This window comes from Streptomyces sp. NPDC058812, from assembly GCF_042744565.1.
Classification (GTDB): Bacteria; Actinomycetota; Actinomycetes; order Streptomycetales; family Streptomycetaceae; genus Streptomyces; species Streptomyces thinghirensis.
In genome coordinates this window covers 390165-433497 of sequence record NZ_JBHYOB010000007.1, presented here as the reverse complement: position 1 = coordinate 433497, position 43333 = coordinate 390165, and the positions used below count along the sequence as shown (strand labels likewise).

At 71.3% G+C, this 43333-nt stretch carries 42 protein-coding genes and 2 pseudogenes (1 of these 44 running past the window's edge); 12 read left to right on the top strand and 32 right to left on the bottom strand.

Features of this window, described 5'->3' with window-relative positions:
- The 16 genes from ACFW48_RS17860 to ACFW48_RS17785 all read right to left on the bottom strand — a co-directional run.
- Window positions 1–401: flavodoxin-dependent (E)-4-hydroxy-3-methylbut-2-enyl-diphosphate synthase (locus ACFW48_RS17860; RefSeq protein ID WP_386315668.1), on the bottom strand; the 401-nt coding region annotated here is incomplete at its 3' end.
- 4 nt (window positions 402–405) lie between these two features.
- Entirely contained in the window at window positions 406–1428 is a 1023-nt protein-coding gene (gene hpnH / locus ACFW48_RS17855; RefSeq protein WP_386315666.1) for an adenosyl-hopene transferase HpnH, read from the bottom strand.
- Between the two features lie 5 nt (window positions 1429–1433).
- Window positions 1434–2075, bottom strand: a complete 642-nt coding sequence (locus ACFW48_RS17850) for a 1-hydroxy-2-methyl-2-butenyl 4-diphosphate reductase (RefSeq protein ID WP_310869937.1) — start codon at window positions 2073–2075, stop codon at window positions 1434–1436.
- Window positions 2075–4138 (bottom strand): squalene--hopene cyclase, encoded by a 2064-nt coding sequence (shc, locus tag ACFW48_RS17845; protein ID WP_386315664.1) that lies wholly within the window; start codon window positions 4136–4138, stop codon window positions 2075–2077. The genes ACFW48_RS17850 and shc overlap by 1 nt, the downstream gene beginning before the upstream one ends.
- Before the next feature lie 117 nt (window positions 4139–4255).
- The gene (locus ACFW48_RS17840) at window positions 4256–5320 is read right to left on the bottom strand and encodes a polyprenyl synthetase family protein (RefSeq protein WP_386315698.1); all 1065 of its coding nucleotides are present in this window, start codon (window positions 5318–5320) and stop codon (window positions 4256–4258) included.
- Window positions 5321–5388: 68 nt separating this feature from the next.
- Window positions 5389–6825 (bottom strand): hydroxysqualene dehydroxylase HpnE, encoded by a 1437-nt coding sequence (gene hpnE / locus ACFW48_RS17835; protein WP_386315662.1) that lies wholly within the window; start codon window positions 6823–6825, stop codon window positions 5389–5391.
- The gene (locus ACFW48_RS17830; RefSeq protein ID WP_386315660.1) at window positions 6822–6980 is read right to left on the bottom strand and encodes a DUF6380 family protein; all 159 of its coding nucleotides are present in this window, start codon (window positions 6978–6980) and stop codon (window positions 6822–6824) included. Before ACFW48_RS17830 ends, hpnE begins: the two co-directional genes overlap by 4 nt.
- Window positions 6980–7930: a presqualene diphosphate synthase HpnD gene (hpnD, locus tag ACFW48_RS17825; protein ID WP_386315658.1), complete on the bottom strand. Its 951-nt coding sequence runs from the start codon at window positions 7928–7930 to the stop codon at window positions 6980–6982. Before hpnD ends, ACFW48_RS17830 begins: the two co-directional genes overlap by 1 nt.
- Window positions 7927–8829, bottom strand: a complete 903-nt coding sequence (gene hpnC, locus ACFW48_RS17820; protein ID WP_386315656.1) for a squalene synthase HpnC — start codon at window positions 8827–8829, stop codon at window positions 7927–7929. The genes hpnD and hpnC overlap by 4 nt, the downstream gene beginning before the upstream one ends.
- A 359-nt stretch (window positions 8830–9188) precedes the next feature.
- Window positions 9189–9977, bottom strand: a complete 789-nt coding sequence (locus ACFW48_RS17815; RefSeq protein ID WP_386315654.1) for an ABC transporter ATP-binding protein — start codon at window positions 9975–9977, stop codon at window positions 9189–9191.
- Complete coding sequence (locus tag ACFW48_RS17810; RefSeq protein WP_386315652.1) at window positions 9970–10899, bottom strand: ABC transporter permease; 930 nt, start codon at window positions 10897–10899, stop codon at window positions 9970–9972. Before ACFW48_RS17810 ends, ACFW48_RS17815 begins: the two co-directional genes overlap by 8 nt.
- Window positions 10900–10993: 94 nt before the next feature.
- Complete coding sequence (locus ACFW48_RS17805) at window positions 10994–11866, bottom strand: glycosyltransferase family 2 protein (protein WP_386315650.1); 873 nt, start codon at window positions 11864–11866, stop codon at window positions 10994–10996.
- An 8-nt stretch (window positions 11867–11874) separates the two neighbouring features.
- The gene (locus ACFW48_RS17800; protein ID WP_375906673.1) at window positions 11875–12654 is read right to left on the bottom strand and encodes a CDP-alcohol phosphatidyltransferase family protein; all 780 of its coding nucleotides are present in this window, start codon (window positions 12652–12654) and stop codon (window positions 11875–11877) included.
- Window positions 12632–13693: an iron-containing alcohol dehydrogenase family protein gene (locus tag ACFW48_RS17795; RefSeq protein WP_386315648.1), complete on the bottom strand. Its 1062-nt coding sequence runs from the start codon at window positions 13691–13693 to the stop codon at window positions 12632–12634. The genes ACFW48_RS17800 and ACFW48_RS17795 overlap by 23 nt, the downstream gene beginning before the upstream one ends.
- A complete protein-coding gene (locus ACFW48_RS17790) occupies window positions 13681–14433 on the bottom strand; it encodes a sugar phosphate nucleotidyltransferase (protein WP_386315646.1) in 753 nt (250 codons plus the stop codon). Before ACFW48_RS17790 ends, ACFW48_RS17795 begins: the two co-directional genes overlap by 13 nt.
- Window positions 14430–16283 (bottom strand): DUF5941 domain-containing protein, encoded by a 1854-nt coding sequence (locus ACFW48_RS17785; RefSeq protein WP_386315644.1) that lies wholly within the window; start codon window positions 16281–16283, stop codon window positions 14430–14432. Before ACFW48_RS17785 ends, ACFW48_RS17790 begins: the two co-directional genes overlap by 4 nt.
- A gap of 466 nt (window positions 16284–16749) precedes the next feature.
- Here ACFW48_RS17785 and ACFW48_RS17780 point away from each other — a divergent pair, with 466 nt between their 5' ends.
- Window positions 16750–17688, top strand: a complete 939-nt coding sequence (locus ACFW48_RS17780) for a cation diffusion facilitator family transporter (protein WP_386315642.1) — start codon at window positions 16750–16752, stop codon at window positions 17686–17688.
- A gap of 310 nt (window positions 17689–17998) precedes the next feature.
- Entirely contained in the window at window positions 17999–18589 is a 591-nt protein-coding gene (idi, locus tag ACFW48_RS17775) for an isopentenyl-diphosphate Delta-isomerase (protein WP_386315640.1), read from the top strand.
- Window positions 18590–18596: 7 nt separating this feature from the next.
- Here the strand turns inward: idi and ACFW48_RS17770 are convergent, their stop codons facing one another.
- Complete coding sequence (locus tag ACFW48_RS17770) at window positions 18597–19049, bottom strand: ATP-binding protein (RefSeq protein ID WP_386315697.1); 453 nt, start codon at window positions 19047–19049, stop codon at window positions 18597–18599.
- Window positions 19050–19253: 204 nt separating this feature from the next.
- Between ACFW48_RS17770 and ACFW48_RS17765 the strand changes: the two genes are divergently transcribed.
- Window positions 19254–20021 (top strand): enoyl-CoA hydratase/isomerase family protein, encoded by a 768-nt coding sequence (locus ACFW48_RS17765; protein WP_386315638.1) that lies wholly within the window; start codon window positions 19254–19256, stop codon window positions 20019–20021.
- Here ACFW48_RS17765 and ACFW48_RS17760 read toward each other — a convergent pair.
- A complete protein-coding gene (locus ACFW48_RS17760) occupies window positions 20008–20643 on the bottom strand; it encodes a DJ-1/PfpI family protein (protein ID WP_386315637.1) in 636 nt (211 codons plus the stop codon). The two genes, ACFW48_RS17765 and ACFW48_RS17760, sit on opposite strands and share 14 nt — an antisense overlap.
- A 38-nt stretch (window positions 20644–20681) precedes the next feature.
- Window positions 20682–21641, bottom strand: a complete 960-nt coding sequence (locus ACFW48_RS17755; RefSeq protein WP_386315635.1) for a GlxA family transcriptional regulator — start codon at window positions 21639–21641, stop codon at window positions 20682–20684.
- Between the two features lie 136 nt (window positions 21642–21777).
- Between ACFW48_RS17755 and ACFW48_RS17750 the strand changes: the two genes are divergently transcribed.
- The 3 genes from ACFW48_RS17750 to ACFW48_RS17740 all read left to right on the top strand — a co-directional run bounded on the left by ACFW48_RS17750 (window position 21778) and on the right by ACFW48_RS17740 (window position 25373).
- Entirely contained in the window at window positions 21778–22647 is an 870-nt protein-coding gene (locus ACFW48_RS17750) for a hypothetical protein (protein ID WP_386315633.1), read from the top strand.
- Between the two features lie 94 nt (window positions 22648–22741).
- Window positions 22742–22873, top strand: coding sequence for an LPFR motif small protein (locus tag ACFW48_RS17745; RefSeq protein WP_274595154.1), 132 nt, complete (start codon window positions 22742–22744; stop codon window positions 22871–22873).
- Between the two features lie 115 nt (window positions 22874–22988).
- Window positions 22989–25373, top strand: a complete 2385-nt coding sequence (locus ACFW48_RS17740; protein ID WP_386315631.1) for a Tex family protein — start codon at window positions 22989–22991, stop codon at window positions 25371–25373.
- Window positions 25374–25518: 145 nt separating this feature from the next.
- On the opposite strand, the gene ACFW48_RS17735 is transcribed toward ACFW48_RS17740, so the two are convergent.
- Both ACFW48_RS17735 and ACFW48_RS17730 read right to left on the bottom strand, forming a co-directional pair.
- Entirely contained in the window at window positions 25519–27165 is a 1647-nt protein-coding gene (locus ACFW48_RS17735) for an ABC-F family ATP-binding cassette domain-containing protein (RefSeq protein ID WP_386315629.1), read from the bottom strand.
- Between the two features lie 35 nt (window positions 27166–27200).
- Window positions 27201–28232, bottom strand: a complete 1032-nt coding sequence (locus ACFW48_RS17730) for an oxidoreductase (RefSeq protein WP_386315627.1) — start codon at window positions 28230–28232, stop codon at window positions 27201–27203.
- A 66-nt stretch (window positions 28233–28298) separates the two neighbouring features.
- Between ACFW48_RS17730 and ACFW48_RS17725 the strand changes: the two genes are divergently transcribed.
- The gene (locus tag ACFW48_RS17725; protein WP_386315626.1) at window positions 28299–29252 is read left to right on the top strand and encodes an FAD-dependent oxidoreductase; all 954 of its coding nucleotides are present in this window, start codon (window positions 28299–28301) and stop codon (window positions 29250–29252) included.
- A 100-nt stretch (window positions 29253–29352) separates the two neighbouring features.
- Here the strand turns inward: ACFW48_RS17725 and ACFW48_RS17720 are convergent, their stop codons facing one another.
- The 3 genes from ACFW48_RS17720 to ACFW48_RS17710 form a co-directional block, all read right to left on the bottom strand.
- The gene (locus ACFW48_RS17720; protein ID WP_386315624.1) at window positions 29353–31083 is read right to left on the bottom strand and encodes a BCCT family transporter; all 1731 of its coding nucleotides are present in this window, start codon (window positions 31081–31083) and stop codon (window positions 29353–29355) included.
- A gap of 80 nt (window positions 31084–31163) precedes the next feature.
- The gene (locus ACFW48_RS17715; protein WP_386315622.1) at window positions 31164–32474 is read right to left on the bottom strand and encodes a M14 family metallocarboxypeptidase; all 1311 of its coding nucleotides are present in this window, start codon (window positions 32472–32474) and stop codon (window positions 31164–31166) included.
- Window positions 32471–34432: a Xaa-Pro dipeptidyl-peptidase gene (locus ACFW48_RS17710; RefSeq protein WP_386315620.1), complete on the bottom strand. Its 1962-nt coding sequence runs from the start codon at window positions 34430–34432 to the stop codon at window positions 32471–32473. The genes ACFW48_RS17715 and ACFW48_RS17710 overlap by 4 nt, the downstream gene beginning before the upstream one ends.
- 308 nt (window positions 34433–34740) lie before the next feature.
- On the opposite strand from ACFW48_RS17710, the gene ACFW48_RS17705 reads away from it, so the two are divergent.
- Together ACFW48_RS17705 and ACFW48_RS17700 are read left to right on the top strand one after the other, a co-directional pair.
- On the top strand, window positions 34741–34917 hold the full coding sequence (locus tag ACFW48_RS17705; protein WP_386315695.1) for a helix-turn-helix domain-containing protein: 177 nt from the start codon (window positions 34741–34743) through the stop codon (window positions 34915–34917).
- Between the two features lie 157 nt (window positions 34918–35074).
- Window positions 35075–36208 carry a glycosyltransferase gene (locus ACFW48_RS17700; protein WP_386315618.1) on the top strand — a complete coding sequence of 378 codons (1134 nt, stop codon included), beginning with the start codon at window positions 35075–35077 and terminating at the stop codon, window positions 36206–36208.
- A 13-nt stretch (window positions 36209–36221) separates the two neighbouring features.
- Here ACFW48_RS17700 and ACFW48_RS17695 read toward each other — a convergent pair whose 3' ends face one another.
- From ACFW48_RS17695 to ACFW48_RS17670, 6 genes are all read right to left on the bottom strand, one after another.
- Window positions 36222–37358 carry a DegT/DnrJ/EryC1/StrS family aminotransferase gene (locus tag ACFW48_RS17695; protein ID WP_386315616.1) on the bottom strand — a complete coding sequence of 379 codons (1137 nt, stop codon included), beginning with the start codon at window positions 37356–37358 and terminating at the stop codon, window positions 36222–36224.
- Window positions 37355–38647, bottom strand: a complete 1293-nt coding sequence (locus ACFW48_RS17690) for an ATP-grasp domain-containing protein (protein ID WP_386315614.1) — start codon at window positions 38645–38647, stop codon at window positions 37355–37357. The genes ACFW48_RS17695 and ACFW48_RS17690 overlap by 4 nt, the downstream gene beginning before the upstream one ends.
- Entirely contained in the window at window positions 38589–39620 is a 1032-nt protein-coding gene (gene rfbB, locus ACFW48_RS17685; protein ID WP_386315612.1) for a dTDP-glucose 4,6-dehydratase, read from the bottom strand. Before rfbB ends, ACFW48_RS17690 begins: the two co-directional genes overlap by 59 nt.
- A 179-nt stretch (window positions 39621–39799) precedes the next feature.
- On the bottom strand, window positions 39800–40285 hold the full coding sequence (locus ACFW48_RS17680; RefSeq protein ID WP_386315610.1) for a DUF6415 family natural product biosynthesis protein: 486 nt from the start codon (window positions 40283–40285) through the stop codon (window positions 39800–39802).
- Window positions 40282–40440 carry a hypothetical protein gene (locus ACFW48_RS17675; protein ID WP_386315608.1) on the bottom strand — a complete coding sequence of 53 codons (159 nt, stop codon included), beginning with the start codon at window positions 40438–40440 and terminating at the stop codon, window positions 40282–40284. The genes ACFW48_RS17680 and ACFW48_RS17675 overlap by 4 nt, the downstream gene beginning before the upstream one ends.
- A gap of 184 nt (window positions 40441–40624) precedes the next feature.
- Window positions 40625–41809: a helix-turn-helix domain-containing protein gene (locus ACFW48_RS17670; protein ID WP_386315606.1), complete on the bottom strand. Its 1185-nt coding sequence runs from the start codon at window positions 41807–41809 to the stop codon at window positions 40625–40627.
- A 169-nt stretch (window positions 41810–41978) separates the two neighbouring features.
- On the opposite strand from ACFW48_RS17670, the gene ACFW48_RS17665 reads away from it, so the two are divergent.
- Window positions 41979–42200: a hypothetical protein gene (locus ACFW48_RS17665; RefSeq protein ID WP_386315604.1), complete on the top strand. Its 222-nt coding sequence runs from the start codon at window positions 41979–41981 to the stop codon at window positions 42198–42200.
- Between the two features lie 72 nt (window positions 42201–42272).
- Window positions 42273–42977: a carbon-nitrogen hydrolase family protein gene (locus tag ACFW48_RS17660; RefSeq protein WP_386315602.1), complete on the top strand. Its 705-nt coding sequence runs from the start codon at window positions 42273–42275 to the stop codon at window positions 42975–42977.
- 12 nt (window positions 42978–42989) lie between these two features.
- On the opposite strand, the pseudogene ACFW48_RS17655 reads toward ACFW48_RS17660, so the two are convergent.
- Window positions 42990–43193 (bottom strand): annotated as a pseudogene (locus ACFW48_RS17655) (IS5/IS1182 family transposase); the annotation flags it as partial.
- Between ACFW48_RS17655 and ACFW48_RS17650 the strand changes: the two are divergent.
- Window positions 43194–43289: pseudogene (locus ACFW48_RS17650) on the top strand (transposase); the annotation flags it as partial. It lies immediately after the preceding pseudogene.
- 7 nt (window positions 43290–43296) lie between these two features.
- Here the strand turns inward: ACFW48_RS17650 and ACFW48_RS17645 are convergent.
- Window positions 43297–43333, bottom strand: the 3' portion of a protein-coding gene (locus ACFW48_RS17645; protein ID WP_386315600.1) for a MerR family transcriptional regulator. It continues 410 nt past the right edge of the window; 37 of the gene's 447 nt are visible here — the last part of the coding sequence; its start codon lies beyond the right edge, outside the window; the stop codon is at window positions 43297–43299.

The window sequence follows — 43333 nt, the reverse complement described above, 5'->3', positions numbered from 1 at the left end:
TTGGCGATCTCCTTGACCTTGTCGTCGAACTGCTTGATGTTGCCGGGGTTCACGCGGACCGCCGCGCAGCCCGCCTCGATCGCGGCGAAGACGTACTTGGGCTGGAAGTGGATGTCCGCGATCACCGGGATCTGCGACTTCCTCGCGATCACGGCCAGGGCGTCGGCGTCGTCCTGCGTCGGGCAGGCCACACGGACGATCTGGCAGCCGGACGCCGTCAGCTCGGCGATCTGCTGGAGCGTCGCCCCGATGTCGGACGTACGGGTCGTGGTCATGGACTGCACCGACACCGGGGATCCGCCCCCGACCGGTACCGGCCCGACCTGGATCCGTCGCGACACGCGTCGCTCGGCGATCGGCCGGACCGGTACCTCGGGGACGCCCAGGGAGATGGCGGTCACGACGTCAGTCCCGGTTCGAGGAGACGGTCTCGCGCATGGCACGCAGGGACTCCTTGAGGGAGCCCATGGTGGCCAGGACGGCGGTGGGCTCGTAGCCGCAGTGCGCCATGCAGTTGGCGCAGCGCGGGTCCTTGCCGCGGCCGTACTTGCCCCAGTCGGTGTCCTCGATCAGCTCCCGGTACGTCGGGACGTACCCGTCGCTCATCAGGTAGCAGGGGCGCTGCCAGCCGAAGAGTGAGTAGTTCGGGATCGCCCACGCGGTGCACGGGAAGTCGACCTTGCCCTCCAGGAAATCGAGGAACAGCGGGGAGTGGTTGAGCCGCCAGCGGGCCCGGTTGCCGCCCGAGAAGGCCTTCTTGAACAGCTCGCGGGTCTGCTCCACGCCCAGGAAGTGCTCCTGGTCGGGCGCCTTCTCGTAGGCGTAGGCGGGCGAGATCATCATCTCGTCGACCTGGAGGTCGTCGTTGAGGAAGTTGAGCACCTCGACGATGGTCTGCGGGGTGTCGGTGTTGAAGAAGGTCGAGTTGGTGGTCACCCGGAAGCCGCGCCGCTTGGCCTCCTTGATGGCCTCCACGGCCTCGTCGAACACCCCCTCCTTCGCCACGGACTCGTCGTGCCGCTCCCGCAGCCCGTCGATGTGCACCGCGAAGGCGAAGTACGGCGAGGGCTTGAACTTGTCCATCTTCTTGCGCATGAGCAGCGCGTTGGTGCAGAGGAAGACGTATTTCCGCTTGGCCACCAACTGGCGGACGATCTCGTCGATCTGAGGGTGCATCAATGGTTCGCCGCCGGCGATGGAGACCATCGGCGCTCCCGATTCGAGCACCGCCCCCACGGCCTGCGCGACCGGCATGCGCTGCTTCAGCACTCCGGCCGGGTGCTGGATCTTGCCGCACCCCTCGCACTTGAGGTTGCAGGCAAAGAGCGGCTCCAACTCCACGATGAGCGGGAACTTGTCCCGTCGGCGAATCTTCTGTTCGGCCAGGTATGTAGCGACCTTGATGGACTGGCGCAGCGGCATGGCCATCTGGCTCACCTCCGGGGGAGCAGCAAAGAACGGTGCCATTCGAAGAATGCGGGAAGAACGGATCGAAGGACGCGGAAAGCCGATATTCCACCGCGCACCGTGCCGATCCGGACGAGTTCGTGTTCTGGAGCGTCCACGACCACTCGGACGGCCGCAACCGGGCGCGCGCCCGCCCGGACGGCGCTCAGGAGCGTGGCCGCGGACTCCATGTCGACGGCGATCGCGCCGGTCGCGAGCAGGTCGGCGCGTTCGGGGCCCCGGACGACATGGTCCGAGCCGGTCAGCGGCCCGGTGTGGACGGTGCGCCCCGGCACGGCACGTGCGAGTTCCTTGACGAGCCGGTCCGTCCCGACGCCGGCGACGGTGCCGCGCGGGTCCCGGGTCTCCTCGGCGACGACCAGGTCGCCGGGGTGCATGCCGGGGGCGAGGCCCGCGCAGAAGCCGGTGGCCAGCACGGCGGCGCCGTCGAGCGCCGGGTCGGCCAGGACCCGGGCGACCGAGCGCTCGGCCGCCTTCGGGCCCATGCCCGTACGCAGGACGGTGACCGGCCCGCCGGCGCCGCCGCGGTCGCCGGTGCGCAGGGCGAGGTGCTCGATGCCGAGCGCGCAGGCGATCAGCAGCGGGGACGGGCCGGACTGTCGGTTCATCAGCTGCCCTTCACCTCGGCCGCGGACGTCTCGGTCGAGGGCTGCTCGGCGGGGGCGATGACCGCCGCCGCGTGCGGCTTCTTCGCGAAGGGGTCGCCGTGCACGTACCTGCCAAGCGCGGTGAGCGGGAAGACCTGCCGGTAGAGGTGGTAGTTGATGGAGAAGTCCCAGGGGAAGCCGGTCCCGGTGAAGTAGGGCTCGTCCCAGGAACCGTCCTCCCGCTGGGTGGCGGCCAGCCACTCGATGCCGCGTTCGACGGCCTTGGACTCCCGCTCCCCCGCCGCCAGCAGGGCCATCAGCGCCCAGGCCGTCTGCGAGGCGGTCGAGGCGCCCCGGCCGCTCCACTCCCTGACGTACCGGTAGGAGCGGAGGTCCTCGCCCCAGCCGCCGTCGTCGTTCTGGACGGACTCCAGCCAGGTCACCGCGCGGCGGATGGCCGGGTGCGAGGCGGGAAGTCCGGCGGCGGTCAGGGCGGGAACGACGGAGCCGGTGCCGTAGACGTAGTTGACGCCCCAGCGGCCGAACCACGAACCGTCCGCCTCCTGTTCGTCCAGCAGCCACTGGATGCCGCGCCGGGTGCGCGGGTCGTGGGCGAGGCCCTCCACGGCGAGCATCTCGACGACGTGCGCGGTGACGTCGGCCGACGGCGGGTCGATGACCTCGCCGAAGTCGCAGAACGGCAGCCGGTTGGGGAAGGAGCTGGTGTTGTCGACGTCGAACGCGCCCCAGGCGCCGTTCTTCGACTGCATGCCGAGGTTCCAGCGCACGCCGCGGCCGATCGCCTTCTCGACCCGTTCCGGGTCGTGGTGGCTGACCCGGCGCAGGGCGAGCACCACCTCGGCGGTGTCGTCGATGTCGGGGTAGTTGTCGTTGTGGAACTCGAACGCCCAGCCGCCGGGCGGGAGTCCGGGCCGCTTCACCGACCAGTCGCCCGGACGCACGATCTGCTCGCCGAGCATCCAGTCCGCGGCCTTCACCAACTGCGGGTGATCGGCGGGCACTCCGGCGTCGGCCAGCGCGATGGTGGCCAGGCAGGTGTCCCACACCGGGGACTGGCAGGCCTCGATCATCCGGGCCCCGTCCTCGCGCCACACGGCGAAGCGGTCCAGCGACTCCAGGCCCGCGCGCATCACGGGGTGTTCGAGGTCGTAGCCGAGCAGGTACAGCGCGATGACCGAGTACACGGCCGGCGGCTGGATGCCGCCCCAGCAGCCGTCGTTCTCCTGCCGCTCGATGATCCAGCGGGCGGCCGTGTTCATCGCGGCCCGGCGCAGCCGGCGCGGGGCGACCTTGCGGTAGGCGTGCAGTGCCTTGTCGAGGCGCTGGAAGACGCCGTCCCAGCTCGCCGCCGGTGCCGGGGGCCGTGGAGGGTTGGGGAGCGCCGGGTCGGTGTGCAGCTCGTCGAGCGGGAAGGGCGCGGGACGTACCGGCCGCTTCGCGGAGACGATGGTCAGCGGCACGATGGTCTGCCGGGCCCAGCAGCCGAAGTCGTAGATGTTGAGCGGCACCCAGGTGGGGAAGTAGATGAGCTCCGGCGGGAGTTCGGGCAGGTCGTCCCACTTCCACCAGCCGAACAGGGCGAGCCAGATCCGGGTGAAGACGCGGGCGGAGGCGATGCCGCCCCGGGAGCGGATCCACTCCGACGCCCTGGCCATGTGCGGCGCGTCGGGCGCGTCACCGGCCAGGCGGAGGGCGACGTAGGCCTCGATGGTGGCGGACAGGTCGCCGGGGCCGCCGTAGAAGGTGGCCCAGGTGCCGTCCTCGCGCTGCTCGCCACGGATGAAGAGGGCGGCGGCGTGTGTGGTCTCGTCGTCCAGGATGCCCAGGAACTGGCGGAGGAGCAGGTCCTCGGCGTCCATCGTGACGTTCGTCTCGAGGTCGCCCTTCCACCAGCCCTGGGCGTCCTGCCGGGAGAGCAGGAAGTCCGTGGCGCGCCGGGTGGCGCGTGCGGCGGCTTCTGGTACCCCGGCCGCCGTCGCGGGGATCGTGATGTCGGTTTCGCTGGCCGCGGCTGCGAGGGGCTTCAGGGTGGCCCCGGTGCTTCCGTCGGTCGTCGCTGTCATGGCTTCCCCTTCGTGCAGTAACAAGTGGTGCTTCTGCTGTGGGTCCGCCGTCGGCCGGTGCTCGTCTTCCCACGACACCGGCCGGCGACTACGCGAGGGCTATTCGACCGATAGTGATCATCTCTTTCGTACGACGACGAAGTCCGCGAGCGCCGTGAACCGGTCCCGCACCCGGTCGGGCATGTCCACGGCGCCGAGGGCTTCGATGGCGATGGTGTGCTGACGGCGTGCCTCGTCGGCGGTCCATTCCCGCCCGCCCGCTTCCTCGATGAGGGCGGCGCGGGCCGCGAACTCCTCCTCGGAGAAGTTCGCGAAGTCGCTGGTCTTGGCGTCGGCGGCGAGGATCTCGCCGAGCCGCTCGGAGGCGGGGCCGCCCGCCGCGAGGGCGGCCACGACCGGGAGGGACTTCTTGCGCTGGCGCAGGTCGCTCCAGGTCTGCTTGCCGGTGGACTCCGGGTCGCCCCAGATGCCGAGGAGGTCGTCGACGGCCTGGAAGGCGAGGCCGAGGTGGTAGCCGTACTTCTCCAGCGTGTCGGCGGTGTGCTCGTCGGCGCCGCCGAGCACCGCGCCGATGGAGCTGGCGGAGGCGAGCAGGGCGCCGGTCTTGTTGCCCTCCATCTCCAGGCACTCCTCGACGCTGACGCGGTCGCGGTGCTCGTAGGAGATGTCCTGGGCCTGGCCGTCGATGAGGGCGCGGGTGGCGCTGGTGAGGCGGCGGGTGGCGCGGCCGGCCTCGACGGTGCCCAATTCCAGGAGCACCTCGCCCGCCAGCGCGAACAGCGCGTCGCCGACGAGGATGGCCTGGGCGGGGCCGTGCACCTTCCAGACCGTGTCGCGGTGGCGGCGCTGCTCGTCGCCGTCCATCAGGTCGTCGTGCAGGAGGGAGAAGTTGTGCACCAGCTCCACGGCCACCGCTCCGGGCACGCCGACCTCGGGCGCGGCACCGGTGACCTCGGCGGAGAGCACCGCGAGCGCGGGGCGGACGGCCTTGCCGCCGTCGCCGTCCGCGGGATTGCCCTGGGCGTCGATCCAGCCGAAGTGGTAGGCGGCGACGGTGTCCATGGGCGGTGCCAGGCGGTCGACGGCCGCCCGCAGGACCGGCGTGGACAGGGTCCGGCCGCGCTCCAGGAGCGCGGTCACGTCCACCGTGGTCCTCGGAGCGGCCTTCGGGGCCGGGGGCACAGTGGGCACAGTCTTTCCTCCAGTTGCGGTACCGGGAGTGCGGGAGTCGGTCCCACGCGGATCGGCTTTCACGCCGCCTCCTCGAAGAAATCGGGAAGGAGGCCGCGGGACCGGCCCAGGGCGCCGAGCGCGGCGCCCGCCGCCCCGACACCGCTGCGAACCGCACTCTCCATGGTCGCGGGCCACCCTGTGGCGGTCCACGCTCCGGCCAGGTAGAGGCCGGGTGCCTTGGTACGGGCGCCGGGCCGGAGCCGTCCGACGCCGGGGGCGGGAGCGAAGGTCGCGGTGCGCTCCCTGGTCACGAAGAAGTCCTTGACCTCGGCACCCCGGGTGCGGGGCAGCAACCGCTCCAGCTCGGGCAGGTACCGCTCGCGCAACGCGGCCACGGGCTCGTCGATCTCGTTCTGCGCGGTCGACTGCGACAGCGCCAGGTACTGACCCTCCTTCAGTCCGGAGGCCTCGGTGCGGTCGAACACCCACTGGACCGGGGTGCCGAGAGCCGTGAGGAACGGCGTGGCGAGCACCTTGCGGTCGTAGATCACGTGGACGTTGAGGATCGGCGCGGTGCCGATCTCCAGAAGATTTCCGGGGGCGTCGAGGGCACCGGCGGGCAGCAGGTCGTGCGCCTCGCGCTGCGGCACGGCGAGGACGACCGCGTCCGCCTCGAGCGTCTCGTCGGGAACCTGAACGCTCCAGCCGCCGTTCTCGTTCACACAGACGGAGGTGACGCGTGTACGGACCTCGGTACGGACGCCCGCGGAGTCGAGCGCCCTGCGGGCCAGCCGGTCGTGCAGTTCACCCAGCGGGACGCGGGCCCAGCCGATGTCGGCCGCGCCCGGGTCGGACAGCAGACCGGTCTTGAACACCATCGCGGCGAGCCCCAGGGAGGCGTCGCCCGCGGCCGCGTTGAGGGTGGCGACGCCGACCAGGTCCCACAGGGCCTCGACGGCACGCGCCGACTGACCGTGCCTGGTCAGCCAGCTGCCGAAGTCCTGGGTGTCCAGGGCCGGATCGGCGAGGTCGAGCCCTTTGAGCGCGAGCGCGGCACGCCCGACACTCGCGCGCTCGGCGAGCGAGAGATGCGGATACGTGGCGAGGCTCCGCCCCAGATGCAGGGGTACGGGCAGCGCGTCGCGCCGCAGTCTGCCGAGCCGCCGTCCCTCCGGCCTGGCCAGGTCGAGAACGGGCACGTCGAGACGGTCCTGCACGGGAGCGAGCGCCGTCCCCCCGATACGGTCGAGGAACCAGCGGTAGGCGGTGCAGCAGCGCAGGTACACGTGCTGGCCGTTGTCGACGGTGAGGTCGCCGCGCCGGAAGGAGAAGGCGAGCCCGCCCAGGCGCGGCCGCCCTTCGACCAGGGTGACGCGCACTCCGGCGTCGGCGAGCGCGAGCGCGGCGGTGACTCCGGCGAGCCCGCCACCGACCACGACGGCGTGTCCGCCGGGGCGGAGGGCTGAAACGTCCGCGAGCTGCCCGCCGTCACGCGTGCCGTTACCGTGCGTCATGGTGCGCCCTTCCCTGTCCGGTCGCCGCGGTGCTTGAACGGCGTACGGCAGACCGTCTCAGTCAGGGACGCCGACCGCCACCGGAGGGTTGACCGCCGTTCTTCGCCGCAGGCACCGCCCGGGTCCGGAGTGTCGAGTGTGCCGGATGTGTCCATCAGGCGCGCCTCCTGACGGCCCGCCGGGTGACGTGCCGGGCGTCAAGACCGGACAGGCCGCGCACGGCGACGTACGCCTTCTCGCGTCCGGGGAGCGATACCCGCCCGCGCAGCACGGCCTCCGGATCGCGCTCGATGCGGTCCAGGAGGCGGCGGTAGATGCCGGCCATGGCGGCCACGCAGGCGCCGCTGCGCCGGTCGAGCATGGGCAGCAGCCGGTAGCCCTCGGCGAAGAGGGCGCGGGCCCGACGCACTTCGAAGTGCACGAGGCCCGCGAAGTCGGAGCCCTCGGGTGGCGTCGGTCCGCTGAACCCGGCCGAACAGCCGAACTTGGCCAGGTCGTCGGCGGGCAGGTAGGTCCGCCCGCCCTCGGCGTCCTCACGGACGTCCCGCAGGATGTTGGTGAGCTGAAGCGCGAGTCCGAGCGTGTCGGCATACTCCGGCGCGCGCTCGGCGCCGCGCGCCCCCGGTTCCGTACCGAACACGCCGAGTGAGAGGCGTCCGATGGCGCCCGCCACGCAGCGGCAGTAGACCTTCAGGTCGTCCCAGGTCTCGTAGGTCTCGCCCCGCAGGTCCATCTGGACGCCGTCGATCAGCTCGTCGAGACCGCCGAGCGGGATCGGGAAGGCACGCGAGGCGTGGGCGAGGGCGACGGCGACCGGGTCGGTGTCGTCCTCGTCGACCGCGCCCTCGTGGATGCGGGCGAGCACGGCTCGGGTCTCCTCGAGCCTGGCGACCTTGACGTCGTCCGCCAGCACCCCGTCGCCGATGTCGTCGACGCGGCGCGAGAACGCGTACAGCGCCGACATCGCCCGGCGCTTGGGCGTCGGCAGCAGCCGGATGCCGTAGGCGAAGTTGCGGGCCTGCTGTCCGGTGACGGCCTCGCAGTAGCTGTAAGCGGCGAGCACCGGTGCCGACGCGTGCGCTGACGACTCCACGGTCCCGATCACCCCTCTCCTCGCAGGGTCACGCCCACCTCGCGCAGCAACTGGACCTTGCCGGGCTTGGGCGGGCCGGGAAGTACGTCGTGATCGGCGGCGGCGATCGCCCGGAGGGCCGCCCTTCCTCCCGCCACGAATCCCGCGAGCAGCAGGCGCAGCCTGCCGTGGACGCTACCCACCAGGGGGGCGCCCTCATGCAGCAGATCGCGGGCGCGCCCGGCTTCGTACGCGACCAGGGCGCGTACCGGCGCGCCGGCGGTGGGTGCGGCGAGGTCCGTCTCCTGGACGTGGAAGCGCTTCATGTCCTCGGCGGGGAGGTAGACACGGTCGCGGCCCAGGTCCTCGGCGACGTCCTGGAGGTGCTCGACGATCTGCAGGGCGGTGCAGATCGCGTCGGAGCGGCGGATCCGCTCGGGCGTCGAGGTCCCGGTGACGGCGAGGACGAGCCGGCCGACCGGGTTGGCGGACAGCTCGCAGTAGGCCAGGAGGTCGTCGTAGGTCTCGTACCGCCCGACCAGCTGGTCCTGGCGGTTGGCGGCGATCAGGCCGAGGAAGGGCCCGGGGGTCAGCGAGCGGCGGCGCACGGTCGGCTGGAGGCGGCGCAGCAAGGGGTGGCGGGGGGTGCCGTCGAAGACCCTGCGCAGGTCGTCCTCGAAGGCGTCCAGCATCAGCAACCGGTCTTCGGCGCGGTCGGCGGGGACACCGAGGAGGCGGGCGTCGGCGCCGCCGGGGGCCAGGTCGCCGTCACCGATGTCGTCGACGAGGCGGGCGAAGCCGTACACGGCCATGAGGTCGGTGCGCCAGTCGCGCGGCAGGAAGAAGGGGGCCACGGGGAAGTTCTCGTCCGCTGCCTTGGCGAGGGTGCCGCGCTCCGGGTCGACGGCGTGCGTCGTTTCGGTCACCGTCATCGCGGACTGCCCTGGGCGGCGACGGCGCACGCTTCGCGGAGGTGGGGAGTTTCCGTAGCCATTGCCGTCACATCTCCCGTTCTACACTGCCGACCCAACGCACACTATTTCGGACACGCCGCCCGACCGCCCGCGCGACAGGCCCGCTCGAGGGTGTCGGGCATTATCGCCCCATGTGCCGCGTTTCGGGACCGGTACAGCTTACGTTGTACAACTCACAGAGGTCCGCCGGGGTCCTCCGCGCATCACAAGAACACACCGATCGGCTTCAAGATTCCTGAGAACGCCAGGAGTTGACGTTTCCTTTGCAGACGCGGGGCCGCGCGGGAACAGTTCCCGCGCGGCCCCGGCGTGTCGGGCTACTTGCCCGTGAACTTCTCGTACTCCTTGAGCACCTCTTCGGTCGGTCCGTCCATGCGCAGCTCGCCGCGTTCCAGCCACAGCACGCGGTTGCAGGTGTCGCGGATGGACTTGTTGTTGTGGCTGACCAGGAAGACGGTGCCGGCCTCCTTCTTCAGCTCCCGGATGCGCTCCTCGGAGCGCGTCTGGAACTTGCGGTCGCCGGTGGCCAGCGCCTCGTCGATCATCAGGACGTCGTGGTCCTTGGCGGCGGCGATGGAGAACCGCAGGCGGGCGGCCATGCCGGAGGAGTAGGTGCGCATCGGCAGGGTGATGAAGTCGCCCTTGTCGTTGATCCCGGAGAAGTCGACGATGTCCTGGTAGCGCTCCCTGATCTGCTCGCGGGACATGCCCATGGCCAGTCCGCCGAGGATGACGTTCCGCTCGCCGGTCAGGTCGTTCATCAGGGCCGCGTTCACCCCGAGCAGGGAGGGCTGGCCGTCGGTGTAGACCTTGCCCCGCTCGGCGGGCAGCAGGCCGGCGATGGCCCGCAGCAGGGTCGACTTGCCGGAACCGTTGGAACCGATCAGGCCGATGGCCTCGCCCCGGTAGGCGGTGAAGGAGACGCCCCGCACGGCGTGCACCTTGCGCACGCCCCGCGCCTCGTCGTCGGAGCCCCGCCTGATCATCCGGCTCAGGGCGGCGGTCGCGCTGCCCTTGCCGGTCTTGGCGCCGTTGACGCGGTAGACGATGTGCAGTTCGTCCGCGATGACCGTCGGCACCCGCTCGCCCTGCTGCTGCTCAGCCACGGCCGTACCTCTCCTCCGCCTTCCAGAAGTACACGAAGCCGCCCACGGCGAGGACCACGGCCCAGCCGAGCGCGACCGCCCACACGTGCGGCGGCAGGTTCTCGGAGCCGTAGCCGTCGATCAGCGCGAAGCGGATCAGGTCCATGTAGACGGCGGCCGGGTTCCACTGGAGCACGTCGGCCAGCCAGGCCGGCTGGTCCTCCAGCATGATCGGGATGGAGAACATGACGCCCGACGCGTACATCCAGGTCCGCATGACGAACGGCATCAGCTGGGCCAGGTCCGGCGTCTTCGCCCCCATCCGGGCCACGATCAGCGCCAGCCCCATGTTGAAGAGGAACTGCAGGACCAGCGCCGGCACGACCAGCAGCCAGGACAGCGAGGGGTAGCTGCCGAAGCCGATCACCACCGCGAACATCACGATCATCGAGGCCAGCAGCTGCTGGAGCTGTTGCAGCGCGAACGAGATCGGGAGCGAGGCGCGCGGGAAGTGCAGCGCCCGCACCAGGCCGAGGTTGCCGGAGATCGCGCGTACACCCGCCATCGCCGAGGACTGCGTGAAGGTGAAGACGAACACACCCGTCACCAGGAACGGGATGTACACCTCCTTGTCCATGCCCCGGCCCGCGTTCAGGATCAGGCCGAAGATCATGAAGTAGACGAGCGCGTTCAGCAGCGGGGTGGCCACCTGCCAGAGCTGGCCGAGCTTGGCCTGGCTGTACTGGGCGGTCAGCTTCGCCTGGGAGAAGGCGAGGATGAAGTGCCGCCGCCCCCAGAGTTGACGGACGTACTCGCCGAGGGACGGCCGGGCACCACTCACGGACAGCCCGTACTTGGCGGCCAGCCGGGCCGGTGTGAGGCCCTCGTCGGGCGACACGGGCTTGGTCATGGCGACCGTGCCGTCGTGCGTTGTCTCACTCACTGGTGGAAACTTTCCTTCGGAATGCCCGGCCGCGCGGGCCTGGCATGGACCTGGTGGCCCGGTTCGGGCCGGGACGCTCTCGGATACGAGCTTGTCAGATCACGGGAGGCCGGCCCAGCCGGGTCAGCCGCCACACCGTACGCCACCTCATGGGCCGGCGAGGGCCGCAGGGGGTGGCCCACCCCTCGCGGAAGCCGCCGAACCAGGCCTTCAGGGCAGGTCGTGAAGGGCGGCGCAGCAGCGTGAGCAGCATCCACACCCCGAGGTAGACCGGGACGAGGAGCGCGGGGAGGTTGCGGCGGGCGAGCCAGACGCGGTTGCGGGCGACCATGCGGTGGTAGACCGCGTGCCGCGAGGGCGCGGTCGTGGGGTGGTTCAGCACCATGTCGGACCGGTAGTCGATCATCCAGCCCGCGTCCAGCGCCCGCCAGGCCAGGTCGGTCTCCTCGTGTGCGTAGAAGAACGCGTCCGGCAGGCCGCCGACCTGGGTGAGGACGCGGGTGCGGACGGCGTTGGCGCCACCGAGGAAGGTGGTCACCCGGGAGGAGCGCATCGGGTCGGAGGCGCGCAGCCGCGGGACGTGCCGGCGCTGGGTCTCGCCGGTGTCCGGGTCGGCGATGCGGAAGCTGATGATGCCCAGCTCGTCGTCGGCCGCGAAGGCCCGGCGGCACAACTCGGCGGTGTCGGTGCGGGCGAGCAGGCCGTCGTCGTCGAGGAAGAGCAGGATGTCGACGTCACTGCCGCCGGGGCCGAAGGCCTCGATGCCGACGTTGCGGCCGCCGGGGATGCCCAGGTTCTCGGGCAGCTCGACCGTGCGGACGCCGTCCGGCACCTCGGGGACGGGCGAGCCGTTGCCGACCACGACCACCTCGACCCGGTCGCCGTCCTGCTTCGCGACCGAGTCGAGCAGAGCGCGCAGCTCCTCGGGGCGGTTGCCCATCGTGATGACGACGGCGCCGACCTTCATGGCCCCGCTCACTTCAGCCTGCTGGAGGCGAGGATGGACACCAGGTGCAGCAGCGTCTGCAGCAGCGCGATGCCGGCGAGTACGGCGGTGCCGAGACGGGTGAAGAACAGGTCGCCGCGGCTAGCGTCCACGATGGCGAGGACGAGGATCAGCAGGGACGCCTCGATGCCGAGGATCAGCCGGTGGAACTTGAGCGCCCCGGCGGCCCGGCGGGCCAGCGCCATGCCGGAGGAGCGCGGCTCGGACGCGGACTCCTGGACCGGCGCCTTGCCGGTCTGGTGCCGGGCCACGCCGACGAGGTCGGTCTCGGCCTTGATCAGGATGGCGCCGAGCGCGGCCAGGGTACCGAGGAAGGCCCACAGCCAGTCGATGCGTCCGGTGCCCCAGATGTCGGCGGCGCGCAGGCCGAGGCCGACCAGGACCGCGGCGTCGGTCAGGTAGGCGCCGACCCGGTCCAGGTAGACGCCGCCGAGCGAGTACTGCTTCTTCCAGCGCGCGACCTCGCCGTCGACGCAGTCCAGCAGCAGGTACAGCTGGACCGCCACGACGCCGAGCACGGCGCCCGTGATCCCCGGCACCAGCAGGGCCGGGGCCGCGAGCACGCCGCAGACGGTCATCAGGTACGTGAGCTGGTTGGGCGTGATCCTGGTGTTCACCAGGTAGCGGTCGATCCGCAGCGAGACCTCGCGCATGTAGAGGCGTCCCGCCCAGTGCTCACCGCTGCGCCGGTCCTTCACCCCCGCGGGGTGGACGACCGGACGTAGTTCAGCTACCGATGGCCTTGACATAGTCGGCGTACAGGTCCTTGATCTGGTCGGTTTTGAGGTCGAGGTGCTCGAGGATCGTGTAGCGGCCGGGCCGCGTCTGCGGGGCGAACTCCACGGCCTGGAAGAACTCGGCCGGGGTGAACCCGATCTCCTCCGGCAGCACCGGCAGTCCGTGCCGGCGCAGTACCTCGGCCATGTGGGCGGACTCCTCGTGGGCCCCGCGCAGATACATCGCGAAGGCCGCGCCCAGACCGCACTGCTCGCCGTGGGAGGCCGCGCGGGTGGGGAAGAGCAGGTCGAAGGCGTGGTTGATCTCGTGGCAGGCGCCGGAGGCGGGCCGCGAGTCACCGGAGACCGACATGGCGATGCCGGTCAGGACCAGGCCCTCGGCGAGCACCTGGAGGAAGTCGTTGTCACCGACGCCGCCCGGGTGCCGGAGCACGGCCTCGCCCGCCTGGCGGGCCATCGCGGCGGCCAGGCCGTCGATCCGCTCGCCCTTGACCCGGTTGGCCAGCTCCCAGTCCGCGATCGCGGAGATGTTGGAGACGGCGTCGCCGATGCCGGCGCGCACGAACCGCACCGGGGCATCGCGGATGACGTCCAGGTCGATGACTACGGCGATGGGGTTCGGCACGCCGTAGGAGCCGCGGCCCGCGTCGTTGTCGAGGGTGGCGACCGGCGAGCAGAGCCCGTCGTGCGCGAGGTTCGTGGGCACGGCGACCAGCGGGAGGCCGATGCGCGCCGCGGCGAACTTGGCGCAGTCGATGATCTTGCCGCCGCCGAGGCCGACGACCGCGTCGTAGTGGCCGCCCTTCATGGCACCGGCCAGCTTGATCGCGTCGTCCAGGGTGCCGCCGCCGACCTCGAACCAGTCGGCGCCTGGCAGCGACGGGGCGACACGCTCGCGCAGCCGGGCGCCCGAGCCGCCGCTGACGGCGACGGCGAGCTTGCCCGAGTGGGAGATGCGCTCGTCGGCGAGCACACATCCCAGGTCGTCGAGGGCACCCGCGCGGATGTCCACGACGACCGGCGACGGGATGAGCCTCGTCAGTACTGGCACGCGATCTCCCTGCCCTTGGCGAGGTCGTCGTGGTTGTCGATCTCGACCCACTTGACGTCGCCGATCGGCGCCACGTCGACCTTGAAGCCGCGGTTGACCAGCTCCTGGTAGCCGTCCTCGTAGTACAGCTGCGGGTCGCGCTCGAAGGTCGTCTTCAGGGCGTCGGCCAGCTCGACGGCGGCCTCGCCCTCGATGAGGGTGACGCCGATGTACTCGCCGGTCGCCTCGGCCGGGTCCATCAGCTTGGTGATGCGCTGGACGCCCTTGTCGGGGTCGACGACGACCTTCATCTCCTCCTCGGCGAGGTTCTTCACCGTGTCGAGGGCGAGGATGATCTTCTTGCCGTCGCCGCGGGCGGCGAGCAGGGTCTTCTCGACGGAGACCGGGTGCACGGTGTCGCCGTTGGCGAGGATCACGCCGTCCTTGAGGGCGTCACGGCCGCACCACAGGGAGTAGGCGTTGTTCCACTCCTCGGCCTTGTCGTTGTCGATGAGGGTGAGCTTGACGCCGTACTTCTGCTCCAGCGCTTCCTTGCGGTCGTACACGGCTTCCTTGCGGTAGCCGACGATGATCCCGACCTCGGTCAGGCCGACCTCGGCGAAGTTGGCCAGCGTCAGGTCCAGCACGGTGATGCTGTCCTCCGCCCCCTCCGGGCCGACCGGGACCAGTGCCTTGGGCAGGGTGTCGGTGTAGGGGCGCAGACGGCGTCCGGCGCCGGCCGCCAGCACGAGGCCGATCATGCGGGTTCTCCTTCGTCGTGTACGGCGGGTGCGCCGACCTTGTGGGCGGCGACCCAGAAGCGGATGCTCTCCACGAGCACCACGAGAGCCACGGCCACGGCGAGGACCGTGAGCGCGACCTTGAACTGTGAGGCGGTGAGCAGCACGGCCAGCACGGTGATCACCAGCGTGCGGCCCTCGTGCCCCCCGACCGTCCGCACCAGCCACTGCGGCGGCGCTCCCGCGTCGCCGCGGATGCGGTAGACCGTGTCGTAGTGATGGTAGGCGACCGCGGCAACCAGCCCGAAAGCCGCTGGAAGCGCACCGTTCACGTCCGCTTTCGCCGCCAGTACCAGGACGGTGCCGTACTCGGCGGCGCGCAGGAACGGCGGGACCAGCCAGTCGAGGGCGCCCTTGAGAGGGCGGGCGACGGCGAGGGCGGACGTCAGGACGTAGACGATCGCGGCGACGGCCGGCCAGGGGCCGCCGAAGTCGGTGAGCGCGGCCGTCGCGACGACGGCGACGCCGCCGAGGAGGGCGACGGCGGGAGCGGTGAAGCCGGGCAGCCGGCGGGCGGTCCGCGCGAGCCCCTTGGCTGCGGCCTCGGCGAGCGGTCCGGAGTCGGCGAGGTCGGCCAGCGCCTTCGCCGCCCGGTCGGTCCGCGTCGCCTTGCGGGTCAGCGAGCGCAGGACGCGGCCCGCCGTGGTGTACGTCGCGGCGAAGGCGCAGCCGATCAGCAGCGCGTAGAAGGTGATCCGGGGCGTGGTGAGCGCGGTCAGGACGGCGATCATGGCCCAGCGTTCGCCGATGGGCAGGACGATCATGCGGCGCACCCAGACCGTCCAGCCCACGCTGTCGAGCTTGTCGGAGAGGGCGGCGGTGGGGCTGGTGTTGGCGGCGGCGTCGTGATTGGCCTCGTTGAAGGAGAAGTCGACGACGTGCCGGCAGGTCTGGAGGACCATCGCGCCGAGGGCGAGGGTCCATACGTCGTCGCCGCCGCGGGCGGCTCCGAGGGCGAGGCCCGCGTAGTAGGCGTACTCCTTGGCGCGGTCGAAGGTGGCGTCCAGCCAGGCGCCGAGCGTGGAGTACTGCAGGGAGTAGCGGGCGAGCTGTCCGTCGGTGCAGTCGAGGACGAAGGAGGCGATGAGCAGGACGCCGGCGGCGACGAAGCCACCACGGGTGCCGGTGGCCGCGCAGCCCGCCGCTATGAGCGCGGTGATGAGCGACGCGGTGGTGACCTGGTTGGGGGTCAGTCCGCGTCGAGCGCACCAGCGGGCGATGTAGCGGGAGTAGGGGCTGATGAGGAAGGTGGTGACGAAACCGTCGCGGGCCTTGACCGCCGACTTCAGGCGTACGGCCTCGTCGTCGACGCCGGCGACGGCCTGCCGTGCCTCGTTGCGTGCCTGGGGGTCGGCGGGGACGGCGGCGACCAGGCTGCCGAGCTCGGGCCGGTGGACGCCCGCGTCGTCGGCGTCGAGGGCGGCGGTGATCCGGTCGGCGAGGCTGTCGACGTCCCCCACGCTCGGCTTCGCTCGCGCGGGGGCACCCCCGCGGGCGGTGCCGCCGTGGCCGGAGTTCTCGCGGGCCATCGCGCGGGTCAGGGCCTGGCGGGCGTCCGGCTGGGCGGTGACGGCGCCGGGGATCGCGGCGAGCGGGAAGCGGGGGTCGGTGAGGCCGAGGCGCAGGGCGTGCGGGTGGCCGACGAAGCGGGCGTCGACCACGGCGACCCGCTCACCGGCCGGCACCCGGGCCAGCACCGTCTCGGCGTCGGCGGCGCCGGAGGCGAGACGCACGTCGAAGCCCAGGGACCGCAGCTCGCTCTCGATCGACGAACCGGGGACCGGCTGACCGGTGAGGATGGCGGTCGACAACCGAACTCACTCCCTGGGTGCCGACGCCTGGGCGCCGGGCCTGTGCATGGTGGGACGCCCGTGCCTGCGGCACCCGGGCGACATGTCGGCAGAGGCTATCGGATGGCTGGAACACCGTGTTCACCGCCCGTTTCACGGCCGGTCGACGCCGCTTGCACCCGCCTTTGCCGCGATCATCATCGTGGATCCGGGGCCCGCCCCACAAACCGCGCTCCCAGACCGGGCATCGCGGACATCGCACAGTGTCGACGGGTGTTCGCTCAGGGTCAGGGACGCCTTGAGCCGGCCGTCCGCCGGCCTCACCCGGACGGCCCGTCCAGGGGGTCGCGGCGCTCTGACCTGCGTAACGTTTCCGCAGGTCAGGGCACATGACAACGGTGTTCAGTGCCGCGTTGCCGGATACCCCCTACCCGTAGTTCACTGTGCTCCGGACGCCGGATGCGGACACACAGGGAGGCTGCTTCTCATGGGGGCTGGGCATGATCACGGGCACGCGCACGGGGCGCAGGCCGGCGGGACGGCGACGGCCGCGTACCGGGGCAGACTGCGGGTGGCGCTGGCGATCACGCTCTTCGTCATGGTCGTCGAGATCGTCGGCGGCGTGCTCGCCGACTCGCTCGCGCTGATCGCCGACGCCGCGCACATGGCGACGGACGCCCTGGGTCTCGGCATGGCGCTGCTGGCCATTCACTTCGCGAACCGGCCGCCCAGCGACCGGCGCACCTTCGGCTTCGCGCGCGCCGAGATCCTCGCCGCCCTGGCCAACTGTCTGCTGCTGCTCGGGGTCGGCGGTTACGTCCTGTACGAGGCGATCGAGCGGTTCATCACACCCGCCGGCACAGCGGGCGGGCTGACCGTCGCCTTCGGCGCGATCGGCCTGGTGGCGAACATGGTGTCGCTGACCCTGCTGATGCGCGGCCAGAAGGAGAGCCTGAACGTGCGGGGCGCCTTCCTGGAGGTGGCGGCGGACGCGCTGGGCTCCCTGGCGGTGATCGTCTCGGCACTCGTGATCCTGGCCACCGGCTGGCAGCCGGCCGACCCGATCGCGTCGCTGGTCATCGGGCTGATGATCGTGCCGCGCACCTGGCGGCTGCTGCGCGAGACCCTGGACGTGCTGCTGGAGGCCGCGCCCAAGGGCGTGGACATCGCCGAGGTGCGCGCCCACATACTGGCGCTGAACGGAGTGGAGGACGTCCACGATCTGCACGCCTGGACGATCACCTCGGGCATGCCGGTGCTGTCGGCGCACGTGGTGGTGAGCGGCGAGGCGCTGAGCGCGATCGGCCACGAGAAGATGCTGCACGAGTTGCAGGGCTGCCTCGGCGACCACTTCGACGTGGAGCACTGCACCTTCCAGCTGGAGCCCAGCGGCCACGCGGAGCACGAGGCGAGGTTGTGCCACTGAGGCCGGGTGGCACCGGTGAACCGCGGTGGGGGCGTGCGCGTACCGGAACGCGCTGCGGAGTGCGGCCGTCCGCCGCTCGTTCACGTCCTGCCCAGGTCCCGTCTCCCGCGGCGCTTCTCCCGGCCACGCCGTGGACGGTTCCCGGCCCGCGACGCCGGGCACGATGATCAACTGGGCCCTCCTCGGCGTCCGACCGGTGACCACCGCCGCCCGCGCCGCCGCGCGGGACATGCGGGAGTGCCGGGAAGTGCCGAGAGTGCCGGATTCGTACGGCACACTTGGGGCGCGAGGACCGATGTGAAGGATGGGTATGCCGATCACTCCTGCCACCGCGACGCACAGTTCGTCGAACGGCACCGCAGACGCGATTTTGCTGGAACTGGTCGACGAGAACGGCGTGACGATCGGCACCGCGGAGAAGCTCTCCGCGCACCAGCCGCCGGGGCGGCTGCACCGCGCCTTCTCCGTGTTCCTCTTCGACGAGCGGGGCCGGCTGCTGCTCCAGCAGCGGGCGCTGGGCAAGTACCACTCCCCCGGCGTGTGGTCCAACACCTGCTGCGGTCACCCCTACCCCGGCGAGGCGCCCTTCGCGGCGGCGGCCCGGCGGACGTACGAGGAGCTGGGCGTCTCCCCTTCGCTGCTCGCCGAGGCGGGCACCGTGCGCTACAACCACCCGGACCCGGCCTCCGGGCTGGTCGAGCAGGAGTACAACCACCTGTTCGTCGGCCTGGTGCAGGCAACGCCGCGGCCCGACCCGGAGGAAGTCGCGGAGACGGCCTTCGTGTCGCCCGCCGAGCTGGCCGAACGGCACGGCAAGGACACCTTCTCGGCATGGTTCATGACGGTGCTGGACGCGGCCCGGCCCGCGGTCCGCGAGCTGACGGGCCCCGCCGGCTGGTGAGTCCGCGCTACCGCAGGGCGTGCTTGAGCGGCAGGGCGGCCCAGATCACCTTGCCGCCACTCGCCGTGTGGGCCACGTCGCACGCACCGCCCGACTCCCGGGTGATCTCCCGGACCAGGAGCAGCCCGCGCCCGCCCGTCTGACCGTGGTCGGCCTCCAGGGCGGTCGGGCGGTAGGGGTGGCTGTCCTCCACGGACACCCGCACCCACTCGGGCCCGACGGCGATCTCCACGGCGAGTACCGGCGACAGCACCGCCGCGTGCCGGACGGCGTTCGTGACCAGCTCCGAGACGATCAGGAGCAGGCCCTCGGTCACGTCGTCGGAGACCGGCACGCCCTGGCGCGCCAACAGGTCCCGCACGGCGTGCCGCGCCTGCGGGACCGACGCGTCCACGGCGGGGGCGGTGAACCGCCAGACGCCTTCGTACGGCAGCGGCCCGGCGGGCCCGGTCTCGTCCATCGTCCGGTCGCCACCCTTGGGCTCGATTGTCACCACACCCCTGAGTGTTGGTAACGCGTCGCTCGGCTCCGTAGAACTGAACACAAGTCAGCTGGTATCGAGCACTTCTGATCGTTGGCGTATGACACGGTCAGTTGTGGGACCGTTCCTGTCCCGCTCGCACCGGCCGCGTGAACCCAACGGTCGGCGGATAACATCCGGCGCATGGAGCCCCAGCTGCTGCACCGGGTCGCCGACTCGGTCGCCACCGTCGTCGTCCATTACCCGGCCAAGCGGAACGCGATGACGGCCGCGATGTGGCGGGCGCTGCCCGAGCTGCTCGACACCCTGGCGGGAGACCCGGCGGTGCGGGCGCTGGTGCTCACCGGTGAGGGAGCCACGTTCTGCGCCGGGGCCGACATCTCGACCCTGCGGGAGCCTGCGGAGGACGCGCAGGGGCTCGCCGTTCGCGCCGAGGAGGCCCTCGCGGCCTTCCCCAAGCCGACGCTGGCCGCGATCCGCGGTCACTGCGTGGGCGGCGGGGCCCAGTTGGCGGCCGCCTGCGATCTGCGGTTCGCCGAGGAGTCGGCGCTGTTCGGGGTGACCCCGGCCAAGCTGGGGGTCGTGTACGCCGCGTCCTCGACCCGGCGGCTGGTGGCGCTGACCGGCCCGGCCACCGCGAAGTACCTCCTCTTCTCGGGGGAGTTGATCGACGCCGGACGGGCGTTGCGCACCGGCCTGGTCGACGAGGTGCTGCCGGAGGGCGAACTCGGCAAGCGGGTCGCGGAGTTCACCCGGGTACTGGCGTCGCGCTCGCGGCTGACCCAGGCGGCGGCGAAGGAGTTCGCGAACGGGCGCACCGACCGGGACGCGTACTGGGCCGCCCAGGCGCGCGGCAGCGGCGACACCGCGGAGGGGGTCGCCGCCTTCCTGGAGCGCAGGCAGCCGCGGTTCGGCTGGAACCCGCCGCCGGGTGCGACTACGTCAGGATGAACCGGCTCTTGCCGCGGAACTCCTCGACGAGGTGCGCGGGCGCCTTCGCCGGGGACCCCGCGTCGTAGGGTGGCTGCGGGTCGTACTCGGTCAACAGCTGGACCGCCCGGGCGTGGTCGTCGCCGGCGATCCGGCCGAGCAGGGTGAGGCCCATGTCGATGCCCGAGGAGACACCGGCCGCGGTGACGTACTTGCCGTCGGTGACCACGCGGTCCCCGGTCGGCTCGACGCCGAACCGCTTGAGGAAGTCCAGGGCCAGCCAGTGCGAGGTGGCGCGGCGGCCCTCCAGCAGCCCCGCGGCGGCCAGCAGCAGCGAGCCGGTGCACACGGACGTGGTCCAGGTGCTGGTGGCGTCGGCGGTGCGCAGCCAGTCCAGCAGGGCGCCGTTGTCCATCTGCGGGGTCTGGCCGGGGCCGCCCGGGACGACGACGATGTCCGGGGCCGGTACGTCGGCCAGGGACCGGTCGGCGGTGAGCGCGAGGTTGCCGGTGTCGGTGCGCACGGGGCCCGTCCGCTCGGCGACGAAGACGGTCTCCGCGTCCGGGAGGCGGCCGAGGGTCTCGTAGGGGCCCACGGCGTCCAGGGCGGTGAAGCGGTCGAACAGGACGATGGCGATCTGCACGGGGTTCCTTCCGGTCGGTGCGACGGGTGGATCGGGACTCATCGGACGGGCGCCGGACGGAAACGGCGGCGGTACTCGGCCGGTGAGGTTCCCAGGGCCTTGACGAAGGCGCGGCGCATGGCCTCCGGTGTGCCGTAGCCGCTGGAGCGGGAGATCTCCTCGACGCCGTCGCCGGTGTCCTCCAGCAGTCGGCGGGCGTGTTCCAGTCGGACCCGGTCGACGTACCGGCCGGGTGTCACGCCGGTCTCCGCCTGGAAGGCACGGGCGAAGTGGCGCGGCGAGAGGCGGGCACGGGCGGCGAGGGACTCGACACCGAGGTCTGCGCCGGGATGCTCGGTGATCCACCGCTGGATCTCCCGCAGGGGCTCGCGCCGAGCGGTCTGGGCGGCGAGCTGGGCGCTGAACTGTGCCTGGTTCCCGGGCCGGCGCAGGAACACCACCAGGTGCCGGGCGATGGTCAGGGCGGCGTCCCGGTCCAGGTCCTCCTCGACCAGGGCGAGGGCGAGATCGATACCGGAGGTGACGCCGGCGGACGTGGCGACGTGGCCGTCGCGGACGAAGATCGGGTCGGGGTCGACGTCCACGGCCGGGTGGTCGCGGGCGAGCCGGTCGGAGTAGGCCCAGTGGGTGGTGGCGCGGCGGCCGTCCAGCAGACCCGCCTCGGCGAGCAGGACCGCCCCGGTGCAGACGGAGACCAGGCGCCGGGCGCGCGGTCCGCGTCCCCGCAGCCACTCGACCAGGCGCGGGTCGGGGTCCCGGGAGCCCCGGCCGCCGGGAACGATCAGGGTGTCCGGGACGGGCGCCGCGGCGAGGGCCAGGTCCGGTGCGACGGTCAGGCCGCTGGAGGTGCGCACGGGGGCGCCGTCCAGCGAGGCCGTACGGATGCGGTACGTCCCCGGCGTGTGCTGCTCGGCGCCCGCGAAGACCTCCACGGGGCCGGTGACATCGAGGCTCTGGACGTCGTCGAACAGGACGACGAGGACGGTTCGGTGCGCCATGCCGTCGATTCTTCGCCCGTCCGGCGATGGCCGCAATGACGAGTACCCCACCTTTCCTGCCATGCGTTCCACGCTCGGTGGGGGCCGTCCGGAAGACACCTGGAGGACGTACTGAGCGGTTGGTAACGTGCGTGGCATGACCACTGCCGCCATCGACGCACGCGCCGGCCGCCGCTGCCACAACGCGCTCAACTCGCTGCACTCGACGCACTACTTCTCGCCCGACCTGGGGCGGGAACTGGCCGACCTCGGGGTCACCGACCCCCGGGCCGTCAACTTCGCGGTGCGCGCCGCCGCGCTGGGGCCGGTCGGCGCCGGCGCCGTGACGGCGACGTTCTACAACTACAAGCACGACCTCGTCGCCCGGCATGTGCCCGCGGTGTGGGAGACCGCCACCCCGGCCCAGGTCCTGGCGGCACGCGCGCGTGCCGTCGACGCGACGCTGCGCCGCCTGCTCGGCGACCAGGCCCTGGCGTCCGCGGAGATGTCGGAGGCCGCCGGCCTGGCGCTGCGCGCCGCCGAGGGCTGCTCCCGCAGTGCCCGTCCGCTGTACTCCGCCCACGCGGACCTGCCCGTGCCCGACGCGCCGCACCTGGCGTTGTGGCACGCGGCGACCCTGCTGCGCGAGCACCGGGGCGACGGCCACCTCGCCGCGTTGCTGGCCGCGGGCCTCGACGGCCTGGAGGCGCTGGTGACGCACACCGCGACCGGCAAGGGCATGGCGCCGAAGTGGATCTTCACCACCCGTGGCTGGACCCAGGAGGAGTGGGACGCGGCGACGGACCGGCTGCGCGACCGCGGCCTGATCGACGACGCCGGCGAGCTGAGCGAGCGGGGCGTGGCGCTGCGCGACGAGATCGAACGGGAGACGGACCGGCTGGACGCGGCCCCCTACGCGCACCTCGGGGCCGAGGGCGTGGCGCGTCTGACGGAGCTCGGAGCGTCCTTCGCCCGTACGGCGCTGTCCGCCGGCGCCTTCCCGGCGGACCTGCTCGGCAAGCGCTGACCAGGTCCGGCCCCGCCGACGGGCATGTCCGGCCGATCCGGAGGTACCCGTAGGGCTCCCGGCCGGAGGGGCCGGGAGAGGAAAGGGGCTTTTCGTGTTCCGTGCCATCGCAGACGTACTGCGCCAGATCGGTGGGGCCATCGCCACCGTCGTGACGCTTCCCTTCCGGGCCCTGGCCCGGCTTTTCGGCGGAGCCTCGTCCTCGACCCGCGGCCGCCGGGTCTGACACCGCGTCCGGCTCCACTCGTTCCCGACCGGGCCGGGTGGTGCCCTGATCCCCGATTGTCGGCACCACCTGCCACAATTGCCGCGCAACCTCTGTGAGAAGGCGGTACGGGATCGTGACGACACCCGGGTCCAGCGCGTCCATCGACGTGAGGTCCATCGAGAGCAGGATCGCCGAGGAACTCGGCGTACGGGAGCGGCAGGTGAAGGCCGCGGTGGAGCTGCTCGACGGCGGCTCCACGGTGCCCTTCATCGCCCGCTACCGCAAGGAAGCGACCGAGATGCTCGACGACGCGCAGTTGCGCACGCTCGAGGAGCGGCTGCGTTATCTGCGGGAGCTGGAGGAGCGGCGTACGGCGATCCTCGACTCGGTACGCGAGCAGGGCAAGCTCACCGAGGAGCTCGAGGCGCGCATCCACGGGGCGGAGACCAAGGCCCGCCTGGAGGACATCTACCTGCCGTACAAGCCCAAGCGGCGTACCAAGGCGCAGATCGCGCGTGAGGCGGGTCTCGAGCCGCTGGCCGAGGGCCTGCTCGGCGACCCGTCGGTGGACCCGGTCGCCGCGGCCTCCGCGTTCGTCGATGCCGGCAAGGGCGTGGCGGACCCCCAGGCCGCCCTGGACGGAGCGCGGTCGATCCTCACGGAGAAGTTCTCGGAGGACGCCGATCTGATCGGCGAGCTGCGGGAGCGGATGTGGGTGCGCGGGCGGCTCGCCGCCAAGGTGAAGGAGGGCAAGGAGGAGGCCGGCGCCAAGTTCGCCGACTACTTCGACTTCGCCGAGCCGTACACCGAGCTGCCCTCGCACCGGATCCTCGCGATGCTGCGCGGCGAGAAGGAGGACGTGCTCGACCTCGTCCTGGAGCCCGAGGAGGCCACCGACGGACCGTCGTCGTACGAGGGGATCGTCGCGAGCCGCTTCGGGATCGCCGACCGCGGTCGGCCCGGCGACAAGTGGCTCACGGACACGGTCCGCTGGGCCTGGCGCACCCGCATCCTGGTGCACCTCGGCATCGACCTGCGGCTGCGGCTGCGCACGGCCGCCGAGGACGAGGCGGTGAACGTCTTCGCCGCCAACCTCCGTGACCTGCTGCTGGCCGCCCCGGCGGGCACGCGCGCGACGCTCGGCCTGGACCCGGGCTTCCGTACGGGCGTGAAGGTCGCCGTGGTCGACGCGACCGGCAAGGTCGTGGCCACGGACGTGATCCATCCGCACGTCCCCGCCAACCGGTGGGACGAGGCGATCGCCAAGCTGGCGCGGCTCGCCAAGGAGCACGCGGTCGAACTGGTCGCCATCGGCAACGGCACGGCGTCCCGCGAGACCGACAAGCTCGCCGGGGAACTGATCACCAAGCACCCGGAGTTGAAGCTGACCAAGGTGATGGTGTCCGAGGCCGGCGCCTCCGTGTACTCGGCCTCCGCCTTCGCCTCGCAGGAACTGCCGGACATGGACGTCTCGCTGCGCGGCGCGGTGTCGATCGCCCGGCGGCTCCAGGACCCGCTGGCCGAGCTGGTGAAGATCGACCCGAAGTCGATCGGCGTCGGCCAGTACCAGCACGACCTGTCCGAGGTGAAGCTGTCGCGCTCGCTGGACGCGGTGGTCGAGGACTGTGTGAACGGCGTGGGCGTGGACGTCAACACGGCGTCCGCGCCGCTGCTCGCCCGCGTGTCCGGTGTCACCTCCGGTCTCGCCGAGAACATCGTGGCGCACCGGGACGCGAACGGGCCGTTCACGTCGCGGACCGAGCTGAAGAAGGTGTCGCGGCTCGGCCCCAAGGCGTACGAGCAGTGCGCGGGCTTCCTGCGGATCCGGGGCGGCAGCGACCCGCTGGACGCGTCCAGCGTGCACCCCGAGGCGTACCCGGTGGTGCGCCGGATGGTGAAGACCGCCGGGCAGGAGGTGTCCGGCCTGATCGGCAACACGTCCGTGCTGCGGTCGCTCAAGCCGACGGAGTTCGTGAACGAGACGTTCGGTCTGCCGACGGTCACGGACATTCTGAAGGAGCTGGAGAAGCCGGGACGCGACCCGCGGCCCGCCTTCAAGACGGCCACCTTCAAGGAGGGCGTGGAGAAGATCTCCGACCTGTCCTCCGGGATGGTGCTGGAGGGCGTCGTGACGAACGTCGCGGCCTTCGGCGCGTTCGTGGACGTCGGTGTGCACCAGGACGGGCTGGTGCATGTGTCGGCCATGTCGAAGACCTTTGTGAAGGATCCGCGGGATGTGGTGAAGCCCGGGGACATCGTGAAGGTGAAGGTGATGGACGTCGACATCCCGCGGAAGCGGATCTCTTTGACGCTGCGGTTGGACGACGAGGCGGCCGCTTCGCAGGGTGCGCAAGGGGAGCAGAAGCGGGAGCGTGGGGGGAGGCCGCCCAGGCAGCGGCAGCAGCGGCAGGCCTCCGGCGGTGGTGGCGGTGGCGGTGGCGGCAAGGGGCGGTCGTCGGCGCCTGCTCCGTCCAACGGGGCGATGGCTGACGCGTTGCGGCGGGCCGGGTTGGCGTAGCGCGCGGTGCTGTAGCTGGGCGGGTGGGTGCGCGGGCCGGCGCTTGCCGGGTGCCGCCGCGCCCACCCGTGCCGCCCTGGGGGTACCTCCCAGGCCGTTCAGGCACTGGGGAGGCACGACTGCCCGCAGCTGCGGCGGCCTGCGGCTAAGCCGTCGTTTCCGTCACCTTGCCGTCCGTTACCTCCAGACGGCGGGTCACGTGTACCGCGTCCAGCATTCGCCTGTCGTGGGTGATCAGGAGCAGCGTGCCCTCGTAGGCGTCCAGGGCCGATTCCAGTTGTTCGATGGCCGGCAGGTCGAGGTGGTTGGTCGGCTCGTCCAGGATCAGGAGGTTGACGCCTCTGCCCTGGAGGAGGGCCAGGGCCGCCCTCGTGCGTTCGCCCGGGGAGAGGGTCGACGCCGGGCGCATGACATGGTCCGCCTTGAGGGCGAACTTCGCCAGGAGGGTGCGGATCTCGGCCGGTTCGGTGTCCGGCGTCGCCGAGCGGAAGGCGTCCAGCAGGGACTCGGGACCGTAGAACAGCTTGCGGGCCTGGTCGACCTCGCCGAGCAGGACGCCGGAGCCGAGCGCCGCGTGTCCGGCGGTCAGCGGGACACGGCCCAGGAGGGCGGCGAGCAGTGTGGACTTGCCCGCGCCGTTCGCTCCCGTCACCGCCACCCGGTCCGCCCAGTCGATCTGGAGGGAGACCGGGCCGAGGACGAAGTCGCCACGCCGGACCTCGGCGTCGCGCAGGGTGGCGACCACGGCGCCCGAGCGAGGCGCCGAGGCGATCTCCATGCGCAGGTCCCACTCCTTGCGGGGTTCCTCGACTGCGTCCAGGCGTTCGATCATGCGCTGGGTCTGGCGGGCCTTGGCGGCCTGCTTCTCGCTGGCCTCGCTGCGGAACTTGCGGCCGATCTTGTCGTTGTCGTTGCCCGCCTTGCGCCGGGCGTTCTTGACGCCCTTGTCCATCCAGCCGCGCTGCATCTGGGCCCGGTCCTGGAGGGACGCCCGCTTGTCGGCGTACTCCTCGTACTCGTCGCGGGCGTGCCGGCGGGCCACCTCGCGTTCCTCCAGGTAGGCCTCGTAGCCGCCGCCGTAGAGGTTGATCTGCCGCTGGGCGAGGTCGAGTTCGAGGACCTTGGTGACGGTGCGGGTGAGGAACTCGCGGTCGTGGCTGACGACGACGGTGCCGGCGCGCAGGCCGGTCACGAAGCGTTCGAGGCGCTCCAGGCCGTCCAGGTCGAGGTCGTTGGTCGGCTCGTCGAGCAGGAAGACGTCGTAGCGGGAGAGGAGGAGGGAGGCGAGTCCGGCGCGCGCCGCCTGGCCGCCCGACAGGGACGTCATCGGCTGGTCCAGGTCGACGGTCAGGCCCAGTGTGTCGGCGGTCTCCGCCGCGCGGTCGTCGAGGTCGGCGCCGCCCAGGGCGAGCCAGCGTTCCAGGCTGGTCGCGTAGGCGTCGTCGGCACCGGGAGCGCCGTCGACCAGTGCCTGGGTGGCCTCGTCCATGGTGCGCTGCGCCTCGGTGACGCCGGTGCGGCGGGCCAGGAACGCCCGGATCGTCTCGCCGGGCCGGCGTTCGGGCTCCTGCGGTAGGTGGCCGACGGTGGCGCTCGGCGGGGACAGGCGCAGCTCGCCCTGTTCCGGGGTGGTCAGTCCGGCGAGCATCCGCAGGAGGGTGGACTTGCCCGCGCCGTTGGCTCCGACGAGTCCGATCACGTCGCCGGGCGCGACGACGAGGTCGAGCCCGGTGAACAGGGAGCGGTCGCCGTGGCCGGCGGCGAGGTTCTTGGCGACGAGGGTGGCAGTCATCAGACCGCCGATTTTAGCGGTGGTCCGCTGCCCGCTCAGCCGGGTTCTCCGTGCGTCACCGCGGCCACCAGCACGCTTCCCGGCGCCCGCGCCACCACGAAGGACTCCCCCTTCACCGTCCTCGCCTCCAGGTCGACGCGGTGGCCGCCCGGTTCGAGTACGCCGTCGAAGACCTCGTGGGTGCGGGTGCGGTGCAGGCGGTCCAGTCGGTACGCGGTGAGCCGTACACGGCAGGGCGAGGTGACCTCGACGTCGGCCGCGGTACCGGTCGCCGTCAGGCGGGTCAGCCTGCGCCGCTCGGCCGGGCCGCGGTCCAGGGCGTTCTCGATCTGGGCGACGAGCAGCGGGACGATCGGGGCGAGGCCGTCGACGTGGGCAACGTCAACCCCGGCGTCCGCGAAGGCGCGGCGTACGGCCGTCCGCTCCCCCTCGGCGACCGCGCGGCCGAAGGCGACGGCGCCGTAGGCACGCAGTTCGTCGGCCGTCACGTCACCGGCGTCATGGGTGATGTCGGCGCCGATTCCGATGGTGCGCAGCGCGGCGGCGAGCCTGGCGAGCAGGGCGACGCGGTCGCCGATCAGCAGGACCCTGCGTCGGGTGTGCGCGGAGCCGTCGAGCAGGGCGGCGAGGGCGGCACGGTACTCGGCGCCGGGGAAGCGGTACGGGCCGATGCCGTGGTAGCCGTTGAACTCCAGGTCGGCGTGCTCGCCGGTCTGCCAGGCGAAGTCCCGCCAGACGAAGTCGTCGCCGTCCCGCAGGATCACGGCGGTCACCGCACCGCAGGCGAGGTCCTCGCACTCGGGGCAGGCGTAGATGACGTAGCGGCCGCCGGGCAGGGGCGCGTCGGTCTCCAGGAGCAGGCTGCGGACCTGTGCGCTGAAGATCGCGGGAGGCACGTCGGAGGCGAGCGGGGAGACGGCGTCCAGGTCGGAGAGGCGGAACAGCAGGGGACGTCCGTCGACGACGAAGTCCACGAAGTCGCGGTGGACCTGGTAGTCGCCGTCGGCCCGGACGCCGCCGGCGCGCACCGCCGGGGCCAGAGCGAAGGTCGCGTACTGGGCAGCCATGCGGTGAGTATTCCCGGGGTGCGACCGCTCTGAGCACGGCATGGGGCGTTCCGCTGACGTCCCGGTGTGGAAACCGAACTGGATGGCGAAGTCGTCGTGGTCGGCGGCGGGGTGGTCGGGCTGACGACGGCCGTCGTCCTCGCCGAGCGCGGCAGGCGGGTGCGGCTGTGGACGCGGGAGCCCGTCGAGCGGACCACCTCGGCGGTCGCGGGTGCGCTGTGGTGGCCGTACCGCATCGAGCCGGTCGCGCTGGTGCGGTCGTGGGCGCTGCGCTCCCTGGACGTGTACGAGGAGCTGGCGGCGCGGCCCGAGGAGAGCGGCGTACGCATGGTCGAAGGGGTGCTGGGCGAGACCGGCCTGGACGAGGCGGACACGTGGGCGGCCGCACGGCTGCCGGGACTGCGCGCGGCGACCGCGGAGGAGTACGGCGGGTCGGGGCTGTGGGCGCGGCTGCCGCTCATCGACATGTCGACTTATCTGTCGTGGCTGCGGAAGCGGCTGGTGTCGGCGGGCGGTGTGGTGGAGACCCGCGCGGTGACCGGTCTGACCGAGGCCGAGGCGCCGGTGGTGGTCAACTGCACGGGGCTGGGCGCCCGGGAGCTGGTGCCGGACGCGTCCGTGCGTCCGGTGCGCGGGCAGTTGGTCGTCGTGGAGAATCCCGGCATCCGGACCTGGATGGTCTCCACCGATCCGGTCTCCGGGGAGATGGCGTACTTCTTCCCGCAGCCCGGCCGGCTGGTCCTGGGCGGCACGGCCGAGGAGGACGCCTGGTCGGCCGAGCCGGACCCGGCGGTCGCGGAGTCGATCGTACGGCGGTGCGCGGCGCTGCGGCCCGAGATCGCCGGGGCGCGGGTGCTCGGGCACCTGGTGGGGCTGCGGCCGGCCCGGGACGCGGTACGGCTGGAGCGCGAGCGGCTGCCGGACGGGCGGCTGCTGGTGCACAACTACGGCCACGGCGGCGCGGGCGTCACCGTGGCCTGGGGCTGCGCGCGGGAGGCGGCCGATCTGGCCTCCCGCTGACGGGCCGCGGTCCGGGCGGCGCGCTCCGACGGGGAAGGGGCCGGCACGCGGGTGCGTGCCGGCCCCTTTCCGTTCCCTCCACCGAGCGACTCCGCGTCGGTCAGTGGTGCTTGCCGATCGGGTCGCCCTCCACGTCCGTGCCGGGGCCCGGGCCGATGCGGATCTCGAAGTCGCCCTCGTACCGCTTGTGGCCCTCGATGACGGCCATCTCGACGGCTTCGGAGGCCATCTCACCGCGCACCATCAGGGGGTCACGGCGCAGGTCGCGCATGAGGGCGATACACATGAAGATCATCACGATGACGAAGGGCGCCGCCGCGAGGATCGTGAGGTTCTGCAGACCGGTGAGCGCGTCTCCCTCGCCGCTGCCCACCAGGAGCATGATGGCGGCGACCGCTCCGGTCACCACGCCCCAGAACACCACCACCCAGCGGCTGGGTTCGAGCGCGCCCTTCTGCGAGAGGGTGCCCATCACGATGGAGGCCGCGTCGGCGCCCGAGACGAAGAAGATGCCGACGAGGATCATCACCAGCAGGCTGGTGGCGGTGGCGATCGGGTACTCCTGCAGCACCGCGAAGAGCCGGCCTTCGGGGGTCGTCTCGTCGCCGAGCCGGTTCTGCTCCTGGAGCCTCATCGCCGAACCGCCGAAGATCGCGAACCAGATCAGGCTGACGGTGCTGGGGACGAGGATGACGCCGCCGATGAACTGGCGGATGGTCCGGCCCCGGCTGATGCGGGCGATGAACATGCCGACGAAGGGCGTCCAGGAGATCCACCACGCCCAGTAGAAGACGGTCCAGCTGCCCAGCCAGTCGGCGACGCCCTCACCGCCGCTGATCTCGGTGCGGCCGGCCATTTCGGGCAGGTCGCCGAGGTAGGTGAAGACCGAGGTCGGCAGCAGGTCGAGGATGAGGATGGTCGGGCCCGCGGCGAACACGAACACGACGAGCAGCAGGGCCAGCACCATGTTGGTGTTGGACAGCCACTGGATGCCCTTCTCGACGCCGGAGATCGCGGAGGCCACGAACGCCACGGTCAGCACCGCGATGATGCCGACCAGCAGCCCGGTGCTGACCTTGTCCATCCAGTCGAGCTTCTCGACGCCGGAGCCGATCTGCAGGGCACCGAGGCCGAGCGAGGCCGCGGAGCCGAAGACCGTCGCGATGATGGCGAGGATGTCGATGACCCGGCCGCTCACACCGTTGGCGTGCTTCTCGCCGATGAGCGGGGTGAACACGGCACTGATGGTCTGCCGGCGGCGCCTGCGGAAGGTGCTGTAGGCGATGCCGAGGCCGACCACCGCGTAGATCGCCCAGGGATGCAGCGTCCAGTGGAACAGGGTGGTGGCCATGGCCGTCGCCATGCGGTCGCCGGTGTCGGCGGGGCTGGTACCGGGCGGGGCGGTGTCGAAGTGCGCCAGCGGCTCGCTCACGCCCCAGAACATCAGACCGATGCCCATGCCCGCGCTGAACATCATGGCGACCCAGGACACCGTGCGGAACTCGGGCTTCTCGCCCTCGGCGCCGAGGTGGATGCGGCCGTAGCGGCTGGCCGCGAGCCAGAGGGCGAAGACGACGAACCCGGAGGCGGCCAGCACGAACGCCCAGCCGCCGTTGTGCATCAGGCCACTGAGCATGCTGCCGGAGGCGTCCTCCAGCGAGTCGGTGCCGGCGGCCCCCCAGATGACGAAGGCGAGCGTCAGGACCGCGGTGACGCCGAAGACGACGCGGTCGGTCCGGGGCTTGTGCTCCTGCCCCGGCAGGCCCGCTTCCGAACCCGGCAGCGTGCCTCTTTCGTGGTGTTCCTTGTCGCTTGGTCGGTCCTGCGTCACAGGCGGCACCTTTCAAGTCGGTGAGGCTGAAAACAATCCTCCGCTACGCCCTTACCACGTGCGACGCAGAACTCACCTCTTCAGCAGCGGGTGTCGGGTTCACCTACCGTCAAGTGGTACGTCGCTCGCTCGTCCAGGAGCAGCGGCACGAGGGCGCGCAGCGGCTGGCGCAGCGGTACGTAGGCGCCCTTCTCCCCGGCCGGACGCGTTTGTACACCGTGCAGTGCGAGTTCGTCCTTCAGATCCGTGTACTGGTCGGGGGTGAGCCGGTAGCCGCAGGGCGGATCCTCGATCACCTCGGTGGGCTCGGCCGGGTCGTTGTCCGCGCCGCCGAGGTGGACGGGCCCGGTGTCGGCCAGGCCGGACCACCGGGCGACCGCGGTGGCCGCCTCGACGCGTCCGCGCCGCTGGTCCGCGTAGCGGAACATGCCGTCCAGGGCCGCGAGCTGCGAGTTCACCCGGCGCCGGTTGTTCAGGGCCTCGTCCGCGCGCTCGGCCTCGGTGCGCGCGTCGACGCGGCTCTCGATGAGCAGACCGACCGAGTGCTTCACGCCGGACATGTTCCGCAGGATGCGTTCCTGGCCGTCGCCGGCGGTCTGCTTGATCGGGTCGCCGGTGACGGGGTCGGTCCAGATGCCGTACGTGCCGGTCGAGTAGTCGGCCCGCTCGGCGGTGGGGCGGACGTACGCCCCGGACAGGGTGCGGGCCTCGTCGTGGACCCGGGTGTGGGTGTTGAGGTTGCGGGGCCAGAGGTCGAAGAGGTCCTTGTCGTAGTACGGGGGTGTGGCGCCGTACTCGTGCAGGTCGTAGAGGACGTCGGGGCGCTGGTCGCGGACGACGGCGGCCAGGGCGCGGGCCTCGGCCGTCTTCAGGGCGAGGTGGTCGCGATTGATGTCGACGCCGTCGCCGTTGCCGCGGGTGTCGGCGGCCCGGCCGTCGGGGTTGGCGGTGGGCACGACCAGCACGGTCGTGCGGTCCAGGAAGCGCCGGGTCCGCCGGTCCGTCGCGTACGCCAGGTCGCGGACGGTGGACAGGCAGGCCTCGCGGCCGGAGGGCTCGTCGCCGTGCTGGCTGCACACGAGGAGCACCTTGTTCGGGGCGGCGTGCCTACCGATGGTCACGAGTTGGAGGGGGCGGTCCTGCTTCGTGGTGCCGATGCGGTCGACGGCGACCCTGCTGTTCGCCCGGTCGGCGGCGGCCAGGAGCGCCTGCTCCTCGGGCTGACTGGTCCAGCGGGCGCCGTGCGTCTGCTCGAAGCCGGTGCGGGGCGGGGCGTGTGCGGTGTCGGCGGCGGGTGCGGTGTCGGCGGCGTGGGCGGCGTGGGCCGGCGCGGTGAGGAGGGACGCGGCGAGGGCCGCGGTCGTCACGGTGAGGGTGCGCAGGCGGTTCATCGGGCTCCCTTCGGGACGCGGTGGGTCGTGTGCGGGGCGGTCACGCCGTCGAGGGGTGCGGGGGCGGGAGCGGCGGTCGCCGTACCGGCGGTGGCCTCGGCGAACGCGGCGGTGCCGCCGACGAACGGTACGCGTGCCGACGTGCGGGAGAGGTCCACGGTGAGTGTCGGCGTGTCGGCGGGCGGGTCGATGAGGTCCTTGTCGGTGCCCGCGACGATCAGTGCGAGGCGGTGGCCGGCCGGGACGACGTGGTCGGTGGCCGCCAGGTCGAGGGTGATGGTGTAGGCCTTGCCCGGAGTGAGCGGGCGTCCCTGCCACTTGGACGCGTGGTTGCCGAGGTCGGCCCAGCCTCGGCTGACGACCGTGTAGTCCACGTCGGTGGTCTTCGCCGCCGTCTCCTTGTAGCAGGAGCTGTCGCCCCGCGTGCTCGGGCCCCAACAGGTGCGGTCGGTGAGGGTGGTGATGCCCTCACCGCGGTCGGCGTAGTCGCGGATGGTGTCGGGACCGAGGTCGACGAGGACGGCGGAGAGGTGGGCCGTCGGGGTGCTGGAGCGCGCGGTGACGGTGACCTCGGAGGCGCCGGACAGGCGCAGGTCGCGGGTGAGCGGGCCGGTGACGAAACCGGCCTTGCCCGGGGTCGGCTCGTCGATGTGCGCGGCCCAGTCCGTCTCGTTCAGCGCGGGGTCGTCGGTGAACGTCTCGGTGCCGCGGTCCCGGCGCAGGCCGAGGGTGCCGACGCCCGGTTGCGCGCCGTCGGCGGGGCGCAGGGTCGTGGTCGCGGTGGAGCGCGGCGGCCAGGTCTTCGACGTCTCCCACTGCTCGGGCCGGCGTTCGATGTCGGCCATGGGCTCCCGGTCGATGCCGTTGTCGTAGCCGAGGAGTTCGTGGTCGAACCAGCGGTGCAGGGTGTCGACCCACTCGGCGCGGCGGAAGTCGAAGGGGTCGACGTGACCGGTCTGGGAGAGCCAGATCTTGCGGTCGACGCCGTTCTTCGCGAGGGCGTTCCACCACGGGCCGACGTGCTGCATGCGGACGTTGAGGTCCTGCATGCCGTGGACGAGGAAGACGCTCGCCTTCACCTTGCTCGCGGCCTTGACGTAGTCGCGCTCGGTCCACAGCCGCGTCCAGTCGCCGGTGCGCGGGGCGCCGTCGACGAGCTTCCGCTGGACGGCGTCGCACGCGGCGCGGGCGTCGGGGCTGTTGACGTAGTCGGACAGCCAGTCGGGGCCGGAGCCGTAGAGCGGGGCGCCCTGGCTGAAGTAGTAGTCGTACCAGGAGGAGATGGCGGCGATCGGGACGATGGTCTCCAGGCCCTCGACGCCGGTGGCGGCGACGCCGTTGGCTATGGTGCCGTCCCAGCTCTTGCCGATCATGCCGGTCTTGCCGTTGGTCCAGCTTGCCTTGGCGCGCTCGCCGCCGGTGCGGGTGGTGTACGCCTTCGCGCGGCCGTTCAGCCAGTCGACGACGGCCTTCGCGGACTGGATGTCGGAGCGTCCGCCGACGTCGACGCAGCCGTCGGAGCGGTTGGTGCCGGCCAGGTCGACGCCGACGAAGGCGTAGCCGCGCGGCACGAAGTAGTTGTCGTAGTACAGCGGCATCCCGTCGACGTCGCCGTCGGCGTCGTAGGTCTTCTTCTGGCTCTCGTTGCCGCGCCCGCAGCACGAGTAGTACGGGCTGGCGTCCATGATGACGGGTATCTTCCGGCCCTGCCGCGCGGGTTCGCGGGGGCGGACGATGTCGACGGCGACGCGGTCGTCCTCGCGGTCGCCGTCCCCGTCGTACCCGGTGTCCACCCAGACGGCCTCGCGGATGGCGTCGTCGTAGGAGTGGACGGGTTCGCTCTGTCGCGGGGTCGCGGGGTGGGCCGTCGCGGCGGGCGTGAGAAGGGTTGCCATGAGAGCGGCCGTGGCCGCCGTCGCGAGCGGTCTCCAGATCGTGAAGCGCATGCGTATCGGCATGCGCGGACGGTACATCGGTCAACTCCCGCGCAGAAGAGGGCAACGCGTGTCTCCTGACGGCCGAATGGCGATCGTGTGACAGGGGTGGCCGTGGACCTGACCGCGCGCACAGCGACTGAATAGGCTCCGAACAGACGTCGGGCCCCTACGACTTGGAGCTTTCGTGCATCGCGGAATCGTCGTGCCGGGCGCACTGGGCACCGCCTCCCTGATGCCGGCGGTCCCGGCGTGGGCGGCGGCCCACTCCCCCGGCGCGCCAGGCATCGGCGACCCCTAGGTCGAAGCGCGCCGGGTGCTGGGCGAAACGCATCGCGGCCCTGCGCACCGCCGCGCACTTCACCCAGGAGACCTTCTGCGAGGCCACCGGACTGAGCCGGAGCAACCTCCAGCGCATCGAACGCGGGGTAGCCGACCCCCGCTACAGCGAGCTGATGCGGATCGCGGCCGTCCTCGACACCCGCGTGGCGGTCCTCGTCAACGACTGACCCCGGCGTTCTCGCCACGAGGCACACGGTCGCTCGCTGGCGCCCTTCAGATCCGCTAGCGTACGAGCGAGCCCAACAGCCCAGACGGGAACTCCTTGTGAACAGTGCGCACCCCTACGCCCCGGACGCGGGACCGTCTCGCAGCTTCCGCCTGGCGGTGACCGGCGGCGGCACCGGCGGCCACACCTACCCGGCGCTGACCGCCATCCGTACGCTCCAGGCCCGTCTGGCGGCATCCGGGCGGACGCTGGACGTGCTGTGGATCGGCACTCAGGAAGGGCTGGAGGCGCGCGTCGCTCCGGCCGAAGGCATCCCCTTCACGCCGGTCGCCACCGGCAAGATCCGCCGCTCCAGCAACCCCCTGAAGATGGTCTCTCCCGCGAACGTGAAGGACATGGCGCGCGTGCCACTCGGGGTCGCCCAGGCCCGTAAGGCGATCGCCGACTTCCAGCCGGATGTCGTCCTGGCCACTGGCGGGTATGTCGCCGTGCCCGCCGGGCTGGCGGCTCGCCTGTGCCGCCGGCCTCTGGTCCTGCACGAGCAGACGGTTCGCCTGGGGCTCGCCAATCGCAAGCTCGCGGGGTCGGCTACCCGGATCGCGGTTTCCTCCGAGTCCACGATCCCTCTGTTGCCCGAGGAAGCGCGGCGGATCGCGGTCGTCACCGGTAACCCGGTGCGGCCGGAGGTGCTGTCCGGGCACGCCGATAAGGCCATTGAGGCGCTGGGGCTGTGGGGTTTCGACCGCCGGCTTCCCACCGTCTACGTCACCGGTGGCGCCCAGGGATCGCAGCAGATCAACGAGGCCGTGCGGGACGTCTTGCCGTGGCTGCTGGAGCACGCCAACGTCGTGCACCAGTGCGGCACCGCCAACATCGAGGCCCTGCGCGAGCACTCCGCGCGACTTCCGGCCGGCCTGGCGGCGAGGTACTACCTGACCGGATTCGTCGGGCCGGAGCTGCCTGACGTGCTTGCCCTGGCGGATGTAGTGATCTCCCGCAGCGGGGCGGGCACGCTCGCTGAGCTGACCGCGCTGGGCAAGGCAGCCGTGTTCATCCCGTTGGCCACTTCGGCGGGCAACGAGCAGGCTCACAACGCCCGGCATCTGCACAAGGCCGGCGCGGCCGTGGCACTGCTAGGCGAGGTCTCCGCAGGGACGCTTCGGGACGCCGTGGGCCCGCTCCTCATGGAGCCCGCGCGCCGGGCGTCGATCGCTCAGCAGGCCCGGGCGCACGGAAAGCCGGACGCTGCCGACAGGCTCGTGGACGTGATCCTGTCCGCTGCGTCCGGCTGACCGGGCGGGGTCTCTACCGCCGGGCCTCCGTCCGTACGACGTTGCGCAGCTCGTTCACCACGTGGTCGACGTCTGCGTCGGTCATGTGCTGGTGGAACGGCAGCGTCATGATCTGCCGGCCCACCTGCTCCGTCACCGGGAGGGACCGCCTCCAGCGGGCGAAGGCGGGTTGCAGGTGGTTGGACGGATAGTGTGCGCCGACGCCGATGCCGCGTTCGTGCAGGGCGCGGAACACCTGGTCCCGGCCGGCCAGTACTCGCACGGCGAACAGGTGCGGCACCGTGTGGTCGATGTCGACATCCACCACAGCAAGCCCCTCCAGGCCCTGCAACACGGCCGCGTAGCGCCGCCACAGCGCCTTGCGCTTCGTCTCCGCAAGGCCGAAGTGGGCGAGTTGGGCGAGGCCGATGGCTGCGTTGAGCGACGGCATTTGCACCCGGAGGCCGAAGCTGTCGACGTCGTACGTGGTGAGGCTGGCCCGGGTGGCGGCCGGGGCGGTGATACCGAGGCTCCGTAGCCTGCGGCAGGTGCCGGCCTCTGCCTCGTCGCGGGGCACGATCAGGCCGCCCTGCCCGCAGATGAGGTTCTTGATGGGCCCGAAGGAGAAGCAGGTCGCTTCCCCGGTGGCGCCGACCCGGACCTGGCCGCTGTAGGAGCCGAAGGCATGGGCTGCGTCCTCCACAACCACGATGCCCCGCGCGGACAGCAACGGGCGCGCCTCCGTCAGGTCGACGGCGCGGCCCCCGTACAGCACCGGCACCACCGCCCGCGTGGACGGCGTCAGTGCCTCCAGCAGCTGGGGGCTTTCCATGCACAGCGTGCGCGGGTCGATGTCGGCGAACCGCGGCCACGCCCCGGTGGCGAGGACGGCCTGCACGGTCGCGCAGAAGGTGAAGGAGGGCACGATCACCTCGTGTCCGGGCCCTACCCCGGCGGACAGCAGCGCCACGTGGAGGGCGGCCGTGCCCGAGGCGACGGCCACGGTGTCCTCCACCCCGAGGAACCGGGCGACTTCCGCTTCGAACCGGTCGGTGCCGGCGGAGTGGTTGTAGTAGCCGCTGCGCAGGGCCTCACAGACCGCGGCCTCTTCCGGCCCGTACAGGAACGGGCGTGCGTTGTGGGCGAAGCCCGCGTTGATCGCAGTGGTCATCGCCATGTCCCTTCGGACGCCCCCGTGGTCGGTCGGATGATCGGTCGAATCAGCGCGCCGGCCGCCTTCAGGGATGAGGAGACGTCCGCAACCGACGGCCCGGCAGCGATGAGCATGCCGATCTTGTGGCCGGACTGGTTGTGCGGCCGGACGAGGTCGCCCGGCTCGGCGTACAGTTCGACGTCGGTGATTCCGGGGGCGTTGCGGGCTTCGGTGACGCCCTCCCACCTGAGCAGTTCGCCGTCCGTGGCGAGCGGTGATCCGATCAGCTCCACCGCCGCATGCGCGTTGCGTGTCGGTGCCAGGTAGTCCTCGAACGGCGCACCGAGCGCGAGTGCGATGAGTGCGCCCACGACGTTCACGCCACGGGCGGCAGCGTGCAGTCGCGGGATGTTGTCGCCGCTGAGGCGGGGGTTGGACTCGATGATGCGCCCCCGGCCGTCCAAGCCGAGAACGAGGTCGAAGTTCGCTGGCCCGTTCACGATGCCGAGTGCACGGCACAGCCGCTCGGCAGTCGCCTCAAGGTGGCCGTGCTCCGCCGGCGGCAGTTGCGCTGTGCTGATCCGCCTGACGACAAAGCCTCCGGCGACCAGCTCCTGGTCTTTGATGCAGGTCATCACCGACTTGCCGTTCCGCAGGAAGAGGTCGATGGTCAACTGCCGCCCATGGACGAACTCCTCGGCGATCACGGTCCGGGAGGCGGAGTAGGCGCGGGCGTGGGCGACGGCGGCAGGCAGGTCGTCAGGGCGGGTGATGCGGGTGACGCCCTTGCTGCCCGATCCGTCCACGGGCTTGACCATGAGCGGGAAGCGTAGCCCCGCCGCTTTCGCGGCGACCTCATCCGGGTTGTTCGACGCGGTCCATCCGTATCCGGCGATGCCGCAGGAGGCGACGACCTCGTGGAATGCGGCCTTGTCGAGACCAGCGAACGCCCTCTCGGGGTAGATGTAGGGGGTGCCGTACCGCAGGCCCAGGGTGCGCCAACTGGCCAGCGCGGCATCGGTCGCGCCGACCACGATCCCGGCGGGACGTACGTCGCCCACCGCATCGGCGATGGCGTCGGCGTCCCGGGTGGAGACCTGGAGAGTCGCGTCGGCGAACGGGAACGCGGGAGCGTCCGCCCGCCTGTCCACCGCTATGGTCGGGATACCGCGACGCCGCGCCTCCTGGTACAGCGGGATGTGTTCCTCCGACGCGCCAAGCACAAGCAGCGCGTCCTGTGGCAACTGGTCAGACATGCTGCGGCCCCCGGTCCATGTCGAGAGTGACGCGCGGACGCGTGGCGGCACGCGGCTCGGGGATACGGACCAGAGGCGCCCAGCGTTCGGGGTGGTGCCGGTACCAGTCCGCGGTACGCGCCAGCTCCTCCTTGAGGTCGTGGGTGGGCCGGTAGCCGAGGCTGTCGGCGATCTTCGCCCAGACCATGGAGTAGCGGATGTCGTTGGCCTTCCGGTCCGGGATGTAGGTGACGGCGTCCCAGTCGGCGCCGCACACCTGAAGCAGCAGCTCGGTCAGTTGCTGGTTGGTGAGGTCCGTCCCGCCGCCGATGTTGTACACCTCGCCCGGCACACCGGCTCGCATGACCAGTTCGATGCCCTGGCAGTTGTCCTCCACATGCAGCCAGTTCCTCACGTGCTGCCCCTGGCCATGCAGGGTGACCTTCTCCCCCTTGACCAGCTTGGTCACGAACAAGGGGATGATCTTCTCCGGGTACTGGGCCGGGCCGTAGTTGTTCGAGGACCGGGTGACGCACACGGGCAGACCGTAAGTGCGGAAGTAGCTGAGAGCGATGAGGTCGCTGGCCGCCTTGGACGCGGCGTAGGGAACGCTGGGCCGCAGCGGGTAGTCCTCCGTGGCGGAGCCGTTCGCGAGCGGGCCGTACACCTCATCCGTTGAGACGTGCACGAACCTGCGAGCCCCGTGCCGGGCTGCCGCGTCCGCCAGCACCTGCGTGCCGAGCACATTGGTCTGCACGAACGGTCCTCCGGCCAGCAGTGACCGGTCGACGTGAGACTCGGCGGCAAAGTGGACGACGACCGGGTGCTGAGCGACGAGCGAGTCCACGAGTGACGCGTCCAGGATGTTGCCCCGGACGAAGTTCAGCCGGGGGTCGAGGAACGCCTCACCGAGGTTCGCGACGTGTCCGGCGTAGGTGAGCGCGTCCAGCACGGTGACCCGGCCGATGTCCTGCGCCCGCAACAGACGCTTGACGAAGTGAGAGCCGATGAATCCTGCACCGCCGGAAACGAGCACAGCTTCCATGAGCCTGCCCCATTCTGTGAGGGCTTGACGTACGGGGACCCGACCCCGCCGACGGTCGGCCGGCGATGCGGGAGGGGCCCCTCCCGCCGCAGCTTGCGGACTGCGACGAGAGGGGCGTTCGTGGAGTGCGACCCTGCCCCTGCGGTCGCCGTGGGGCCCCGGGACGCCGGGGCAAGCGGTCAGCGGCGGGGGCGGCCGACATTGGCGCAGCGGGCGTGCACGCGACCGGACCGTACGGCGCTCCCGGAGGGACTGCCTTGGTCGTACGGCACCGAGTCGTCGCCGGACTCGATTGCCCGGTCACAGGCCAGGCACATGACCACGCCGGTGAGCGCGTCGTAGTGATCACACAGGGCGGCCACGGAACGGGCGAGCAGCTTCACACGCTCGACTTCCCCCAGCAGCCCGGCCGCCTCCCGTGCGCCCATACGCCGCCGGGTCTCCTCAACGCTGGCGAGCGCAACCTCGGCCAGCACGTCGTCACCGCGGTCGGCGGCCAGCTGCTCGATGTGTGGGAGCAGCTCGGTCAGGTAGTCGCGCAGGGCGTGGTCGAAGCTCTTCACCACGCCGTAGCGCGGGAGGGTGCGCTGCGCCAGGAACCAGGCAGCAGTGGCACGCATGGTGGCGGTGGCGGGCGCGGCCATCTCGGGGCGTGTGGTGTTCACCGGTTCGCCGCCTTCGTGGCGCAGTGGAGCGGGCACTCGCAGGGCGGGTACACGTCACGCAGCGGCAGCGGCGTTTCCGTGCCCTTGACGTTCACCGTGCCGTGGTCCTCGGTGACCGCACCGCCCCGGTTCACCCGGTAGACGTGCAAGGTCATCCTGACGCCTGGCTTTCGCGAGGCTGTAGGTTTCATGGTGTCGACGCTCCTAAGCAGCGTGGGCCATGCCCCCGGACCGGTCGCACGGTCGCGGGGGTCCTTGTCTGCCTCTCAGAGTGCCGACACGAAAAGGCCGGAACTATCAGTCCTCACTGATAGCTCCGACCAAAGCTTTGACGCAGCGTCACACGCCCAGCCAAGACCCATAGTTGAAGAAGGAATCGGGCATCCGACGCTTCGCCGCTTCCAGCCCGGCGTACGTCTCCCGCACGGTGGGGTGGTACTTCGTCTGCTGTGGGGCGAGCTTGCGCGCAGCCAGCAAGCTCTTGAAGGCGGCGTCCGTCCGTCCAGTCCACATCTGCGCTCGCGCGACCTCGGAATGGTGATGCGCGAGCCGGGACGGCGGCCAGTCATCCGGGATGGCGATCTGCTGCGCCTGGTCGACGGCCTCCGGGTACAGGTCCAGTTCCGCGAGGACGCTCACGCGGTGCACGCCCACGTTGATCGGCCCGAACGACAGCCAGTGCACCTTCTCCGCCGCGCCGGTGCGCTTGGCGATCCGGCCGGCCTCTTTCAGGTGCCCTTCGGCCGTGTCTTGGTCCTGGTCGCGGCCGGCGAGCACGGCGGCCCCGAGGTGCAGCTGGCCGGTGACAACGTCCACGACACGGCCCTGCTCCGCCTGCTGCAACGCGGACATGCCGAGACCGATCAGGCGCTTGCCGGTCTTGTAGTCGCTGGCCCGCAGGTAGGCGAGCGCCCGAAGGTACTGGCGCATGCCGCTGAGTACCGGATCGGACGCCTTCTGAGCCGCCCAGTCCATCCGGTCCAGGGCCACGGTACACAGGTCCGGGAAGCCCAGCTTGGTCGTCACGTCGTACGCGGTCCGGTAGGTGCTGGCGAGCAACTGCCAGCTCCGGTCCGTCGCTTCGGTGTGCGCCGCCGTCGTGGCCTCGTGGATCAGGCCGGGGAGTTCGGCGGCGACCTGCTTGATGTTCGTGGCGCGCACCTGGGCGCACAGCTCGTCGGCGTCCGCTTCCAGCTCGTCCAGGGAGCGCGGCGACACGTCAGGGTCGAGCCCGAGGTCGTAGATGTTCAGCGCCTCACGGATCGGGTTGATGAGCCCGTCCAGCTGGTCCTGGCGCAGCTCGTCCAGGTAGGGCTGGCCGTTGAGTTCGGCCACCGGCACGGACAGGACACGGGCAAGCGCGCCTATGACCGAAGGGCTCGCGGGCATGACGCCCTGCTCGATCTTCGTGAGGGTGCTGTAGGAGACGTGCGAGAGATCCGCCAGCTCGCGTTGCGTCAGACGGCGGACTTTGCGCGCGTGCGCGATACGTGCGCCTGTGCGTTCTTCAGCGTACGGGGGCATACTGGCTCCGTTCTGAACTCGACACTCAGAACGGTACCCCGTACGCGCAGTCGGGGACCCTTTCAACGGTTCCCCGCCTTATAGGCGGGGGCCGTTGCCGGAGCAGCGGGCACCTGCGGACGGCCCGGCTGACCGCGCGACCGGCCACGGTACGGGCGAGGCTGGGGCCATGGCCCGTGAGAGACCCGTGATCGCGTATCCGCTCAGCGAGACTGGCGGCCGGCGAGTGCCCATCGATGAGGAGATCCTCGGAACCGCGCATAGCCTCCACGACCTGACGGTGTTCCTCCAGCAGGCTGGCCTGGAGGGCAGGGACGACCTGGACGTCGTCGGGTCCGAGCTGATCGAGTGGCGGGACGGCGGCCCGAGGTGTGGGAGCACTAGGCGATGACTCCCCGATCATGGGCCATGGCAGGGCGCCCGCCGTGAGCTGGGAGATTGCGGAGTGGCAGGATGGAACTCCATGAAGATCGCAGCAGGTCAGTTCACCTGTGTTCCGGCTGATGTGGCCGCCAACGTCCGGCAGATGACCCTCCTCGCAGGCCAGGCCCGCGCTCAGGGTGCAGAACTCGTGGTGTTTCCCGAGCTGGCCTTGACCGGGTACGAGCTTGAGGCCGTACTCGCTGATCCCGGTCTGTGGGTGACGCCGGAGGATCCGCGCCTGGATGCGATCCGGGAGAGCGGCATTGCCACCGTCGTCAATTGTGTAGCGGCCACCGATGGCCAGCCTGCGATCGAGTCGCTGGTCTTCGGAGCGGACGGTGAGCTGCTCACCACTTACCGAAAGCAGCACCTGTTCGAGCATGAGCGGGTGGTCTTCATCGCTGGGCAGCACGATGGTCGATTCGAGTTCGGAGGTGTCCGCTTTGCGCTCGCCACGTGTTACGACAACCACTTTCCCGACCTGACCGCGCGTGGGTCTGCTGACGGGTGCCAGGTGCACCTGGCCAGCTCTCTCTACGGCACCGACGGCGGAGTTGAAGAGCTGGCGGCGGTCTATCCCGGCATCGCCAAAGACTTGGACATGTACGTCGTGCTAGCGAACCATGTCGGACCGGCCGGGCCATGGACCGGCTGCGGCCGTTCCTCCGTGTGGGCCCCGGGCGGCGATCTTCTGACGGAGGCCGATACACAAACAGCCATGCTCGTCGTGGCCGACGTCGGGTGAGCTTCGTTCGGCTCACACTCGGAACCAGATGATGACTGAGGCAGCGGTGACGGTGCCCAGGTAGACGTATCCGCGCTTGTCATAACGGGTGGTGACGGCCCGGAATTGCTTCAGCTTGTTGATCGCCCGCTCCACGGTGTTGCGCTTCTTGTACCGCGCGGGGTCGAAGCCGGGTGGCCGGCCGCCTTGCGTACCTCGGTGTCGGCGTCCGGCTTGCAGGGCAGCATGATCCGCCGCTACATCATCTGGCGAAACCGCCACGCCGACGACCGGCGCCTCCGCGCCGTCGTGAACAGGGTCAACGTCGCCTGACCGGGCGCTAGTCAGACCTGATGCCGAGCGGTTCCGCAGTGGCG

Bases quoted from the DNA above. Each gene is read 5' to 3' on its own strand.
- hpnH (WP_386315666.1), bottom strand. From the start codon at position 1,428: ATGGCCATGCCGCTGCGCCAGTCCATCAAGGTCGCTACATACCTGGCC.
- ACFW48_RS17850 (WP_310869937.1), bottom strand. From the start codon at position 2,075: ATGAACCGACAGTCCGGCCCGTCCCCGCTGCTGATCGCCTGCGCGCTC.
- shc (WP_386315664.1), bottom strand. From the start codon at position 4,138: ATGACAGCGACGACCGACGGAAGCACCGGGGCCACCCTGAAGCCCCTC.
- hpnE (WP_386315662.1), bottom strand. From the start codon at position 6,825: ATGACGCACGGTAACGGCACGCGTGACGGCGGGCAGCTCGCGGACGTT.
- ACFW48_RS17830 (WP_386315660.1), bottom strand. From the start codon at position 6,980: ATGGACACATCCGGCACACTCGACACTCCGGACCCGGGCGGTGCCTGC.
- hpnC (WP_386315656.1), bottom strand. From the start codon at position 8,829: ATGACGGTGACCGAAACGACGCACGCCGTCGACCCGGAGCGCGGCACC.
- ACFW48_RS17805 (WP_386315650.1), bottom strand. From the start codon at position 11,866: ATGAAGGTCGGCGCCGTCGTCATCACGATGGGCAACCGCCCCGAGGAG.
- ACFW48_RS17800 (WP_375906673.1), bottom strand. From the start codon at position 12,654: ATGTCAAGGCCATCGGTAGCTGAACTACGTCCGGTCGTCCACCCCGCG.
- ACFW48_RS17790 (WP_386315646.1), bottom strand. From the start codon at position 14,433: ATGATCGGCCTCGTGCTGGCGGCCGGCGCCGGACGCCGTCTGCGCCCC.
- ACFW48_RS17780 (WP_386315642.1), top strand. From the start codon at position 16,750: ATGGGGGCTGGGCATGATCACGGGCACGCGCACGGGGCGCAGGCCGGC.
- idi (WP_386315640.1), top strand. From the start codon at position 17,999: ATGCCGATCACTCCTGCCACCGCGACGCACAGTTCGTCGAACGGCACC.
- ACFW48_RS17770 (WP_386315697.1), bottom strand. From the start codon at position 19,049: ATGGACGAGACCGGGCCCGCCGGGCCGCTGCCGTACGAAGGCGTCTGG.
- ACFW48_RS17765 (WP_386315638.1), top strand. From the start codon at position 19,254: ATGGAGCCCCAGCTGCTGCACCGGGTCGCCGACTCGGTCGCCACCGTC.
- ACFW48_RS17755 (WP_386315635.1), bottom strand. From the start codon at position 21,641: ATGGCGCACCGAACCGTCCTCGTCGTCCTGTTCGACGACGTCCAGAGC.
- ACFW48_RS17750 (WP_386315633.1), top strand. From the start codon at position 21,778: ATGACCACTGCCGCCATCGACGCACGCGCCGGCCGCCGCTGCCACAAC.
- ACFW48_RS17735 (WP_386315629.1), bottom strand. From the start codon at position 27,165: ATGACTGCCACCCTCGTCGCCAAGAACCTCGCCGCCGGCCACGGCGAC.
- ACFW48_RS17730 (WP_386315627.1), bottom strand. From the start codon at position 28,232: ATGGCTGCCCAGTACGCGACCTTCGCTCTGGCCCCGGCGGTGCGCGCC.
- ACFW48_RS17715 (WP_386315622.1), bottom strand. From the start codon at position 32,474: ATGAACCGCCTGCGCACCCTCACCGTGACGACCGCGGCCCTCGCCGCG.
- ACFW48_RS17710 (WP_386315620.1), bottom strand. From the start codon at position 34,432: ATGCCGATACGCATGCGCTTCACGATCTGGAGACCGCTCGCGACGGCG.
- ACFW48_RS17695 (WP_386315616.1), bottom strand. From the start codon at position 37,358: ATGACCACTGCGATCAACGCGGGCTTCGCCCACAACGCACGCCCGTTC.
- rfbB (WP_386315612.1), bottom strand. From the start codon at position 39,620: ATGGAAGCTGTGCTCGTTTCCGGCGGTGCAGGATTCATCGGCTCTCAC.
- ACFW48_RS17675 (WP_386315608.1), bottom strand. From the start codon at position 40,440: ATGACCTTGCACGTCTACCGGGTGAACCGGGGCGGTGCGGTCACCGAG.
- ACFW48_RS17670 (WP_386315606.1), bottom strand. From the start codon at position 41,809: ATGCCCCCGTACGCTGAAGAACGCACAGGCGCACGTATCGCGCACGCG.
- ACFW48_RS17665 (WP_386315604.1), top strand. From the start codon at position 41,979: ATGGCCCGTGAGAGACCCGTGATCGCGTATCCGCTCAGCGAGACTGGC.
- ACFW48_RS17660 (WP_386315602.1), top strand. From the start codon at position 42,273: ATGAAGATCGCAGCAGGTCAGTTCACCTGTGTTCCGGCTGATGTGGCC.